55 protein-coding genes (1 of these 55 cut by a window edge) are annotated in these 57294 nt (G+C 38.5%); 22 read left to right on the plus strand and 33 right to left on the minus strand.

The window, feature by feature from the left end:
* A protein-coding gene (locus tag GD597_RS19120; RefSeq protein WP_171609515.1) for an MlaD family protein crosses the window boundary here: on the minus strand, positions 1 to 1008 show its 5' portion. The gene continues 6 nt to the left of window position 1, outside the view; only the first 1008 of its 1014 coding nucleotides appear in the window; the start codon lies at positions 1006 to 1008; its stop codon lies off the left edge, out of view.
* A 341-nt stretch (positions 1009 to 1349) separates the two neighbouring features.
* On the minus strand, positions 1350 to 2270 hold the full coding sequence (locus GD597_RS19125) for an N-acetylmuramoyl-L-alanine amidase family protein (protein ID WP_171609516.1): 921 nt from the start codon (positions 2268 to 2270) through the stop codon (positions 1350 to 1352).
* Between the two features lie 174 nt (positions 2271 to 2444).
* On the opposite strand from GD597_RS19125, the gene GD597_RS19130 reads away from it, so the two are divergent.
* The 3 genes from GD597_RS19130 to GD597_RS19140 all read left to right on the plus strand — a co-directional run bounded on the left by GD597_RS19130 (position 2445) and on the right by GD597_RS19140 (position 9520).
* The gene (locus GD597_RS19130; RefSeq protein WP_171609517.1) at positions 2445 to 5096 is read left to right on the plus strand and encodes a putative LPS assembly protein LptD; all 2652 of its coding nucleotides are present in this window, start codon (positions 2445 to 2447) and stop codon (positions 5094 to 5096) included.
* A gap of 163 nt (positions 5097 to 5259) precedes the next feature.
* Entirely contained in the window at positions 5260 to 5946 is a 687-nt protein-coding gene (locus GD597_RS19135; protein ID WP_171609518.1) for a hypothetical protein, read from the plus strand.
* 220 nt (positions 5947 to 6166) lie between these two features.
* Positions 6167 to 9520 carry a VCBS repeat-containing protein gene (locus tag GD597_RS19140; protein ID WP_171609519.1) on the plus strand — a complete coding sequence of 1118 codons (3354 nt, stop codon included), beginning with the start codon at positions 6167 to 6169 and terminating at the stop codon, positions 9518 to 9520.
* A 116-nt stretch (positions 9521 to 9636) separates the two neighbouring features.
* Here the strand turns inward: GD597_RS19140 and GD597_RS19145 are convergent, their stop codons facing one another.
* Positions 9637 to 10647, minus strand: a complete 1011-nt coding sequence (locus GD597_RS19145; protein WP_171609520.1) for a LacI family DNA-binding transcriptional regulator — start codon at positions 10645 to 10647, stop codon at positions 9637 to 9639.
* Positions 10648 to 10830: 183 nt separating this feature from the next.
* Between GD597_RS19145 and GD597_RS19150 the strand changes: the two genes are divergently transcribed.
* From GD597_RS19150 to GD597_RS19160, 3 genes are all read left to right on the plus strand, one after another.
* Positions 10831 to 11712 (plus strand): inositol oxygenase family protein, encoded by an 882-nt coding sequence (locus GD597_RS19150; protein WP_171609521.1) that lies wholly within the window; start codon positions 10831 to 10833, stop codon positions 11710 to 11712.
* A gap of 281 nt (positions 11713 to 11993) precedes the next feature.
* Entirely contained in the window at positions 11994 to 15098 is a 3105-nt protein-coding gene (locus GD597_RS19155; RefSeq protein WP_171609522.1) for a SusC/RagA family TonB-linked outer membrane protein, read from the plus strand.
* Positions 15099 to 15116: 18 nt separating this feature from the next.
* Entirely contained in the window at positions 15117 to 16667 is a 1551-nt protein-coding gene (locus GD597_RS19160) for a RagB/SusD family nutrient uptake outer membrane protein (protein ID WP_171609523.1), read from the plus strand.
* A 226-nt stretch (positions 16668 to 16893) separates the two neighbouring features.
* Here the strand turns inward: GD597_RS19160 and GD597_RS19165 are convergent, their stop codons facing one another.
* Complete coding sequence (locus GD597_RS19165; protein WP_171609524.1) at positions 16894 to 17286, minus strand: hypothetical protein; 393 nt, start codon at positions 17284 to 17286, stop codon at positions 16894 to 16896.
* A gap of 227 nt (positions 17287 to 17513) precedes the next feature.
* Here GD597_RS19165 and GD597_RS19170 point away from each other — a divergent pair, with 227 nt between their 5' ends.
* Positions 17514 to 17765: a hypothetical protein gene (locus GD597_RS19170; protein WP_171609525.1), complete on the plus strand. Its 252-nt coding sequence runs from the start codon at positions 17514 to 17516 to the stop codon at positions 17763 to 17765.
* 139 nt (positions 17766 to 17904) lie between these two features.
* On the opposite strand, the gene GD597_RS19175 is transcribed toward GD597_RS19170, so the two are convergent.
* The 8 genes from GD597_RS19175 to GD597_RS19210 form a co-directional block, all read right to left on the minus strand.
* Positions 17905 to 18762, minus strand: a complete 858-nt coding sequence (locus tag GD597_RS19175; RefSeq protein ID WP_171609526.1) for a protein-glutamine glutaminase family protein — start codon at positions 18760 to 18762, stop codon at positions 17905 to 17907.
* 99 nt (positions 18763 to 18861) lie between these two features.
* Positions 18862 to 19593 carry an NRDE family protein gene (locus GD597_RS19180; RefSeq protein ID WP_171609527.1) on the minus strand — a complete coding sequence of 244 codons (732 nt, stop codon included), beginning with the start codon at positions 19591 to 19593 and terminating at the stop codon, positions 18862 to 18864.
* Complete coding sequence (locus GD597_RS19185) at positions 19581 to 20081, minus strand: DinB family protein (RefSeq protein WP_171609528.1); 501 nt, start codon at positions 20079 to 20081, stop codon at positions 19581 to 19583. The genes GD597_RS19180 and GD597_RS19185 overlap by 13 nt, the downstream gene beginning before the upstream one ends.
* Before the next feature lie 84 nt (positions 20082 to 20165).
* Positions 20166 to 20717, minus strand: a complete 552-nt coding sequence (locus GD597_RS19190; protein ID WP_171609529.1) for a YceI family protein — start codon at positions 20715 to 20717, stop codon at positions 20166 to 20168.
* Positions 20718 to 20722: 5 nt separating this feature from the next.
* Positions 20723 to 21196, minus strand: a complete 474-nt coding sequence (locus GD597_RS19195) for a DM13 domain-containing protein (protein ID WP_171609530.1) — start codon at positions 21194 to 21196, stop codon at positions 20723 to 20725.
* Positions 21197 to 21263: 67 nt separating this feature from the next.
* The gene (locus GD597_RS19200) at positions 21264 to 22004 is read right to left on the minus strand and encodes a hypothetical protein (RefSeq protein WP_171609531.1); all 741 of its coding nucleotides are present in this window, start codon (positions 22002 to 22004) and stop codon (positions 21264 to 21266) included.
* A complete protein-coding gene (locus GD597_RS19205) occupies positions 22001 to 22405 on the minus strand; it encodes a DoxX family protein (RefSeq protein WP_171609532.1) in 405 nt (134 codons plus the stop codon). The genes GD597_RS19200 and GD597_RS19205 overlap by 4 nt, the downstream gene beginning before the upstream one ends.
* Positions 22406 to 22431: 26 nt before the next feature.
* Entirely contained in the window at positions 22432 to 22899 is a 468-nt protein-coding gene (locus tag GD597_RS19210; protein ID WP_171609533.1) for a YHS domain-containing (seleno)protein, read from the minus strand.
* A gap of 465 nt (positions 22900 to 23364) precedes the next feature.
* Between GD597_RS19210 and GD597_RS19215 the strand changes: the two genes are divergently transcribed.
* On the plus strand, positions 23365 to 23772 hold the full coding sequence (locus GD597_RS19215; RefSeq protein WP_171609534.1) for a transcriptional regulator: 408 nt from the start codon (positions 23365 to 23367) through the stop codon (positions 23770 to 23772).
* Between the two features lie 26 nt (positions 23773 to 23798).
* Here the strand turns inward: GD597_RS19215 and GD597_RS19220 are convergent, their stop codons facing one another.
* From GD597_RS19220 to GD597_RS19260, 9 genes are all read right to left on the minus strand, one after another.
* Positions 23799 to 24803 carry a chorismate synthase gene (locus tag GD597_RS19220; protein ID WP_171609535.1) on the minus strand — a complete coding sequence of 335 codons (1005 nt, stop codon included), beginning with the start codon at positions 24801 to 24803 and terminating at the stop codon, positions 23799 to 23801.
* A 58-nt stretch (positions 24804 to 24861) separates the two neighbouring features.
* Positions 24862 to 26142, minus strand: coding sequence for a 3-phosphoshikimate 1-carboxyvinyltransferase (gene aroA, locus GD597_RS19225; protein ID WP_171609536.1), 1281 nt, complete (start codon positions 26140 to 26142; stop codon positions 24862 to 24864).
* Between the two features lie 119 nt (positions 26143 to 26261).
* Positions 26262 to 27296, minus strand: coding sequence for a 3-dehydroquinate synthase (aroB, locus tag GD597_RS19230; RefSeq protein WP_171609537.1), 1035 nt, complete (start codon positions 27294 to 27296; stop codon positions 26262 to 26264).
* Positions 27297 to 27434: 138 nt separating this feature from the next.
* Positions 27435 to 28520, minus strand: coding sequence for a chorismate mutase (locus tag GD597_RS19235; RefSeq protein WP_171609538.1), 1086 nt, complete (start codon positions 28518 to 28520; stop codon positions 27435 to 27437).
* A 45-nt stretch (positions 28521 to 28565) separates the two neighbouring features.
* Positions 28566 to 30254 carry a DEAD/DEAH box helicase gene (locus tag GD597_RS19240; RefSeq protein WP_171609539.1) on the minus strand — a complete coding sequence of 563 codons (1689 nt, stop codon included), beginning with the start codon at positions 30252 to 30254 and terminating at the stop codon, positions 28566 to 28568.
* 237 nt (positions 30255 to 30491) lie between these two features.
* Entirely contained in the window at positions 30492 to 31385 is an 894-nt protein-coding gene (locus GD597_RS19245; RefSeq protein ID WP_171609540.1) for a prephenate dehydrogenase, read from the minus strand.
* Positions 31386 to 31414: 29 nt separating this feature from the next.
* Positions 31415 to 32572 (minus strand): pyridoxal phosphate-dependent aminotransferase, encoded by a 1158-nt coding sequence (locus tag GD597_RS19250; protein ID WP_171609541.1) that lies wholly within the window; start codon positions 32570 to 32572, stop codon positions 31415 to 31417.
* A gap of 21 nt (positions 32573 to 32593) precedes the next feature.
* Positions 32594 to 33466 (minus strand): prephenate dehydratase, encoded by an 873-nt coding sequence (locus GD597_RS19255; RefSeq protein WP_171609542.1) that lies wholly within the window; start codon positions 33464 to 33466, stop codon positions 32594 to 32596.
* Between the two features lie 433 nt (positions 33467 to 33899).
* The gene (locus GD597_RS19260) at positions 33900 to 34088 is read right to left on the minus strand and encodes a hypothetical protein (RefSeq protein ID WP_171609543.1); all 189 of its coding nucleotides are present in this window, start codon (positions 34086 to 34088) and stop codon (positions 33900 to 33902) included.
* A gap of 141 nt (positions 34089 to 34229) precedes the next feature.
* Here GD597_RS19260 and GD597_RS19265 point away from each other — a divergent pair, with 141 nt between their 5' ends.
* Both GD597_RS19265 and GD597_RS19270 read left to right on the plus strand, forming a co-directional pair.
* Positions 34230 to 34796 (plus strand): RNA polymerase sigma factor, encoded by a 567-nt coding sequence (locus GD597_RS19265; protein WP_171609544.1) that lies wholly within the window; start codon positions 34230 to 34232, stop codon positions 34794 to 34796.
* The gene (locus GD597_RS19270) at positions 34796 to 35905 is read left to right on the plus strand and encodes a S1C family serine protease (RefSeq protein WP_171609545.1); all 1110 of its coding nucleotides are present in this window, start codon (positions 34796 to 34798) and stop codon (positions 35903 to 35905) included. Before GD597_RS19265 ends, GD597_RS19270 begins: the two co-directional genes overlap by 1 nt.
* 323 nt (positions 35906 to 36228) lie before the next feature.
* On the opposite strand, the gene GD597_RS19275 is transcribed toward GD597_RS19270, so the two are convergent.
* On the minus strand, positions 36229 to 37128 hold the full coding sequence (locus tag GD597_RS19275) for a sugar phosphate nucleotidyltransferase (protein WP_171609546.1): 900 nt from the start codon (positions 37126 to 37128) through the stop codon (positions 36229 to 36231).
* 71 nt (positions 37129 to 37199) lie between these two features.
* Here GD597_RS19275 and GD597_RS19280 point away from each other — a divergent pair, with 71 nt between their 5' ends.
* Positions 37200 to 38096, plus strand: coding sequence for a 1-aminocyclopropane-1-carboxylate deaminase/D-cysteine desulfhydrase (locus GD597_RS19280; RefSeq protein WP_171609547.1), 897 nt, complete (start codon positions 37200 to 37202; stop codon positions 38094 to 38096).
* Positions 38097 to 38134: 38 nt separating this feature from the next.
* Complete coding sequence (locus tag GD597_RS19285) at positions 38135 to 39019, plus strand: hypothetical protein (protein WP_171609548.1); 885 nt, start codon at positions 38135 to 38137, stop codon at positions 39017 to 39019.
* A 1-nt stretch (position 39020) separates the two neighbouring features.
* On the opposite strand, the gene lipB is transcribed toward GD597_RS19285, so the two are convergent.
* Positions 39021 to 39701 carry a lipoyl(octanoyl) transferase LipB gene (lipB, locus tag GD597_RS19290; RefSeq protein WP_171609549.1) on the minus strand — a complete coding sequence of 227 codons (681 nt, stop codon included), beginning with the start codon at positions 39699 to 39701 and terminating at the stop codon, positions 39021 to 39023.
* A gap of 310 nt (positions 39702 to 40011) precedes the next feature.
* On the opposite strand from lipB, the gene GD597_RS19295 reads away from it, so the two are divergent.
* Positions 40012 to 41061, plus strand: coding sequence for an RluA family pseudouridine synthase (locus tag GD597_RS19295; protein ID WP_171609550.1), 1050 nt, complete (start codon positions 40012 to 40014; stop codon positions 41059 to 41061).
* A gap of 54 nt (positions 41062 to 41115) precedes the next feature.
* Here GD597_RS19295 and GD597_RS19300 read toward each other — a convergent pair whose 3' ends face one another.
* Positions 41116 to 41589 carry a DUF4920 domain-containing protein gene (locus GD597_RS19300; RefSeq protein ID WP_171609551.1) on the minus strand — a complete coding sequence of 158 codons (474 nt, stop codon included), beginning with the start codon at positions 41587 to 41589 and terminating at the stop codon, positions 41116 to 41118.
* A 228-nt stretch (positions 41590 to 41817) separates the two neighbouring features.
* Here GD597_RS19300 and sucC point away from each other — a divergent pair, with 228 nt between their 5' ends.
* A complete protein-coding gene (gene sucC, locus GD597_RS19305; protein WP_171609552.1) occupies positions 41818 to 43029 on the plus strand; it encodes an ADP-forming succinate--CoA ligase subunit beta in 1212 nt (403 codons plus the stop codon).
* A gap of 299 nt (positions 43030 to 43328) precedes the next feature.
* Here sucC and GD597_RS19310 read toward each other — a convergent pair whose 3' ends face one another.
* The 5 genes from GD597_RS19310 to GD597_RS19330 all read right to left on the minus strand — a co-directional run bounded on the left by GD597_RS19310 (position 43329) and on the right by GD597_RS19330 (position 48327).
* Positions 43329 to 43739 carry a hypothetical protein gene (locus tag GD597_RS19310; protein ID WP_171609553.1) on the minus strand — a complete coding sequence of 137 codons (411 nt, stop codon included), beginning with the start codon at positions 43737 to 43739 and terminating at the stop codon, positions 43329 to 43331.
* A gap of 72 nt (positions 43740 to 43811) precedes the next feature.
* Positions 43812 to 44663 carry a fumarylacetoacetate hydrolase family protein gene (locus GD597_RS19315; protein WP_171609554.1) on the minus strand — a complete coding sequence of 284 codons (852 nt, stop codon included), beginning with the start codon at positions 44661 to 44663 and terminating at the stop codon, positions 43812 to 43814.
* Between the two features lie 28 nt (positions 44664 to 44691).
* Positions 44692 to 45456, minus strand: a complete 765-nt coding sequence (locus GD597_RS19320; protein ID WP_171609555.1) for an SDR family NAD(P)-dependent oxidoreductase — start codon at positions 45454 to 45456, stop codon at positions 44692 to 44694.
* Positions 45457 to 45491: 35 nt separating this feature from the next.
* On the minus strand, positions 45492 to 45821 hold the full coding sequence (locus GD597_RS19325) for an L-rhamnose mutarotase (RefSeq protein ID WP_171609556.1): 330 nt from the start codon (positions 45819 to 45821) through the stop codon (positions 45492 to 45494).
* 115 nt (positions 45822 to 45936) lie between these two features.
* Complete coding sequence (locus GD597_RS19330) at positions 45937 to 48327, minus strand: transglycosylase domain-containing protein (RefSeq protein WP_171609557.1); 2391 nt, start codon at positions 48325 to 48327, stop codon at positions 45937 to 45939.
* Between the two features lie 464 nt (positions 48328 to 48791).
* On the opposite strand from GD597_RS19330, the gene GD597_RS19335 reads away from it, so the two are divergent.
* The 5 genes from GD597_RS19335 (at position 48792) to GD597_RS19355 (ending at position 52249) form a co-directional block, all read left to right on the plus strand.
* On the plus strand, positions 48792 to 49310 hold the full coding sequence (locus GD597_RS19335) for a hypothetical protein (protein WP_216368633.1): 519 nt from the start codon (positions 48792 to 48794) through the stop codon (positions 49308 to 49310).
* 93 nt (positions 49311 to 49403) lie between these two features.
* Positions 49404 to 49925, plus strand: a complete 522-nt coding sequence (pyrR, locus tag GD597_RS19340) for a bifunctional pyr operon transcriptional regulator/uracil phosphoribosyltransferase PyrR (RefSeq protein ID WP_171609558.1) — start codon at positions 49404 to 49406, stop codon at positions 49923 to 49925.
* Positions 49926 to 50137: 212 nt separating this feature from the next.
* Complete coding sequence (locus GD597_RS19345; RefSeq protein ID WP_171609559.1) at positions 50138 to 51064, plus strand: aspartate carbamoyltransferase catalytic subunit; 927 nt, start codon at positions 50138 to 50140, stop codon at positions 51062 to 51064.
* A gap of 268 nt (positions 51065 to 51332) precedes the next feature.
* Positions 51333 to 51809: a pantetheine-phosphate adenylyltransferase gene (gene coaD / locus GD597_RS19350; protein WP_171609560.1), complete on the plus strand. Its 477-nt coding sequence runs from the start codon at positions 51333 to 51335 to the stop codon at positions 51807 to 51809.
* A 2-nt stretch (positions 51810 to 51811) separates the two neighbouring features.
* Positions 51812 to 52249 (plus strand): hotdog fold thioesterase, encoded by a 438-nt coding sequence (locus tag GD597_RS19355; RefSeq protein WP_235954362.1) that lies wholly within the window; start codon positions 51812 to 51814, stop codon positions 52247 to 52249.
* Between the two features lie 8 nt (positions 52250 to 52257).
* Here GD597_RS19355 and GD597_RS19360 read toward each other — a convergent pair whose 3' ends face one another.
* Positions 52258 to 52668, minus strand: coding sequence for an NUDIX hydrolase (locus GD597_RS19360; protein WP_171609561.1), 411 nt, complete (start codon positions 52666 to 52668; stop codon positions 52258 to 52260).
* Positions 52669 to 52791: 123 nt separating this feature from the next.
* On the opposite strand from GD597_RS19360, the gene pyrE reads away from it, so the two are divergent.
* The 3 genes from pyrE to GD597_RS19375 all read left to right on the plus strand — a co-directional run bounded on the left by pyrE (position 52792) and on the right by GD597_RS19375 (position 54473).
* Positions 52792 to 53430, plus strand: coding sequence for an orotate phosphoribosyltransferase (pyrE, locus tag GD597_RS19365; protein ID WP_171609562.1), 639 nt, complete (start codon positions 52792 to 52794; stop codon positions 53428 to 53430).
* A gap of 99 nt (positions 53431 to 53529) precedes the next feature.
* The gene (locus GD597_RS19370; protein WP_171609563.1) at positions 53530 to 53949 is read left to right on the plus strand and encodes a hypothetical protein; all 420 of its coding nucleotides are present in this window, start codon (positions 53530 to 53532) and stop codon (positions 53947 to 53949) included.
* On the plus strand, positions 53949 to 54473 hold the full coding sequence (locus GD597_RS19375; protein WP_171609564.1) for a GNAT family N-acetyltransferase: 525 nt from the start codon (positions 53949 to 53951) through the stop codon (positions 54471 to 54473). The genes GD597_RS19370 and GD597_RS19375 overlap by 1 nt, the downstream gene beginning before the upstream one ends.
* On the opposite strand, the gene GD597_RS19380 is transcribed toward GD597_RS19375, so the two are convergent.
* The 3 genes from GD597_RS19380 to GD597_RS21915 form a co-directional block, all read right to left on the minus strand.
* On the minus strand, positions 54448 to 55116 hold the full coding sequence (locus GD597_RS19380; RefSeq protein ID WP_171609565.1) for an alpha/beta hydrolase: 669 nt from the start codon (positions 55114 to 55116) through the stop codon (positions 54448 to 54450). The genes GD597_RS19375 and GD597_RS19380 overlap by 26 nt on opposite strands.
* Before the next feature lie 449 nt (positions 55117 to 55565).
* Positions 55566 to 56843 (minus strand): tyrosine--tRNA ligase, encoded by a 1278-nt coding sequence (tyrS, locus tag GD597_RS19385; protein ID WP_171609566.1) that lies wholly within the window; start codon positions 56841 to 56843, stop codon positions 55566 to 55568.
* A 211-nt stretch (positions 56844 to 57054) separates the two neighbouring features.
* Positions 57055 to 57294, minus strand: a 240-nt coding sequence (locus GD597_RS21915; protein ID WP_216368634.1) for a hypothetical protein, incomplete at its 5' end; no start/stop codon positions are given.

Genomic DNA, 57294 nt, shown 5'->3' on the forward strand with positions numbered 1-57294 from the left:
AAGTGTTTTGGTAGAATCTGTTAAAGGCAAAGGCTCTACCAGATAGCCGCCTTTATCTTTTTTACCAAAAACAGAAATATTTACATAACGTTTCGGGTGGGCACGAAGATCGTCCATAAGCACATTGGCACTGCGTATGGTATTGTTAATGTTGTTGTAGAATTGTTTATCGTTTATCAAAGCGCCTAAAGTGCCATCTGTTGAATTTACTTTGGCCATAATATCATTTAGTTTTTCAACAGTACCTTTCAGGCTGTTAACTGCGCCATCAATATCGGCTTTGGAAAGATTGTCGGTCGTTTTTTCAATGTTACTCATCATATTTGTGATTTTCTCATTATTATCCGCCAGGTTTTTGGTAAAGCTGTTTACATTTTCCAGTGATTTTGATAAGGTACCTGATTGCTCATTTAGCATAGATGGCAATGCCGCTGCCGATACCACCAAACTGGCTGTTACCTTATTTAAATTACCAATAACACTTTGCAAATTGCCTTTTGTATTGGGATCCAATACCGTATTTATATTTCTTAACACCGTATCCAGCGAAGCCAGCGTAGCTTTTAGCTGATCTGCCACTGGTGTAATTTTACCAGATAATTCACCCAGTAAACCCGAATTGTTCGAGGTAGTAATGGTGTCTCCGTTGTTAATATATTTTGTGCTGTTACCTGTGGTAATAACAATGGCGGGAGAACCAAGCGGAGAGGATTCAATAACCGCAACCGAGTTATCAGGAATCAGGTAGTCGCCATTTAGTTTTACGCCAACAACAACTGAGCTTATATTGTTATCTGCCGCTACAATATCGTATACACTGCCTATTTGAAAGCCGTTAATAAATACCGGATTCGATGGCATTAATTTCTTCGTGTCGCTGTATTTGGCGTAAATAAAAGTGCCGGTTTTAAACAGGCTGCGGCCTTTTAAAAAATTAAAACCCAATATTAAAAAGGTAATGGCTACAGCGGTTAGTGCGCCAATTTTTGTTTCGTTATTTATTTTCACAATACATTTTTTTAGTGTTTGTTCTTTATTGTTGCATGGTGTTGTTGCAGTACAAGTGTGCGACGCAAGAGGCGATGCCATAAGTGCTTTTGCCGGGCTCCTAAAAATGCTTTTTTCTTATTTTTTGGCGTTACCCTTTCGGGTCGGGCTTTACGCTGCAAGTCCTCGCTGCGCTGCGGGCTTTCCGCTTCAATCCCTAACGCATACCATGTAATAACAAAGAACTATATAATACCAATATTATGCAATATTAATATTAAGTGCCATAATTGCGGGCACAAAACTAATGGTTATGTAAAAGGTGGTTGATAAAGTTTTGTAAAATGTGTTACCCGGCCTTGTTATTCCTGGGTTTTAGGATGCTCGAGTGAATACCTGTAACGCTTTAAGGCTTTTACAATTACGTCGGCAGTTTCCTGTTGGCCTTTCTCGCTATTAAGATAGTCTTCTTCTTCGGCATTGGTTATATACCCGGTTTCTACCAATACGCTTGGCATGGCGGTGGCTTGTAATACCCAAATTCCTACCTGTCTTTGCAATGCCTCTCTAACTGAGCGGCCAATGCTGGCAAATTCTTCTTCTACCGTTAATGCCAAACTTGCACTGCGCTGAAAATATTGCTGTGTTTTTAAAGCATATAAAATTCGTTTTTCGGGAGAATCGGGGTCAAAATCGCTTACCTGTGCGTACATGGTACTATCAATATATAATGATTCGTTTTCACGCATGGCCAGTTCCTTATCATCGTTTTTATGTACCGCCCAAATATAAGTAGATGCACCTTTGGCAGGGCTTGGGGTTGTCCATGTGCGGTATTGAGGTACTTTGCGGGTATGTTTCTTTTTGTTTTTGCCTTTACCCGTATAATAGGTTTGGGTTTTATAGCCAATTAACTCACTGTGTTTTTGTGCGGGTGCCGCATCGCAGTGAATAGAAATAAATAAATCGCCTTTGGCATTATTGGCTTTATTGGCTTTTACAGGTGGTGGGTCGAACACATCGGTGGTTCTTGTCATAACCACATTTACATCGGGCATGGCATCCTGTAAGGTTTGCTGTAATTTAAGCGCAATGGCTAGTGTAAGGTCTTTTTCCCATGAGTAAGCCCCTTTGGCACCACCATCTTCTCCGCCATGGCCGGCATCAATAACAATTGTTTTAATACCTTGCTTTTGAAAAGGTATTTCTGTTACATAGGTAAAAGAAGAGATTATTGATAAACAAGTGATTACTGTTGCAGCAAAAAATATTTTTTTCAACATATTTATAGTTCATTAAACGTATTCTTCACAAATCATTTATGCATTAAGCCCTATTTTTGCCCGGTACTTATGGTCAAACGTTGCAAATCTAATATAATTTACATTTTTTTGGGGCTTGCCATATTGCTATTTACGGCAATAACGTTTGATATACAGGCAAAGGATAAAAACTTTTTGCCTTTTGTCAAAGTATTAACAACTGAAGCTGATACTGCCCAACCCAAAGTAAAATCAAGAACTGCTATTGCTCTTACGCAAGATACAATCATTACCAATAAAGCTGATACATCCGTATTAAAAGATACTACCAACAAAAAAATAGTTGATAGTTCTATTACCTCCTTAAATGATTCGGCAAAAGTTATTACAATAGATACCCTTAGCTTTTCTCAGGATTCGCTGGCAGCGCAGGTGCAATATAATGCCGAAGATTCAGGGGTATTAATTATGTCTACCCGTAACTTTTATTTATATGGCAAGGCCAGCACCCAATACCAGGATCTTAAATTAGATGCCAATACAATTGAGTACACGCAGGCCAACCAAATGATTAAGGCATTTGGCGGTGTGGATACTGCGCAGGGCGCTTTAAATAAACCCAAATTGGTACAAGCTGGTTCAGAATCTATAAGCGACACCATTTTTTTTAACATGAAAACCCAAAGAGGGTTAACCCTGAATACATTTTATAAAGAAGATGATATTTATGTACAGGCACAGCGGTTAAAAAAAGTAGATAAGGAAGTAGCATTTGGTTATCGCACTACGTTTACCACCTGTAACCTGGATACACCCCATTTCGATTTCAGGGCAAGGAAAATAAAGATCATCAATAATAAGATTGCGGTATCGGGCCCTGCTAATTTTGAAGTAGAAGGGGTTCCTTTACCATTGGCCATTCCTTTTGGTATTTTTCCTTTAAACAGGGGAAGGCATTCGGGCTTGCTGCCACCACAGTTTGCCTCCAATCAGGATTTTGGTTTGGGTTTGGAAGGGCTTGGCTATTATAAAGTTCTCAACGATAATTGGGATATTACCGTGCGCAGTAATATTTACAGTTATGGTGGCTGGAACCTAAATATTCAACCAGAGTATTTTAAACGATACAAATACAGGGGTAACTTAAACCTGGCATTGCAAAAAACAAAAATTCTGAATAGCGGAACCATTTCAAAATCTGAGTTTACAGAAACGTCCGGCTTTTTTATTACCTGGACACATTCTACTGATACACGGGCCAGGCCGGGTACTACATTCTCAGCCAATGTAAGAGCCGGTAGCACCAAGTTTAACCAGTATATACCCAATAATTCATACCAGAATTTCCAAAATCAGTTAAGCAGTTCTATTACCTGGAACAAAATATGGGACCAGGGCAAGTATAATTTAAGTGTTGCGGGCAACCACGACCAGAATAATAATTCAGGTTTAATAAATATAAGGCTACCTACGGTAAGCTTTAGTGCCACAACTATTTACCCTTTCCAGCGTAAAGAAATTGTAGGCGCTCAAAAATGGTACGAGAAGCTGGGGGTTTCCTATAACGGTACCTTATTAAACCAATTTTCTTTTTACGACTCAGCCTTCAACTTTAAAAACCTGCTTGATACCGCCCAATGGGGTGTAGAACACCGTGTACCCATTACCTTATCATTGCCACCTTTAGGGCCATTTATTTTGTCGCCCAGTGTGTCTTATGGGGAAAGATGGTATGGCCAGCGTATTATGCGTACCTGGAACCCCGATGCCAAAAAAGTGGATACCTCTATTTTGAAAGGCTTTAACACTGCCCGTGAAATGAGTTTTAGCCTTTCCTTTAATACCAGAATTTTTGGAACAGTTAACTTCCCCAAATCAAAAGGCATAAAAGCCATACGCCACGAGGTGAAGCCATTTGTTTCATTTAACTATAAGCCTGATTTAGTTAGTAAATACTATTCCACCGTACAAATAGATACTTTAGGTAATACCTATCGCTTCTCCGAGCTGGAAGGCGGTGTAATTGGGGCTTTTAGTCCGGGTAAGTTTGGCGGATTAAGTTTTGGTATAGATAATTTGCTCGAGATGAAGGTGAAGGATAAAAAAGACACCGCCGCCACCGCTACCAAAAAAGTAAAATTATTGGATGGTTTAAGTATCACCAGTGGTTACAACTATCTTGCCGACACCTTGCAGTGGAGCCCGTTTAGTATGAGCTTGCGCAGTACTTTGTTTGGAAAAGTAAATATAACAGGTAGCGCTTCTATCGATCCATATAATATCGATAGCCTTGGCCGTCGGGTTAACCGGTTGCTTTGGAAGGATGGTAAAGTGGGCCGCTTCACCAATGGAAGTCTTGCTATTTCAACCTCATTAAAAAGTAAGTCCAAAGATGACAAGAAAACCGAGGACCGCATTTCACCCGATGAAACCCTAACACCCGATGAGCAATTGGCGCAATTGGAATATGTACGCCAAAACCCATCTGAGTTTGTAGATTTTAATATTCCCTGGAATGTGCAGTTGTCTTTCTCATTAAGTTTTTACCGTACACTTTCCCCTAATTTAAAAGACTATTTAACACAGATAAACAGTAATCTGAATATTAATGGCGATTTTAGTTTAACACCCAAATGGAAAGTTGGCGGCGGCGGATATTACGATTTTAAAACCTCCAAAATACAATCGCTAACCATGTTTATAACCCGCGAAATGCACTGCTGGCAATTGGCCATCAATGTTACTCCGGTGGGTTTATACAGGTCCTTCAGTATAACTCTCAATCCCAAATCCGGCATTTTACGCGATCTAAAAATTAACCGCTCCCGGTTCTTTTACAATCAATAATTTTTTAGCCTAAAGTATTATTGGCCCGGCGCCAGCAATAATGGCAGCCTACTTGCGTCGCACTCTTGTACGTTTAGCTCTGTACGCAGCTATTTTAACCTCATATCCCATCGCATACTGTATAATGCTATAAAAATTGTAAGTTGCCGTTAATATAGCACCAATGAAAATACTGATACTACTTATTGCCACTATTTACGGTATATATGCACCTGTTGCGGCACAAAAATCAAAAGCCTACCCTGTAAAAGTGGGCGAAATACCCAATCAGGTATTACCTGTAGAAGCCATGTATGTTTTGCCCTTATTTAAAAGCGGCACAGTTTTTTTTAGAAATGGTACCACCACCACACAGCAGCTTAACTATAATTTTTTATTGGATGAAATGCATTTTATTGGCGAAAAAGGCGATACACTGGCTGTTGCGGAACCGGTATTGCTCACCTCTGTAGCCATTGATTCCATGGTGTTTTATTTTGATAAATTCTTTGTAAGGCAAGTGTATAAAAAGGGCAATTATAAACTGGCCATCAGGCAGCAAATGGTGCAAATGGCTGATAAAACACGTGGAGGTTACGATGCCGCTTCGGGTTCATCATCTATTACTACCTATGGTACAATTACCAATAACAGCCAGATTTACCATTTACAGGTGAATAAGGATGTGATGTTTGAGGAAATGGATTCATATTATTTAAGTGATGGGTTTAACCATTTTTTTAAGGCAGATAAAAAAAACTTCATGTTGCTTTTTCCTGATGTAAATATTACAAAATATGTAAAGGATAATAAGGTAAACTTCTCTAACCTGGAACAACTTAAATTAATGCTGCATTACTGTGCGCCATAATTTCACCTCTTTAAAAAGCTTAATGCTTAACCTGGCGATGAAAGGATTGCGACGCAAGGATGTTGCCAGGCCATTTGCAGCTGGTATTATAACACATTAAGCATCTGCTCTTTTTATTTATGATTTAACGGTACCTGAGTAAAAGCCTTTTACTTTCTCTGTAAAATGCATCGTTGCTATTTCCAAATTGCATTTATATTTATTGCTTTATTAGTTTACTATGAGATTAATTGTTGTTAGAATATGCTTACTGATAATACTTGTTAGCAATTATTCCTGTACCGGGGAAAATGGAGCAACTGTTTTTACAGAGATGCCAGCCTCAAAAACCAATATCCAATTTAGCAATGAAATAATAGAAGACGCTGATTATAATATTCTTACTTATGAATATTTATACAATGGTGGCGGCGTAGCTGTGGGAGATGTAAATAACGATGGACTGGCAGATATTATATTTACGGGAAACATGATATCTAATAAACTTTATTTAAACAAGGGCAATTTTAGCTTTGAGGATATAACAGAAAGTACTGGCATGCAAGGGCGCAACAAATGGAAAACAGGTGTGGTAATGGCTGATGTAAATGGCGATGGATTACTGGATATATATGTTTGCTACTCCGGGCCTGGAACAGATGCAGAAAGAGCCAATGAATTATATATTAATAACGGTGTACAAAATGGGATACCACATTTTACGGAGAGTGCAAAAAAATACGGACTGGATGCTGCAGGCACTTATACCACCACGGCTGCTTTTTTTGACATGGACAATGATGGGGATCTTGACATGTTTATGGTAAACCATGCAGATATGTTTTACAACCCCGATTTTAATACTGTACAATTAAGAGCAACCAGACACCCCAAATTTGGTAACCGCCTGTATAGAAATGACGATGGATTTTTTACTGATATAAGTGTACCTGCACATATTGATGGCAGTGGCTTAAATTTTGGTTTAAGTGTTGCCATTAGTGATATAAATAATGATGGCTGGAGTGATATTTATGTAACCAACGATTACGATGAACGTGATTTTTTGTATCTGAATAACAATGATGGAACTTTTAGGGAAGTGCTTTCAAAATCGGCAAAACATATTTCTGAATTTGCAATGGGCAGCGATATTGCAGATTTTAATAACGACGAATTGCCAGATATAATAGTAATGGATATGCTGCCTGAGGATAATCACAGGCAGAAATTGCTAAAAGGTGCGGATACTTATGACAAGTACAGCATGCGTTTAAATGCCGGTTTTCATAGCCAACAAATGCGCAATACACTTCAATTAAACAATGGGGTTGATAGTAGCGGAGCACCTATATTTAGCGAAATAGGACAGTTGGCAGGGGTATCTAATACCGACTGGAGCTGGGCGCCATTATTTGCTGATTTTGATAATGATGGGTGGAAAGACCTGTTTATTTCAAACGGTATTTTTAAAGATATTACCAATATGGATTTTGTAAAATATACATCTGGTTATACCGCACATCTTACCAATACAACAGGCACCAAAGAAGAAATGTGGGAGTTGATAAAAAAAATGCCTTCTACCAAGTTGAATAATTATTTGTTTCAAAATAACCATAACCTTGGATTTAATAATGTTGGTGAGCATTGGGGAATAGATAAACTTAGTATTAGTAATGGGTCTGCTTATGCTGATTTAGATAATGATGGTGACCTGGATCTAATCATCAATAACCTTAATGATCAAGCCACAGTATACAGAAACAATACAGAAGCAAATAACCAGGCACATTATTTAAAAATAAGGTTAAAGGGTGAAGGTAAAAATACGCTTGGCATTGGGGCAAAAGTATATGTTCAAACAGCGCATACCCAACAGCTACAGGAGGAGTATATTACCCGTGGTTTTCAATCATCCATTGACCCCGTGATGCATATTGGTTTGGGGGCAGATAGCATTATTGAAATGATAAGGGTAGTATGGCCAGGAGGCAAACAATCTTTGCTGAAAAATATTGGCGCCAATACTTTAATAACGATAGCGCAAAATAATGCTTTATTGCCTGAGGTAAAAGAGATTGCAAACGTGCGATTACCGGTCTTATTTGAAGATGTTACCAAAAAATCCGGAATAGATTTTATACATAAGCAATCTTCGTTTGTGGATTTTAAGATTTCTCCTTTATTGCCATATCAGCTTTCAAAAACAGGGCCTTGCCTAGCAAGGGCTGATGTAAATGCAGATGGGCTTGAGGATGTTTTTATTGGCACATCGGCAGGGCAGGAAAGTGTGTTGTATTTGCAAACAAAACAAGGAACGTTTATACCTGCCGCCAGCCAGCCGTGGAATGGAAACAAAAGTTTTACCAATACTGATGCCCTGTTTTTTGATGCAGATATGGATGGAGATGCTGATTTATATCTGGTGAGTGGCGGTGCAGATTATTTTTTAAATAATAAAAATTATCAGGACAAGTTTTTTGAAAATGATGGTACTGGCAATTACCATATTTCTGCAAATGCATTACCGGTTGAATATGTTAGTGGTGCATGTGTTCGCACTGCTGATTATAACCATGATGGATTACCCGATTTATTTGTTGGTGGTAAAATAATGCCAGGATTGTTTCCTGAAGCGCCGCCCAGCTACATGCTTAAGAATATAAGCAAGCCCGGGCAGATAAGATTTGAAAGGGATATGCAGCAGCAAGATACAAGCCTTAATAGCCCGGGCATGGTTACCGATGCATTATGGATTGATATAAATAAAGATGGGTGGGAAGATTTGATAGTTGTAGGTGAATTTATGCCCATTACCTTATTTGAAAATAATAAAGGCAAATTAAAAAATGCAACAGAGGCATACCATTTAAATGAAACGGATGGCTGGTGGTGCCGCATACTGGCAAACGATTTTGATAATGATGGTGATACCGACCTTGTAATTGGTAATTTGGGTAATAACACCCAACTTAAGGCTGCTAATGAAAGTCCTATTACGATTACATACGCTGATTTTTATGGTAATGGTACAATTGATCCTATACTTTGTTATTATAACCATGGCAAAAGCTTCCCATATTTTTCAAAAGATGAAATGGCAGACCAGATTCCCTCAATACAAAAAAAGTTTTTGCAATATGCCACATTTGCTGATGCACAGTTAACCGATATTTTTAACAAAGAACAGCTGGCAGCTGCAAAATCAGTTGCTATTAAAACTACTTCTACAGTGTATTTGCGTAATGATGGAAATAGAAAATTTACTATTAAAGCTTTGCCGGAAGCAGCCCAAATGAGTGCTGCCAATGGTTTGGTGACTGCAGATGTGGACAATGATGGAAATATAGACATTGTTATGGCAGGTAATTATTATCCGTTTAGGGTAAACATTGGTCCGCTGGATGCCAGTATCGGTCTTTTTTTAAAGGGCAATGGCAAAGGCGATTTTACACCGGTTTTTTATAATAAAACGGGTTTAAATATAGGTGGAGATGTGCGTAATTTAATTACGGTTAATGTAAATGGACAAACTTTATTGCTTGCGGCTAAAAATAATAGTGCAGTGCAGGTAGTGCAAATGCACAGGTAATATTGGGGGCTGTTTTCTATACTTCATTAGTATTTTATGCAGCTACTGGTTATGCAGTACAAGTGTGCGACGCAAGTAAAGTTGAACTGATAAAAAAAGCCCGGCTACATAATGAATTAAATTACTGTAGAATTTCTAATTTCCAGTGAAGACGGAATGACTAAAATTTCGTTTTTGGGGGAATAATTTTTTTTATTTAATGCTTTGAACAACGCCACAGCAGCGGCTTTGCCCATATTAAATGCAGGTTGTGTAATGGTGGTTAATGGTGGATTTAGCAACCATGCAGACTGCAGGTTGGAGAAGCCTATTACTTTTACCTGCGTTGGTATTTGCAGATGCAATTCTCTGCATACAAAGTAAATACTGCCAGATAATTTTTCTACAGTTGCAATAATACCATCAGGTCTGTTGGCTTGTACCATTAAATTTTTAATAAGGCAAAAGTTATAGCTCTCATCGTTGGCACAATAAATAATATTAGCAGCATTAAATGGAAGTTGATTATCTGCCAGCGCTTTTTTATACCCCTCCATACGTTGGTTGCTGATGGACAAATTTTCACTGATGGACAATAATGCAATTTGCCGGCAACCACAATCTATCAGGTGTTGGGTGGCCTTATATCCACTTTCATAATCATCTGTAATAATTTTGGCGGTTTCCATTTCGTCGCAAATACGGTCGAAAAATACTACCGGAATTTTTTTGGATTCAAGTGCTTTAATATGTGCTGCATTATGGGTTTCGGCTGTAACTGATATCAGCACGCCATCAACCCTGCCGCTTTGAAAATCCTGTAGAATCGCCTGTTCCTTTGCCAGGCTTTCGTGGGTTAGATAAAAAAGTACATGGTATCCTTTTTCCTGGGCAACCGATTCGATGCCATTTATCGCCTGCGAAAAAAAACTATCTGCCACTTCGGGGATAATAACAGCGATGGTTTTACTACGGCCACTTCTCAGGCTGCTGGCATTTAAATCGGGTACATAATGTAATTCCCTTGCCAGGGCTTTTACCCTTTGTTTGGTATCGTTACTAATTTCATAACTATCGTTCAATGCTTTGGAAACAGTGGCCGTAGAAAGATTTAATGCCTTGGCCAATGTTTTAATAGTTACCCGCATAAAAGCATATTAAAAATTTATTACGAAAACGTTTACGTAAATAAATGTTTGGTTATAGTACTAAAAACCATAATAAGTCTGCATTTTCGGGTAGTGATTTTAATGAAGATGCAGATAATGAGGTGAAAGTAAATTTTTTTTTGTTGTAATACGATTGTTTAGCAAATATAAATACCACATAAAATGAGTACCATTTTACCAGAAAATGCAGCAAATCCACTCTCTTCTTTACATGAATGGGAAGAGGATATTTTGGCCCGCTATCCGGATCCTGAAAAAATTGTACAAAACAAAAAAGTGGAAGAATACAGGAATTATGATACGCCTGTACGCGATACAGTACGTGAATTTTACCGTCTTAATCATACCTATCAAACATTTGATTTTGTAACCGAAAAAACCAGGGAGTTTCTGCAATTCAATAAAAAAGAAATGCCGGTGTGGAATGCATTTGATTTTTTAAATGAGCTGGTGGATGATTCAGATCCCGATTCTGATATGGATCAGTTTCAGCACTTGTTACAAACGTCCGAAGCTATCCGCAGGGATGGGCATCCGGAATGGATGGTGCTGGTAGGATTATTTCACGATATGGGTAAAGTATTATGTCTATTTGGAGAGCCACAATGGGCGGTAGTTGGCGATACTTTTCCTGTTGGTTGCGCTTACTCAGATAAAATTGTTTACCCCGAATATTTTGTAAACAACCCCGATTATAATAACCCGCAATACAATACCAAATATGGCGTATATAAGCCAAATTGCGGTTTAGATAACGTTACCATGTCTTGGGGCCACGATGAATATGTGTATCAAATGATGAAGGATTATATACCCATGGAGGGTTTGTATATGTTGCGATATCATTCCTTTTATGCACAACACCGTGAAAATGCTTATTCTCATTTAATGAATGAACAGGATCATAAAATGTTTAAATGGGTAGACTTGTTTAATCCTTATGATTTGTATTCCAAAAATCCAACTCCGCCCAACTGGAAAGAGTTAAAACCATATTATCAGGAATTAATAGATAAATACCTGCCTGCCACTTTAAAATTCTAAAAGTCAACAGCCATTATTAGCCGGGCTTGTAAGCTTTATTGGGTTTTCCTTGCGTCGCACACTTGTACTGTAGCTTATCATTAGGCTGCAGAAAGGCATTGTATTGAATAATTTTAAGTATAAGTATTGTTTAAGCAGTATTACTGTTATTTATTAATCTAAACAAAAATGAAAACCGTTCTATATAGTTACAATCTTACCTCAAAAACTAATCAATTAATCCTAAATGGTAACCATGAAAATGGCTGATTTTTTTAACTTTTATTAAAACCAATTGCTTTATGAGATGTACAAAAAACTTGTTAATGGTTTTATTGCTACTGCTTTGCACTAACTTTCTCTATGCGCAAACAGTACTAACGGGCGTAGTAACAGATCCCGATGGAAATAAGTTACAAAGTGTTAATGTAACTGCACCCAAATCAGGTGTAGTATCAATTACCGATGCGACTGGCAAATTTAAAATTTCGGTTCCTGTAGGTACTTCAGAACTGGAATTTTCTATTGTTGGTTATCAAACCCAGATGGTAAAAATTACAGGCAAAACTGATTTCGCCATTACACTGGTTTCAACAGCTAACGCGTTAAAAGATGTTGTAGTAGTTGGTTATGGTACACAACGTAAAAAAGATGTTACAGGTACCATTAGTAGTGTAAAAGGAGATGATTTTAAAAACCTGCCTGTTAGTAACTCCGCTCAGGCATTGCAGGGTAGGGCATCCGGCGTAGATATTGTACGTACCGATGGTGCTCCTGGTAGCGTACCCAGTATAAGAATTCGTGGTACCGGTACCATTAACAATTCTGACCCGTTAATTGTTATTGACGGCGTTCCAGCTGGTAGTTTAAATGATGTAAACCCCAACGATATTGCTTCAATAGAGGTATTAAAAGATGCATCTTCCTCTGCCATTTATGGTACTCGTGCCGCTAATGGGGTTGTACTGATAACCACCAAAAAAGGCAGTTTTGGAGACCAGATGAAAACTACTGTAAACATTTACACAGGTAATTCTAATGTAACCAAAACGCTTGATTTACTTACCGCCCCACAATTGGTAGAATTAAAGAAAGAAGAATTTGCAAATGATGGTTCACCGGTTCCGGCCATTTGGAACGATTCCTATTACGCAACGCAACGTACTGATTGGCAGGATGCCCTGTATGGCACAGGCACTACCAACAATGCTGATATTGCCATGCGTGGGGGAAATGCCAAATCCAGGTATAGTATTTCAGCCAACTACTTTGATGATAAGGGTATAATTGTAAACTCATTTTTTAAGAGGGTAAGTACCTCTCTCAACTCAGAACATAAATTGGGTAACAGAATAAGAGTTGGTGAAAATTTTCTTTATTCCTACTCCAGTGGCAATGCGCCTGATACAAGGTCTACTCAGGCCGGTTTAGTTTGGAGTGCTCTTCGTTTCAATCCTGCCATCCCGGTATTTAATGATGATGGTACTTGGGGTAGCTCAAAAGCCGATAATGAACTGGGCGATATTAATAACCCTGTTTTCACCGCTGCTACCACCGATAGGGATAATACCAGCAGACGTGTGTTAGCGAATGTATACGGTGAACTGGATTTGATAAAAGGATTAATGCTTAAAGTAAATTATGCATTTGATCAAACATTGAATGATAATTATTCATTTGATATAGCAACGCCAAATCAAACAAGGGTAAACTCTTTGGCTACATTAACCCAATCTCATAGCGAATCTACTTCCTGGTTACAGGAGATATTTTTGACCTACAATACCCAAATCAAAAAGAGCCACAATATTGGTTTGACTGCTGGGTATTCTGCTCAAACTTTTGCCGGAAACTATTTTTTCGCTCAGCGCAGGGGTTATGCTGATCCTGCTGATGACCATAGAATTCTGGATAATGGCAGCAGTGCCAATCAATTCTCAGGTGGTAATGGAAACAATAGGCCTTATGCAGGTTTGCAATCTTATTTTGTAAGAGGAAACTATTCTTATTTGGGTAAATATCTGCTTACTGCCACCATGCGTGCAGATGGTTCAAGTAAGTTCCCTCCCGGTAAACAATGGGGTTATTTCCCGGCATTCTCAGCAGGATGGCGTATATCTGATGAATCTTTTTTTAAAGACAATATTACTTTTCTAACCACGCTTAAACTTACTGGCGGTTGGGGGCAATTGGGTAATCAAAATATTTCCGATTTCCAATATCTGGCTATTATCAGAAGCGGCGGTGGTGGTACCCAGTATAGTTTTGGTACAAATGGTAATGTATATGATGGTTCTTATGTAGTTAGTTTATCTAATCCAAATATCACCTGGGAAAGAGCTGAAATGACCAATGTAAGTCTTGAATTTGGTCTGCTGAAAAACCATTTAACCGGTACACTTACCTATTTTAATAAGGATACAAAAGGTATGTTGATTCCTTATTCACTGGTTGAAAACTATGGAGCTAACAGTTCCTTATCCTATGGCAGCGGTAACATCACCATTCCTTATCAAAACCTGGGTACGTTAAATAACCGTGGTATTGAACTTGATCTTACCTACCAGAATAAAGTAGGCAATTTGGGTTATTCTATTGGTGCAAATGCTTCTTTTATCAAGAATAAGGTTACTTATCTCTATGGTACCAAAGCTGATTATATTGGTTCAGTTTTGTATGGCCGAGAATCTTTAGAAACATCGCGTACATATGAAGGTCAGCCCATATCTTCCTATTATGGCTTTCAAACCGCTGGCTTATACCAAAACCAGTCAGAAATTGATAAGGCTGCTAATATAGCCAATGATCCAAATAAAGGTAGTATTCAACCCGGCGATGTAAAATTTGTAGATCAAAACGGCGATGGCATTATTAACGATAACGACAGGGTTAACCTGGGTAACCCTAATCCCGGTGTGGTATTGGGTATTAATGGTAGTGCTTCCTATAAAGGTTTTGATCTTAGTTTTTCTTTTGCCGGTGCATTTGGTTTTGAATTGTACAATGCCGACCGTATGGCTGGCCTGGATGCTACCCAGGTTTTTAACCTCTATCAGGAATCAATGAACAGATGGCATGGTGAAGGTACCAGTAATAGCATACCACGCTTAACCAGGGCAAATACTAATCAAAACTATCGTTCTTCTGATTTATGGATTGAAAAAGGTGATTACCTGGCATTGAAAAATATTTCAATAGGATATACTTTGTCTAAATGGAATATAGCCAAAGCTGCCATGCCTGATACCCGCTTTTATGTAAGCTGTTATAATGCCTTTATTTTAACAGGTTATAGCGGTTATACTCCTGAACTGGGTTATACCGATGGTAACAAGCAAAGAGGTGTGGATGTAGCTCAATATCCTGCAGTTAGAACATTCACCATTGGGGCAACGCTTAACTTTTAGACCAAAAATTTTACAACTATGCAAAGAAAATATGTTTCAATAATTATTATATTTTTCAGCTTTGTTATTGCAGCCGGCTGTATTAAGGAACCATTGGCTGTAGCCCCTGTAGGTTCTTATACCACTGGTAATTACTGGCGTAATCAGAGCGATGTATTGGCTGGTATAACCGGTATATACAATGTACTTACTCAGGAAGAAGGCGTGGGCCACAATCTCTATGCATTTGAAGATGCATCTGATGATATTTCAGTTGATGGAGACCACTCAGATTTTTGGGAAATAGAAAGGTTTACGGCAAACCCAAGTACCTACCAGTTACGCCCAACCTGGGGCTGGGCCTACGAACAAATTGGTCGTGCAAATAACGCCATTATTTATGTGCCCAAAGTACCGGTAATGGACGAAAGCATTAGAAACCGCTCCTTAGGGGAAGCCTATTTTTTACGTGCCCATGGCTATTGGACACTTTACCAGATCTTTGGTGAAGTACCTATAATTGTAGAAGATAATGTGCTTAACGGTAACTATAATGTTCCAAAATCTACTGTTGAAGAAGTTGCTGCACTAATTGAATCTGATTTACTAAAAGCAGCAGATTTGTTACCAGAAACCTATGGCCCGGAAGATAAGGGCCGGGTTAGTAAGGGGGCTGCCTGGGGATTACTTTCCAAATTATATCTTTTCTGGGATAAGATGGATAAGGCACAGGAATATGGCGAAAAAGTAATAAATAACGCCAATTATGCTCTGGCGCCAAATTATGCAGATAATTTTACTTTGGGTAAACAGGAAGATAACTCTGAGATTTTATTTGCTGTTTGGAATAAGAATAACTACAACAATTCTCCTATCAACATTTATTTTACTGCCCGTGCCTGGAATGGATGGGGCTTTCACCACCCCACAGAAAATTTTGCCGAAGAGTTTGAACCAAACGACCCACGCAAAAGCGCCACCTTGCTTGCAGTAGGAGATTCTATCCCCAACCAAACCACCAAAATTGAAATAACCGATAAAGATGCTTACCAAATGTTTGCGGGTATGCAAGGCCAGTCTACAGGCCGCATGTTGCCAAGCAATGCATTAACTACCGGTTATTGTTTAAGAAAATATACCGCGTATAACCCGGATGGCTCTGGTAACCTGGATGGCGATTTAAAACAGCCCATTCTTCGTACCGCTGATATTTATCTGGTGGTAGCAGAGGCTAAAATCCGCCAGACTGGTGCTGGTGCTGGCGATGCTCAAATAAACGCTATTCGCCAGCGTGCAGGTTTGCCCACCATTAGTGGTGCTGGTATGCCGGAGTTAATTCATGAGCGCCGCGTAGAATTGGGTGGAGAAAATATCCGTTTCTTCGATTTGTTGCGTTGGGATAAGGCTGGCATTATTAACATTCAGAATATTGTTGGTCAGCCAAAAACCGCTTCGCCATTGCCGCCTTACGAAGGTGCGGTGGTAATACCGGCACGTACGTTTACAAAACCTAAAAACTATTATATGCCAATTCCACAGCAAATAATAGACGAAAGTAAGGGCGTACTTATTCAAAACCCGAATTACTAATTCTATTTGTATGTAACCGGCCTAGGTATAAAGCCAGGCTTTACTTGCGTCGCACTCTTGTACTTTCTGATCATTATTGGGCCAACAGTACAAGTGTGCGACGCAAGAGCCGATGCACAAAGAACCAACAGCCCGGACAAAAAATATTCTCCTGGAAAAACCTTTAATTTTTAGCAGTTTAATTATAGAAACCTGTAAGCAAAGCTTACGGGTTTTTTTTTGTTTGCTACTTTTTTAATGCTGCAGGATTACGAAAGAAAATAAGTCCGAATGCAATGGCAAACAGGGTATATACAATACCGGATATCCATAATAAAAGGGGTTGTTCACTATTGGCCAGCAATATTTTATCTATTGCCATTCCTGCAATAAAAAAGTGCAAAAAATTGGCCAAAGCAATGGGTTTGTTATAAATGCCGCCAATCAGGGCTGTTCTGGTCATCCAGTTTAACATGGCAAAAGCAAAGTACATGGCACCCAACACCTGTATTAAAAAAAATAATGGATGATTGGCTTGCAGTTGTGTGTATTGCATGATCTCCTGAGGCAAAAAAGTAAAAGCTACACCGGCAGCAGCCAGGCATACGGCGCTTAACGTCATTATCAGTTTTGTATTCATGTTTAATTTGTAAGGTTTAACAGCAAAAATGTGTAATTATTTGGTTATTTCTTTTTTTACTTATTACAGCACTATTCATGCAACGTTTGTCAATTGTTAGTAAAGCTAATTTGTACATATGCGGCAGATGAAAATATAAATAGTATTTGAGTGATAATTTTTGCTGGTATGAGTATGGTCATAAAATATTCGCAGATAGTTTGTAACTTTTGCATTAAAACAATTGTATGCCACATAGCCGTCAAAGAAATAAGCATCATCATCATGCACAACAACATCATGCACCAGCAGCTGGTACCGCGAAAGCTAAAAGAAGTGCCTCCGTTTTAATGGCCATCATATTTGGAGTATTTGGCCTTGCTATTGGTACTTATGCAGGTGGTAAAGACCTTATTTGGATTATTGGTGGCGCCATTTTGGGTATACTGGTTGGTTATTTTGTAGGCAGCAGAATAGATAAAACTTTTGCTGTAAAATAGTATTGCAATTGCAACTTTTATAAAGGCCTTTTTGTTGTGTAAAAGCTGAATTATTTGTTGCCGTACAAGAGTGCGACGCAAGAATGCCAAATGCTTTTATATAGCCAGGCTTATAAAAGGTATTTTGCCTGTAATGCTGCTACAGCAAGGTGTTTATAAAATGTGTCCAGTGCGCCAAGCGGGTATTGAAAATGTTTTTAGCCTCCATAAAAATTTGATTGTATTGCGTTTGCACATACCGTTGCGAAGTGTTATTTGTGTAGGCGCTTATGTTTTGAGAGAACAGCATATCGAGTGCAGTAGCATTACCAAAAATGGCTTTCATATCGCTAAGCATAGCGGCATCTTCGGGGTTGTTATTATGAATAAGCGGCAAAATATAGCTTTGGTAAATTTCCTTTACCATATCGTGTATTGCAAGTCCTTTTTCTACAATTAAATTGTCTTTGGCCGGGTTTTCAAAATCGAAAAAAGTGCCATCAAAAATCATGGTAACCTCATTTCGGTTGTTGGTAAGATAACTGCTATTGAAAAAGTATTTATCGGGCCATAAAAAACTATATTGTCCGGTGGTGCTGTTTCCAATTGCTGCAAACCAATCCAGTAAATACATAGGCGCATCTTTATTAATGGAAGGATCTATTACCATTGAATGTATATCATCATTTAATTGCACACGTACAATTGGTGCTACGTGATAGCTCCATTCAAACATATTACCTTCAGATAGGCATTTTTTGTCTGATGCAAATAACATACGGTCATCATTTAGATACAATGCCGCAGGCGCAAACAACCATATTTTTGCATGTGCAATGGTGAATTTTTTTTGCAGCAGCATGCTCATTATTTGTGCTCTTTGCTGGCAACCACCCTGGGGAAAATCAAATTCAATTTCGTAAGCTGATTGCAACTCATGAAAGACATCATTTATCTGCTGCCACTCGTACCGGGGCAATAAACTAATATCTGCATAGGGAAGATAATTTGGCTGCATGTAATTCCAGGTTATACTATTTGGTATTTTACAAGAATAAACAATAAAACCCAATAGCCTGTATTAATCATTTATTGCTTTGCCATATTCTACCAGCAATTAGCCTGGTTGCATTATAGTATTTAGTAAATGCATTTGCTGTGTTGTGTGCTTATTTTGTTTTAAATCCAGGTATTGCATTGTGGCCTGTTGGTTGTGTATGGCAATACTGGTAATACTTACGGTGCTTAATTGGTTATTTCTGTTCATTAACAGGCTGTTGGTTATGTCTCCATCACCTGCAAACCGGTGAAAATCCAGGATTTCTTGTTGTGTAGGGTTGGGTGTTTGCAAAAGCCATGTACCAAACCATTCTTTTCTTTTTGCAATAACTGCTGGCTCGTATAAGGTGGCTGAAGACCAGATATGAGGTTCCTGTTTATCTAATGCTATTGCAAATTTTTTATGACCATCCCAGCGGCATTCAAATAAAGACTTTTGCATATAAAGCACCAATGTAAATGGTTCAATATCCGTTAAATGAATGGTATTAAATGCATTTAACGGGTGCGGGTTACTAATAATTTCCAGCAAAATAATACCCCGGCTGGCTGCATAGGGTGGTTGGGGAATATGTTTTACAAAGCCACCGTTTAGTAAAACGGCCACATTCCCATTTTTGTGAAGTGCAACCCAGCTTCCACCTGCCTCCCCATCTTTAGGATAAATCAGCGAGGCCCCATTGTATTCATATAGTTGTGGTGCAATAGCATCTTTTCGGGCAAGTTGTTCATCCCTGTTGGAAGTGATATAGTAGCTATTATTATGAGCTATAAAAGTTACTGTGCACATTGCTTTCGGTATTTTATGGTAGATGTGGCTACTCCAAATCCTTCGGGTAGAGTTAAATTGGTTAAAGTGTTAATTGCTACCCTAATCAACGCCATGTGGTGAACGGTATGCTCCAGATTATAAATAAGCTCCCTGTAATAATTGGTATGTACTGTAATAGCATATTCGCTTTCAATGCTATAATTACTATGTAATACCAATGCTTTGTCAGCCTTTTCTATGTTTTTAGAAATGTCTGCCAATAGTGCAATAGCCAGTATTTTATCTGTTTCAATGGCAATATCTCTTTTGCGGTTTTCGTAATTTACTGTACCGGTTTCATAACCTTTATGCAACTCCATAAATAACTCAATAATATGTCTGGTATGCTGGCCAATTGTAGCATTGGACAAAGCTTTACACCTTGCATGATATTCCTCCGGGGTTACTTGTTCAAGTGCTTCTTTTAATTGTTCAAAAACGGAATATATGGCTGTTTGAATGTGCATGTGTTTGGTTTTACAATTTCTAAATTATTTATTATTTTGTTGAAACAATCTGATTAATACTGTTTTTCTATAAATGGTAAATGATTATAATTTTTTGGCAAATACTGTCAGGTTTACCGTAAGATTGTCTGATAGTGAAATACTACTACCCCCGATGCCAAAATCTTTTCTATTTAATAGGAAACTGCCTTTAAATATTATATAGCCTGTATCTTCTATGGCCGTAAAAGGAAATTGAATTTGTTTATTCACACCTTTTATAAATAGATTACCTGTAACATTATAACTGTTTTTTTCTTTGCCAGCCTCAATTTTTACAGATGTAAATTGAATAACCGGGTACTTTTTAACATTAAAATATTCCTCTTTAATTAAGTGATTATCCCTGGCTTTTATACCCGTATTAATGCTGGCTGCATTTATAGTTACCAAAAAATTAGACTCAGATAAAGTAGCCTGGTCAAAATTTATACTGCCAGATAAACCAATGAATGTTCCTTTTGTAGTAAACCCAAAATTCTTAATTACAAATTCAATGGTAGATTTATCATCTACTGGTATAAAATGCTGCCCATTTACATAGCCCACGAAAGTTAGAGGCATAAACATGATCCATAACCTGTGTAAATAATTCATACTTGTTATTTTAAAGGGGCAGATCCGAATAATACACTGTATTGTTGGCAATAAATTAGGGCGTAAGTATATTCATTAAAATCAGGTGCATTGGGTATATCATACACCTGCATGCCATTGGTTGATTTTAATTTACCCAAATCAATAAAATGTATGGCATCAATTTCTTTGGATAAATAAACATGTAAATCCGGACCATTGGTTACTGAAAAATCTTTCAATTCCAATTGATATTTATTGTTAATAAGATAAATAGAAGCAATTCCGCCAACAGTACCTTCATTTCCTTTCTCAAATTGACCGCTAAACACGGGCATTATGGTATTTCCCCCATTTTCACTTGTATCAATCATTTCATTGACAGGCATTTGGGGTGTATCATTCTGTTTTGTACAGCCGTTAATTAAAACTATTATAATAACTGCTATACTTAAAGTGGCTATGAAGCGCATAAATAAATAACTTTTATTTTGAAACATATACGGATTTTTTTCGTGAAAGATTTTAACCTAACAGGCCTGAAAGTTGAAATGAATTCAATTAAATTTATTTCAATGAATAACTAATTCCAATCCCAAAATTGTTTGCTTTGTTTCTAAAACGGTTATTGCTACTGCCATCTGGTGCAATTTGTTGTACAGTGGTACTGGTATACTCGGTAAAAAGAAATTGATATATACCCTTTATACTGCATCTTTCACTTATTTTATAGGAAACAAAAAATTCGGAATTTAAAGATCCTCTGTCATTGTCACCGGTAAGCAATAAATTAAAAGGCACCACCTTAGATTTAGGCTCAGTCGTTGTATTTCCATTACTTTTAAAAACAGCATTGGTTGAAGGTCCAAAAGAATACCCAATCACATCAATATTGGTTCCTGCATACCATTTTGGTCCAAGCGCATACCCCAGGTTAAACGTAATATTCAAGCTATTTACAAAAGGCCGCTGTACCGTAAGCGTATCAAAATTTTCTTCCCGCTGACCTGCAAAAACAATCACAAAAGGAAAGCTGGTGGTTCTTGCCAAGGAGGCAGGAGCGGTGATATAGTCTTTCTTTTTACCAAAATAACCAGTATATCTTGCACCCAAACCTAACTCAAGTTTTCTTTTTTCACCCAATTTCCAATTGTATGTGTACGCTGCGGAAACAGATCCCTGATCATTTCCAATGGTTCCACCAAAATCAATAAATTCTCTATGATGTGTTAGCGTATCAGTTTTTTGTGCAAAACCGGTACTGCTAACACAGAGAAAACTAATAAACAATACAGTTAAGTTCCTCATTCTTTTTTTAGTTTAAATGGTAATAGTTTCAATATGTCTTTCAGATAAATAAATGCAAGTGCGGCACAACAAGCAAATACTATAACCGCATAAGTAAACAGTATTGCATCACCGTCAAATACAATTCCCAATACAGTAAGGTGAAAGAAAATAGCCCCGCTCATTAACCCAATCCCCAATACAGCGCCAATGCCAGTGGTTTTGGGGTATAGTATTAAAATAGATGCAATCAGTTCCATAATACCGATTCCTATTCTACCATAGGGTTCAAGACCTAACTCTGTAAATAATTTTACAGATTGTGGGTGTGCGGTAAACTTAAAATACAATGTTTGTAACATAATAGCGGCAGCCAGTAAACGTAATATCCAGATGCCAATAGTGCGCAAATTCAGTGTCATGTTGGTTTGGTATTTATGATGATTGATTAGTGAAAAATGGTTGTCCAGTTGGCATCAGCCTTGGTGTGTAAATTGGTTTCGTCTTTGTTCCAGCTTTTAAGGGTATTGGTTAGGTACTTGTTATAAAACAGAAATAATTTGCCATTGGTAATTTTAAAAGTTTCGGGGTCTATTTCTACTTTTTCACCCTTTGCACCCATGGCATAAGCACACCAGCCACCATATTCAGGTTCATATTTGGTGGGTGCTTTTAAAAACAAATCCTTGTCTGCAGCATTGGCAAAATAATAAAGTACGCCCTGATAAGATGCCGCAAATTCTTTCTTGCCTTTTACAGCCTTATTTACAGTAAAGTAAGCCACCGGGTCGTAACTTTGAATAGCTACACCATTTTCCAGGTTAAATTGTTTTTTACGCAATGCGCTGGCATCCTGCGCAAAGCTTAATGATGACAGGCATAATAGCGTAAATCCAAGAGTAAGTATTTTTTTCATTTAGTATATTTTCATGCTAATACGCATAGCCTTACAAAACCTTTCACGATAACAAAATTTTATGATTTACCTGTTTTTTGACTAAAGGAAAAGACATCATTAGCCGGGCAATATCTATAAGGCAGCTTTACTTGCGTCGCACACTTGTGCGCCAGGAATCTACTTCATCTAATACCTGTTTAGTATTTTTCAATAATGTAAATAGTAATAAAATCTTAAGCATTGGCATCCCAACATTTTTTGTAGGTTTAGTTAACCAGGCCGTATTTTAAAATAAGTAGCTGCAATTTGGCGGAACGTACAAGTGAGGTTTTTGTGTGGCAAAGCAGGAAATAAGTAACAAGAGCTGTTGCATTGAAATACTATTGCAGGCATCAATATTAATTTCCTGGCAATAAATAAAAAGCTATACTGCCGCAGTGTTTTGGTTTGATATGAAAATTATAAGTTTGTAAAAACACTTGAATGGAAACGATTCCTATTGAAAAAGATTTGCCTTTAATCTGTGTGAGTGCAACTGCATTTCCAACCGGAGTTATGGATGCACATAATAAACTGCAAAGCATTGTGCCTTTTGTTGCAGGCAGAAAATATTTTGGCTTATCCCGCCCCGAAAACGGAGCCATTATGTACAAGGCAGCTGCAGAAGTATTAAATGAAAAAGAGGCTGCATTATTAAATCTTGAGCAGATAGTCCTAAAAAGGGGCAATTACGTTTATGCAGATATACCGGATTTTATGCAGTATTTGCCCCTCATCGCCGAAACTTTTACAAAACTGCTGGCACACCCAAACATAGACCCAAAAGGCTATTGCATAGAATGGTATCTTAATGCAAAAGATCTAAAATGTATGGTTAGGTTAAAAGATTAATATGTAGAAAACCGGCATAGTTCCCGTTATGCCTTACTGTTGTATATCCGTGGAATATGTTGTTCCAGTAACATTAGGTCGGCAAGTACTATGGCAGTTACAGCTTCCAGTACTACGGGCACCCTTAATGCAATACATAAATCGTGGCGGCCTTTTACTGAAAAACCTTCAATTTCATTGGTTTCCCAATTTAAGGTTTGCTGTTCTTTTGGAGTTGAAGAAGTAGGTTTAATAGCAATACGATATACTAATTCGTTGCCATTTGTAATCCCACCAACAATACCACCTGCATGATTCGTAGTTGTTTTACCATTGGCATTAATAATTGCATCGTTATGTTCTACACCAAACATACGTGCCGCGGCAAAGCCGGTACCAAACTCAATACCTCTTACTGCCGGTATGGCAAATGCCGCATGTGCCAATAATGATTCTGCACTATCAAAAAAAGGCTCACCAAGGCCTATTGGTAAACCATTTACCCTACATTCTACTATACCGCCAATACTGTCTTTTTGGTCAATCGCTTTTTGTAAACCTTTTTCAAGGTCGGTTTCGCCACCAATTTCCAAAATGGTAGCTTTTACTTTAATATGCTGCAGTAATTTTTTTGCAATTACACCAGCCGCTACCAGACAAACTGTAAGCCTGCCACTAAAATGGCCGCCACCCCTGTAATCTTCAAAACCACCAAATTTATGATGGGCCACAAAATCTGCATGGCCCGGGCGGGGCACAGCACGTTGTTTTTGGTAATCGCCGCTGCGGGTATTATTATTTTCGAAAAGAATAGTAATCGGCGCTCCGGTAGTGATATTATTAAAAATGCCGCTTTTAAAAATTGGGAGATCGCTTTCCTGCCTGGGGGTGGTGCCTTTTTGGGTGCCACCTTTGCGGCGCTCAATATCTTCAAGAAAATCTTCTACGCATAAGGGCAAACCTGCGGGTACACCATCAATATTAATACCTGCACTTTCTCCATGAGATTCTCCAAAAATATGTACCCTAAATATGCGACCAAATGCATTCATAAAAATCCCTCCTCAGCGTTGTTTTAAATATACATGGCGTTTGTAAAATTACAATAGGTTAGGCAGTTGTTGCTACTATAGCACCTAATTCTTGTATATGCTCAAAAAAGTTAGGATATGATTTTCCTACTGCCTGTGCATCATCTATAATAGTGGGGCCATCAGCTCTTAAACCTGCCACAGCACACATCATGGCAATACGGTGGTCGTGTCTGGAATGGGTATGAGCCCCTTTTAAAGGGCCACCTTTTATCAGCATCAGATTGTCTTGTAATTCAACACTAATGCCCATTTTCCCAAGTTCATCCTGTATGGTTAATGCCCGGTTACTTTCTTTATGTGTTAAACGGTGAACGCCTTCAATTACAGATGTTCCCTCGCAACAAGCGGCCAGCGCTGCCAATGGAGGAAAAAGATCAGGGCAATCGTTGGCATCAAAATGAAATGCAGTTAATTTCCCCGGACCAATTTCTATTTGTGAATCCTGTATGGAAATATTGGCTTTGCAATCAATCAATGCCTGTAAACAGGCCTTATCTGCCTGAGTAGATTGTGGGTCTAAACCTTTTACGGTAATATTACCTGCAATGGCACCTGCAACTAATAAAAAAGCGCCACCGCTCCAGTCGCTTTCAACAGTATAAGTTATGGTAGTATCATTTTCAGCGGCAAATGCATTTGCCGGAAAATAAAAGGAAGTATAGTTATTGTTTTTAGGAACAGGTAGCGCAAAGTCATGCATCACTTTTAAAGTAAGATCTACATAGGGCTTGCTTTTTAGGTTAATCACTTCAATGCTTACATCGCTTGCGCCTGCCGCCGCATAAGCCATTAATAAACCAGTTAAAAACTGCGAGCTTAGCGATCCGTCTATAATAATATTGCGTGGTTGTAATGGCCCGGTTACTACTAATGGCAATTTCCCATTGTTAGAGCTAATGGTAATACCCAACTGCGGAAAAATGCTATCAAAAAAATCCATGGGGCGGGTAAGCAAACTGCCTTCCCCATTAATTACCATTGTTTTATTATTTAATGCAACAATGGGAGCAAACATACGTATACCTAAACCACTCTCTCCGTTATTTACCTGGCTACCTGCGGCATTTACGCCGTTGCTGTTAATAATAATGCTGCCATCGCTGCCAGATAAAACAGTGGCGCCTAATGCTTCTATCACCTGCAATGCAGCTTTATCATCATTAGAAATGCCGGGGTTATAAATAATACTTTTTCCTTTTCTTACCAATGCCGCCGCACAAGCCCTTTGCATAGAACTTTTAGAAGCCGGGGCCACAATATTTCCCTTTATAACAGATGGTTGTACAGTTACTTGCATGATGGTTAAATACAGTTTTTTAGCCCGGCAATGGTATAGCAATGCAGCTTTACTTGCGTCGCACTCTTGTACGGTTGGTACGCTATTGAGCTTTTAAAACAATAAGTTTAAAATATTTATTATGCTTTATTTTTTGCCAGTTGCAATACCATTTTCTCAATATCGCTTACTGGTATTGTTTGCACCACTGCTTTACCAATTTTAGCAAGTAAAACATAGTGCATTTCGTCTTTCACTTTCTTCTTGTCAGACTGCATTACGGCCAATACTTTTTTGGCATTAAAGGCCTGGTATACAGGCAAACCATATTGTTGTATTAGCTTGGTTAACCTGGGCGTATCAGCAAATTTTTTATATACTTCTGAGAATACTGCAGCCACAATCATACCTATTGTTACAGCATGCCCGTGCGGTAGTTGATAACTGTTCTCAATAGCATGACCAAAAGTATGTCCAAAGTTTAGCAGTTTTCTATCACCCTGTTCAAATTCATCTTCCTGCACCACCTTGGCTTTTAGCAAAGCATTGCGTTGTATAAGTTTGTCCAGCAGTTTAGTGTCTTTCTTAAAATCGATTAGTTTATGTTGTTCCAGCATACGAAACATGGCTGCATCTTTAATGGCTGCATGTTTAATAATTTCAGCAAAACCATTAATCCATTCTGCACGTGGTAAAGAGGAGAGTAGACTATAGTCGTACAATAAAAAAGCAGGTTGGCGAATAAGCCCAACCATATTTTTGTACAGTCCAACATCAATCCCGTTTTTGCCACCAATAGAAGCATCTACCATGGCCAGTATAGAAGTAGGCACAAAACCAAAACTAAGTCCCCGCATATAAATACCTGCCACATAGCCGGTAATATCAGTAACCACTCCACCACCTACGCCTACCAGAAATGTTTTTCTATTGGCGCCAAGGCTAATAAGTTGGTTAATAATATTATCTATTGTGGCTTGATTCTTAAATTGTTCGCCGGCGGGTAAAACAATTGTTTGCCAGCCTTTGAAGGTTCTTTTATGTTTATTAAAAACATTTTCATCGGTAATAATAACCGTATTGTCTATAGCTGTAAATGTGGTAACTGCTGCAAAGCTGGCATTAAACAAAAATGTAGTGCTGCTATTGCTGAATGATAGTTCTATTTGCTTCATGCGGTTTTCTGGAATGGCAATAATAATGGGAAATGCTGCGTAAAGAACCTGAAAGTACAAGTGTGCGACGCAAGTAGAGCCGATAACTGATTAATTGCCGGGCCAATACTTTTGCCTTTGCACACTTGTAATTGTATTCTAGGAATTCATGATCTTGTTTTGGTGATTGATACTTTCCATGTGCATAGCATCGAAATATTTGGTAACAAATTCTTTGCTTAAGCCCATTTTATCACCTGTGTTAAACGCTCTTTCCAATATCTCGTTCCAACGATTGGTTTGAAGGATAGTGATATTATTATCTTTTTTGTACTGACCAATTTTTTCAGCCACTTTCATACGCTGACCAATGATTTGCATCAATTCATCATCTAAGTGGTTAATTTGCTGGCGCAGTTTTTCCAGATTAATATGGTATTCTTCTGACGCAACATCTTCTTTTCTCCAACGAATAGCGCTTAACATTTCGCCTAACCGTTCAGGAGTAATTTGTTGTTTTGCGTCGCTCCAGGCCATATCAGGATCAATATGACTTTCGATGATTAAACCATCAAAATCCAAATCGATAGCAGTTTGCGCAACATCCTGTAATATATCTCTGCGGCCACAAATATGCGATGGATCGTTAATCATCATCATACCGGGGTTACGGCGTTTCATTTCAATAGCCAGGTGCCACATGGGGGCATTACGGTATTCGGTATTGCCATAAGAGCTAAAACCGCGGTGTATTAAACCAATGGTTTTAATACCTGCTTTTGCAACGCGTTCTACCGCGCCAATCCATAATTCAAGATCGGGGTTTATGGGGTTTTTAATTAAAACCGGAACATCAACACCACGTAATGCATCAGCAATATCCTGCACACTAAATGGGTTAACTGTGGTACGGGCACCAATCCAAAGCACATCAACACCAAAGTGCAATGCATCTTCTACCTGTTTGGCCGTTGCTACTTCTACTGCAACCGGAATGCCTGTTGCTTTACGGGCCTGTTGTAACCAGGGTAAACCTTTGGTTCCAATGCCTTCAAAACTTCCGGGGCGGGTACGGGGTTTCCATATACCTGCACGCATAACATCTACTTTGCCGGTTTCTGCTAAACGTACGGCTGTCTGAAATACCTGCTCTTCTGTTTCGGCACTGCAGGGGCCACTGATGATAAGAGGACGTTTTAATAATACTTCCTCAATTGGTTTGTGTTGTGTGATTGCTTGTTCCATATTTAATAAGTAAAACGTTATACCATTTTATTATTGCCGGGCAGATTATCTGCTATTGGCATCATTCATTCTTATGCGCCTGCCTTTAAAATTTTTACCATCCAATGAGCGTATCATTTGATTGGCGGCACCGCGGTCTACCTCCACCCAGCTGTTCATTTCTTTCATGTCAATTTTACCAAGCGATTCCTTTCTTAATTCGCTCATGTCAAGAATAAACTGCATAAAACTGGCTTTATAAAAACCGTCTTTGGTACCCAGGTTAACAAATAGGCGCATATAATCTCCACCACCTTCTTTTCCAAAGTTTCTGCTGCTTCTGCTATCCCTGTCGTTACGGCCACGGGGCTCATTGGCACCACGATCGTTTCTTGGGTCGAACCTTTCTCTGCGGTCTCTTTTATCTTCGCGTAAATTAAGGTCGCCAGCATTTTCATAGTACTTTAAAAAGCGGTCAAACTCAGTAGCAGCCACTCTTTGTAATACTTCTTCTTTGGTAATATCTTTAAATTTTTCTTCCAGCATGGGCAGGTAGGTTTCATAATCACCATGACTAATATCCTGCTCCAATAGTTTATCCATAAACGAAGAAAACTGTTTGCGGCAAACATCTTTTCCACTTGGTATATCTAAACGGTTAAACTGTGTTTGTACAATTCGTTCAATTTGTCTTAACCTGCCCACTTCACGGCTGTGTACAATACTCATACATATTCCCAGATTGCCTGCACGGCCTGTACGACCACTGCGGTGGGTGTACACTTCCATATCATCGGGTAATTCGTAGTTAATTACATGGGTAATACCTTGTACGTCAATACCACGGGCGGCAACATCGGTGGCAATAAGTAATTGCAAACTTTTATCACGAAACTGGCCCATTACTTTATCACGCTGCTGCTGGGTTAAATCTCCATGCAAGGCATCAATATCATACCCTTCACGGGTAAGTTTTTCTGCAATATTTTGGGCGTCAATTTTAGTGCGGGTAAAAATGATACCATAAATACCCGGATTAAAATCTATCAAACGTTTTAATACTTCATACCGTTGGTGTGCTGCGGTTACATAGTATTGATGATCGATGTTTTTGTTGGTAGTATTGGCTTTACCTACTGTTATTTCAATAGGCTCTTTCATGTATTTTTTGCTAACCCTGCGAATTTCAGGAGGCATAGTGGCACTAAATAACCAGGTGCTTTCCCTTTTAGGCGTGTTTTGCAAAATAAACTCTATGTCTTCCTGAAAGCCCATGTTTAGCATTTCATCTGCCTCATCCAGCACCACATAACTTATTTGTTCCAGGTTAATGGCTTTGCGTTCAATTAAATCAATTAAACGGCCGGGTGTTGCTACTACAATTTGTACACCTCTTCTCAAATCTCTGATTTGGGTACCAATAGATGCACCGCCATAAACGGCAACTACATTAATGGCATGAATATGTTTTTTAAACAATTCAATTTCGTTTACTATCTGCATGCATAGTTCACGGGTGGGGCAAACCACCAGTGCCTGCGGGTGTTTTGCTGCTTCATCAATAACCTGTAATAAGGGTAAACCAAATGCTGCGGTTTTACCGGTACCTGTTTGAGCTAAACCAATAAAATCCTTTGTGCCACTCAACAGCACGGGGATTGCTTTTTCCTGGATCGTAGTTGGGTTCACATACCCCAACTCACTGATAGCTTTTATCAGTCTCTCTTCTAAACCCAGTTCTTCAAATGTTATCATTCTTTATTAAAATTTGCGGCAAAGGTACTTTTATAAAAGGGCTTTGCTGCATTTTGTTTGTTATTTATGTTCTAAGCTGCAACACTTTGTGCGGCTTTTGTTGTGTCACTCACTTGTACGTTCGGGCTTTATGGCAGCCATAACTACCGTAAACAGTTGCCATGAAAGTGGAACCCTGAACCGAGCGTGGCAAGTAAAGCCCTATAATTATTCCATAGCTGGTCACCAAATTTGTAATTATCCATTCAGCACTTTTTCTATTTTATTGGCATTGGCTATTAACTCGTACAAATAATCGTAATTCTCTTTTTCCAAACAAGCCTTGAATTTGCGCAGCTGCGTAATATGCTCGTTTAAAACATCCAGCAGGTTTTCGCGGTTTTGCTTAAAAATGGGCACCCATGTGGCCGGACTACTTTTAGCCAACCTAACCGTACTTTCGAAACCGCCACCTGCCAGTTGAAAAATAGCATCTTCTTCTTTTTCTTTTTCCAGCACCGTATTTGCCAGCGAAAACGAGGTGATATGAGATATATGGCTAATGTAGGCAGCATGTATATCGTGTGCTTCGGCCTGCATATATACCAGGTTCATGCCCAGAGTTGTATAAATATTTTCTACTACAGCTACAGCATCTGTATCGCTTTTTTCTTTCTCACAAATAACACAGGATCTTCCGCTGAAACCGTTGTGTACTGCGGCTTCTGGTCCGCTAAACTCCGTACCCCACATAGGGTGGGTAGCAACATACCTTGCCCTCTTAGGATGCATTTCTATTGCTTTACAAAGTGCATGCTTGGTGCCACCTGCATCGGCCACTATATGATGTTCATCAATTAAATTCAGTATGTTGATGGAAACAGGTACTGTGGCGTCAACAGGGATGGCGATATAAATTAAATCGCTTTTAGCAATAGCTTCTTCTAAAGGCAACGCTTCGTCAATAATACCCAAGTCCAATGCCTTTTCTTCGCTGGCTTTTGTTTTACTTACCCCAATTACATGTTTGGCAAACCCTTTATCTTTTAAAGAAAGTGCAAAGGAACCGCTGATTAAACCCACCCCAACAATGCACAGCGTAAAGCCACCATTGTCTTTTGCAAAAACATCCTTTTTATTATCCTGCTGCATCCTGCGTAATTTAGAAATATGCGTATAAATTATAATTGTGCTGCCTGTATCCGCTCAATGGCTTCCTGAAATTTTTCTACAGAACCACATAAACTTATTCTAATATATTTATTACCAGCCGAACCAAAAATGCCACCTGGCGTAATAAATACATTGGCTTTGTATAAAACATCATCGCTTAAGGTATAACCATCTGCATAATTATCGGGTATCGAGGCCCACATAAACATGCCTGCCTGATTTTTTGAATATTTGCAATGAAGCAAATCCAGTAATTGATACACCTTCTCTCTTCTTTGTTTATAAATTGCATTAACACTTGTATACCATTCTTTACCAAGGCTTAAGGCTTTTGCTGCTGCCAGTTGAACTGGCAAAAACATCCCGCTGTCCATATTACTTTTAAAGCGAATTATTTCATCAATTCTTTCTTTTGCGCCACAAAGCATACCTACCCTCCAACCTGCCATGTTCTGAGATTTGCTGAGTGAATTAAGTTCTATAGCTATATCTTTTGCACCGGCTACACTCATTAAACTCCTGGGTGTATCGTTTAGAATAAAACTATACGGATTATCATGGCAAATTAGAATATTATGTTTTTTACCAAAAGCTACCAATTGCTCAAATAACTGTTTCGTTGGCAATTGGCCAGTAGGCATTTGAGGATAGTTAACCCACATTAGCTTTACTTTAGACAGGTCGGTTGTTTCAAGAGCTTCAAAATCGGGAAAATATTGTAGCTCCTCTTTTAATTCGTAATCCACACAGGTACCTCCGGCAAGGGTTACAGCACTTCTGTACGTTGGGTAACCGGGATTTGGCAGCAACACTTCATCTCCCTCATTTAAATAAGTCATGCAGATATGCATAATACCTTCCTTACTACCAATAAGGGGTAAAATCTCCGTGTCTGCATTTAATTCTACCTGATACCAGGTTTGGTACCATTGTGCAAAAGCATTGCGTAAGAGGGGAGAACCTTTATAATTTTGGTAAGCATGTACATTAGGTTTGGCACTTTCTTCCTGTAAAACTTTAACCACATCCGGGTGAGGTGGAAGATCGGGGCTGCCAATACCCAAATTGATGATTTGCTTGCCTTGTTTGTTCAGTTCGTCAATTTCTCTAAGTTTGGTAGAGAAATAATATTCGCCAATTCCGTTAAGTCTTTTAGCTGTAACCATTGTAACGCTGTTTCCCAATTTTTATAAATTCCAGGTATTTCCTTTTTTATAAATGCCAATGATATTTACTTCTTCTGTAAGAGGTTTTATTCCTTCCAACATGGCATAAAAACTTTCTTTTGTTTCAAATTCCAAATCGGCATGAAAACCATAAGCGAAATCTTTTTGTGCTATTGGATAACTTTGAAGTTTACATAGATTGATATTAAACTCGGCAATACGGGTAAGTACTTTAGCCAAAATGCCCATTGAATGATTGGTATGAAACGTGATAGATGCCTTATTGGCATCAGTAATTTTTTCAATCTTCTCTTTTGGTTGTAATATCAAAAACCGCGTATAGTTATTTTTAAGAGTATGAATATTGGGCGCAATAATATCCAGCTCAAAAATTTCAGCAGCCAGTTTGCTCCCTATGGCCGCAATATGTTTGCTTTTGTATTTATGTACACTTCTTGCACTGGCAGCAGTATCTTCAGATTCAACCAATTTCCAGTTTTGGGCATCTAGAAACTTTAGACATTGTTGTAAAGCCATTGGGTGGGAATGTACTTCATGTATATCTTCCAGTTTAACACCAGGGTTAACCATCAGGTGCTGTTCTATTTTAAGCGTAATCTCGCCAATCACTTTCAGCTCACTCTTCCTGAGTAAATTATAATTGGGAAGTATACTGCCGGCAATAGAGTTTTCTATAGCCATAATACCACCTTCACTTAAGGTTTCATTGGAAGCAATATCTACTACTTCCTTAAAAGTCATACAGGGAATAATGGCCACATTTTTCCCAAAATATTGCTGGGCCGCCATTTGATGGAAACTTCCTTCACATCCCTGGATAGAAATTCTTGGGCTTGCTTCGTTTACCGGTTGTAAATACTGTTCAGGTTTCATAGACAATAATTTTAGCTTTTTAAAGGGGTTAGTAATAGTCAAAAAAAATCCCGGTCAAAAAGACCGGGATTCTATGCTTAAAAATTTTATTAGATTTTTGCAAATACAACCCGGCCTGCTTTTATATAATAAAAGTAGAAATAGTAATAAAAGTTGTATTTGATATTTGTTATCACAGCGCAAATGTATATAGTTTATGCGCCTATCCAAATAATTATAGCAGAAATAAACTACTGTTAGTTTAATTTTTTCCAGGTTAAAATGTTAAAATCAAACAGTTTAACTAACTGGCAGGGGATTATAAAAAATAAAAAAGCCCTTCCGTGGAAACGGAACGGCCTCTAACGATTGCTTGCCATATGAAAAAGTTGTAAACTACTAAACGAGAGCAAGCATCTCACCTCAAATCATGTTCACTGTAGTTTAGAATAAATTATTTTGCAGCAGCGGCAGTATCAACAGCAGCAGCAGCAGTATCAACAGCTGGAGCAGCAGTATCAACAGCTGGAGCAGCAGCAGTATCAACAGTTACAGCAGTTGTATCAGTAGCAGTAGCTTCAGTAGAACCAGAACCGCAAGCAGCGAAAGCGCCAAGCGCTAAAACGAATAATAATTTTTTCATTTTTAAATTTTTTGTGAGTGAATTTGTTATTAATACCCATACTTTAAAAAGGTAACCCCTGTATAAAAGTTTTTTTTTGAAAAATTTTTTGAAATGCTTTTGGGTTACTTTTATACCCGGAACGGTATTAAAACTAAGCAAGTGAAACAGGAGATCAACGAACAAATTTTATTGAGAGGTCTTGTTAACAACGAATCAAAAGCTATTGACACCATATATAAAGAAAATTTTAATATGGTTCAGTCTTTTATTCTGAATAATAATGGTTCATACGATGATGCCAGAGATATTTTTCAGGAAGCTATGATTGCATTGTACGAGAAGGCAAAAAGCGAATCATTTGTATTAACCTGCCAGATAAAAACATACCTATATTCCATTTGCAGAAGGCTTTGGCTTAAAAAGTTACAGCATATGGGCAGGTATATTTCTCAAAGCGAAGCGCTTGAAGAAACGGTTGCAGTTGAAGACGATTTGGAATTTCATGAAAAAAGAAATGCCGATTTTGCTATTATGGAAAGAGCCCTTGGCAGTTTGGGCGAGCCTTGTAAAAGTTTATTAGAATCTTATTATATACATAAAAAAGGTATGACGGAAATTTCTGCTGAATTTGGCTATACCAATGCGGACAATGCCAAAAACCAGAAATACAAGTGCCTGATGCGTTTGAAAAAATTATTTTTTGCCCAATATAATATAGGAGATTAATGGAAGATATACTTTTACTAGAGGCGATTGAACGCTACCTGAACGGTAGTATGCTGGCAGAGGAGAAGGCTTACTTTGAACAATTGCGCAAAAATACCCCTGAAATTGATCAGATGGTGGTTGAGCATAAATTGTTTCTAATGCAAATTGAAGGTGTTTCTGAACATCGCAATTTGAAACATGCTTTGAATGCGGCACATGAAAGACTTTTGGACAAAGGCGATATTTACGAAGGTGGTGAAATAACCGGCCGCGGTAAAGTATTGCAAATGTGGAATAAGTACAAAAGGGTAACTGCTATAGCCGCTTCAATTGCAGGTATTACCGCTATTATTATATCTGGCTTGATTAACTTATTAGCTCCCGCTCCCAATAATAGCCAAATTCAACAATTAAATGGGGTTTTAACTAAGGTTATTGCCAACCAAAAAGCTTTTGGTGCCAAATTAAACGAGGTTGATTCTAAAATACCAAAGAACGTTGAAGTAACTTCCAGCGGTTCTGCATTCTTAATTGACGGTAAAGGCTATCTTGTTACCAATGCCCACGTTTTAAAAGGTTCCGGCGCTGTAGTAATTAATAATAAAGGTGAAGAATTCAATGCCCGCATTATCAATATAGATGTTGAAAGCGATATAGCAATTCTTAAAATTGAAGACGAGGAATATAAAACGGTTTCTAATTTGCCTTATAGCATTAGAAAGTCAGCAATTGATTTGGGCGAGGAAATATTTACCCTTGGTTACCCACGTGAACAGATTGTTTATAATATGGGTTACTTAAGTTCTGCAACCGGTAACGATGGTGATACCAGCAGTTGCCAGATTTCATTAAGCGCTAATCCTGGTAACTCCGGTGGCCCTGTTTTTAATAAAAACGGAGAAATTGTAGGTATTTTAAGTACAAAACTTAACACGGCTGATGGTGTTGTATTCGCCATCAAATCAAAAGGTATTTACAAACTGGTAGATGAATTAAAAGAATCAGATACCGCAGTGCAGAAAATTAAAATGCCAACCACAACCAGCCTAAAAGGAAAAAGCAGGGTTGATCAAATTAAAGAAGTAGAAGATTGTGTGTTTCTTGTAAAGGCATACAACCAAAAATAGTACACTATAACATTTTACTAAAACCCGCCTTAGGCGGGTTTTTTTATTTGGTATTTGTTAAACATGATTTTTATTAGCCAGGCATAAAACCGATATCGGGCTTTACTTGCGTCGCACACTTGTGCAGCAGAATTTTTTGCAGCAATAAAAAAGGGAGACTGGTTTAAACAATCTCCCTTTAACTAAAATATTGTACTACTTTTAATTTTATACTCATTTTTGAATGGCTGTTTATTCAGCTGCTTTATTGCTATACCGTACAAGTGTGCGACGCAAGTAAAGCTGCATTTAATATCCACAGCCGGGTACAAAATTAATATACATTAAGCCCATAAATTAGATGGATATGCACCACTATCTACCAGTGCATTTACGCTGGCTTGTACTATTGGAGCATCTTCTTTATAGGTAACACCAAACCATTTAGCACTGGTAGGTACAATTTCAATTACACCCAAACCTGCTTTTATATAATGGTCGGCCATACGTGGAATTAAAAATTCTGATTTTAAATTCTCCATACTGGTATCCAGGAATTTACCAAACTCATCAAAGCACATATTGATGTAGGCGGGGGAGAAGCAAAAGAAATTCATACTTACTTTGGTGGATGTAGGTAAAGGAGTAAGTTTTTCATCTTCTTCATATACTATTTCATCGCCCTGAGTAAATATTTTTAGTCTTTCGTCTATACCCACCATTTCATTTTTATCGTTAATAGCTATAACGCCGCGGCTAACACTGCCGTGTTCACTAAGTGTATTGGCCAGTTCGTAACCCAATACAGCAAAATTGGTATCGGTACATTTATTTATAAGAAAATCGTATGCTTTTACATAAGCATCTTTGCCATAAAAATCATCTGCATTTATTACAGCAAATGGTTCGTTTACGGTTCCTTTGGTACATAAAACGGCATGAGCTGTTCCCCAGGGTTTAACCCTGTCTGCAGGTATAACCCTGTCGCCGGTAAATGAATTTAGTTGCTGGTAAACATAGGCTGTTTCAATTTTACCTTTTAACTTAGGTTCGAAAATGGCTTTAAAATTTTCAGCAAAGTCTTCACGAATGATGAATACTACTTTTTTAAAGCCTGCAGCAATGGCGTCGTAAATTGAATAATCCATGATGGTTTCTCCGGAAGGCCCAAAGCCCTGAATTTGTTTCATGCTTCCGTAGCGGCTGGCCATACCGGCCGCCAGGATAACTAGAGTAGGTTGCATATTGGTATTTTTTAAGTTTAAGAGCTAACAATTTGTTACTCACCCCAATATTAATAAATTATTTTAACTCTATGGTAGATGTAATAGAACTTGATAAAATATTTATACAAACCATCGAGGCTAAATGGCTAAAAGACCAGGATGTTTGTCTTGATATTTTACGAACCGATGTATTGCATCCTGTAATTAGTGGCAATAAATGGTTTAAGCTGCGGTATTATTTGGAGGAAGCATTATCAGCTGGCAGTAAGCATATTACCACTTTTGGCGGAGCATATTCAAATCATATTATTGCCACCGCTTGTGCATGTAAGCAATTGGGACTGGCTTGTACAGGTATTATAAGGGGAGAAAGGCCAGCCGTATTATCTTCTACCTTAGTATATGCCCAATCGTTTGGCATGCAATTGCAATTTGTTAGCAGGGAAGACTATAAAAACAAAGCCATTGTAAAACAGTTATCTGATACTTATATTATACATGAAGGTGGCTATGGAAAACAAGGTGCCCGAGGTGCTGCCACTATATTGGATTATTGCCCAAACCTCAATCAATACTCACATATCATTTGTGCTGTTGGCACGGGTACCATGTTGGCAGGCATAATTAAAAGTGCCACTGCTACCCAATTAGTATTAGGCATAAGTGTAATGAAGGCAAATAGGGCTTTGGAGAATGAACTGGATCAATTATTGGAAAAGGAAGATCAGCAAAAGCAATATTCCATTCTTCATGATTATCATTTTGGCGGTTATGCCAAACATCCACCTGCATTAATAGCTTATATGAATACCATTTGGCAGGCGCATCAATTACCTACTGATATTGTATATACTTCCAAAACCTTTTTTGCTGCAGAAACACTTATCCGAAATAATACCATTACACCTGGTAGCCGTGTGCTAATGATACATAGTGGTGGTTTACAGGGCAATCTTTCGTTACCACCCGGTGTTCTATTGTTTTAATTTGGATTGTACAACTATATTTGCACACAATTTTTTTGATGATGAGGCGATTTTCTCTGGTATTTATTTTTCCGCTATTTTTTGCTGGTTTGGGGCAAGCTCAAACAATATTGCCTGATTTTAATGCAGAAAACCTTGGAAAAAATAAGGTAAGGATTTCCTGGGTAAATAATTTTGGTAACCGCTGTATTCAATTAAATGTACAGGCTTCAAAAGATAGTTTAAAAGGTTACAGAACAATATTTTCTACAGAGTCGCCGCAATTGCCGCAAAATGGTTTTATTTATGTACAAAGCTTTCCATATAAAATGTTTTATCGCATTTTTTATATTTTGGATAGTAATCAGTTTATGTTTTCAGCTCCTAAAATAGCTGGCGATATATTGCCGCCAGTAACGCAAACCAATAAAGTAGACAACGAAAATAAGGACACATTACAGTTTGTAGAAAAAAAGGAAATGCAGGTTGTAAACGCAGAAATACCAGTTAAAAAACCAGATCCTCCAAGAATAATATCTATTTATAAAGCGGATAGCTTATTTACCCAATTAGAGTATAGCGTGTATAAGAAATTCAGAGATTCAGTAAATAAGCGAAAGGACACTTTGCTGGTCTTGGGCCAAAATGAGGTACAGTTAAAACCATTTGATCCTGCCAGTATTTATACGCCTTCCATATTTGTATTAATCAATCAAAATGGGTTTGTAAAATTAAACCTGCCCGATGCCGCTAGCAAGAAATACAAAGTGGTTTTTTACGAACTGGACGGTAAAAAATTATTTAGTATCAATAATATCAGCGATACTGCCATCACTATTGATAAAACCGATTTTATACACGCCGGCTGGTTTAAGTTTGAACTGTATGAAAACGAGAAGCTGATAGAACGTAATAAAATACTGCTGCAAAAAGATTTGCGGTAAGCTATTGCAACTGAATGCCAAATACCTGTTCAAAGTTATATTTCACCTTTTCTTTTACTTCTTCCATATCTACGATACGGCCAAGTTCTTGTTCCAGAGAGGTTACTTTTTTGTTTTGAATGCCACAGGGCACAATATAATTAAAATAAGAAAGATCTGTATTTACATTAAGTGCAAAGCCATGCATGGTAATCCAGCGACTGCAACGGATGCCCATAGCACAAATTTTTCTGGCTTTTGCGGGTTGGTCGGGTTCAATCCAAACACCAGTTTCGCCATGGCTGCGTTCGCCCTTAATGCCGTAGCCGGCCATAGTAGCAATAATTACTTCTTCTAAACTTCTAAGGTACCAGCCAAGATCTGGTTTAAACTGGTCAAGATCAAAAATTGGGTAGCCAACCAATTGCCCCGGCCCATGAAAAGTAATATCGCCACCCCTGTTTATGTGAAAGTATTCAACGCCTTTTTCGGCCCTTTCGGTATCATTTATCAGTACATGTTCGGGTTTGCCGTTTTTGCCCAAAGTATACACTGCTTCATGCTCGGTAAATAATAAAAAATGGCCGGGTGTACCATCCTGTTGCTTCACCTTAACACCTTGTTGCAACAGGCTTTCCTGGTAATTCCATACCTCTTCATACCCACGCTTACCTAAATCCTGAAACTGCACCTGAATACTCATAGGCTGCAAATGTATTTCAATAAAACTGTTTCATAAAATGCCATAGGGTTAAGGCAGAATGCAAAAACTGTAATGTTATGATACCGGCTTTTGTATTATATAGCATCGCCGCTTGCGTCGCATTACGTTCACGGTTCCACTTTCATGGCATCATAATACAGGGGAATAAAGTATAATCTAATGTAAAGTAAGCAAAGCATCCTTATTTTTGCAGGCGGCTGTTTACGGCTGCTATTTTGCTATAGTTGAAGTGTGCGACGCAAGTAAAGCTGCTTCCAGTGCCATTGCCAGGCCCCAAAAAATTACCAACATGCTTGAAGAACGTGATATTCAAATAGAAGAAAATACCGAAGAATTATACGAGCGAAAATCCTTTACCATTGATAAAGGCCAGGAACCCCTGCGTATTGATAAATGGGTGCAGGAGCATATGACCAATGTTACCCGTAATAAAATACAGCAAGCCATAGAAGCCTGCTTTATAACTGTTAATGGTAAAAGTGTTAAGAATAATTATAAGGTAAGGCCGCTGGATGAAATTGTAGTATTAAGCCTTAGCAATCCAATATCGGAGGAGGTAAAACCGGAACCTGTTCCGCTGGATATTGTATATGAGGATGACGCGATAATGGTGTTAAATAAACCCAAGAATATGGTGGTACACCCGGGTGTGGGTAATTATTCGGGCACTTTATTAAATGGTATTGCCTACCATTTGCTGCAGCAAAATCCAAATTTAGACGAGGAAACCCTACCTCGTTATGGATTGGTACACCGTATAGATAAAAATACCACCGGTTTGCTGGTTTGTGCTAAAACAGCCGAAGCCGCAGCCCATTTGGCCAAACAGTTTTTTAACCATACTGTTTCCAGAAAATATGTGGCATTGGTTTGGGGTAATGTGGAAGAAGAAGAAGGTACAATTGTAGCACATATTGCCCGCCACCAGCGGTTTAGAAAAATTTTTGATGCCTATCCGGAAGGTGAAACGGGTAAGCATGCTATAACCCATTATAGTGTATTGGAGCGGTTTAATTATGTAACCTTAGTTGAGTGCAGGTTAGAAACTGGCCGTACCCACCAGATTAGGGTACATATGAAACATATTGGGCATACTTTGTTTAATGATTTGGAATATGGCGGCGACAGAATTTTAAAAGGCACCATTTATACCCGTTATAAACAGTTTGTAGATAATTGTTTTGCCGTATGTCCGCGTTGTGCATTACATGCTAAAACACTGGGTTTTATACACCCGGTTACCAACAAGGAAATGTTTTTTGAAAGCCCTTTGCCTTCAGATATTATAAGGGTGGTAGATAAATGGCGGGATTATATTCAGACCAAAACAAATGTGTGATATAAAAAAAGGAAGCCAGAAGCTTCCTTTTTTGTGTAATATGATTTTGTACAACTACAAAACCAATATGCCTTTAGCGCTAATGGTAATTTCTTTTTTTGCCTCGGTGATAGCGTTTATTTCTTCCTTGCTTTTGCCGGCATCTGCTGCGTAATGGCGTAGTTGAGATACAGAAGTTATCTTTTCTTCTGCAATACCATCCAATATAATTTCCTTGCCTTTTAGTACCAGTGGTACAAAAAATGCATGGTCTTTCATTTTAATAGTCATATCACCCTTTGGCGATTTAATGGTAAGCCAGCAGCCCATGTCTTCGCAAACACTGGTTACTGTCCCTTTTATTTTAACAGCGGTTTTTTCTCCCTCTTTTTTTTGTACATCTGCAATGGCCTGCTCTACAGAAACGGCATTGTCTGGGTTTATAATTTCACCAAAGGTAGCACCCTTATCTGCTGCAACATTGGGTGGCTGGGCATTTGTGTAAAGCGATAAAAACAAAAACGCGGCAATAATGGTAAGTTTATTCATATGTTTTATTTTGAAGAATTGCAAGTTACAAAATTTGGGCAAAGTTGGTTTTTAAAAATGTAAAACAGTTATGTAACTACACATAAAATGGAATAGAATAACTGGCAAATTGGTTGGTTCTTTACCAGTTTTGCAGGTATTTAATCTGCAAAAATCCACAAAAACAACATCATTTTTATATGGGGTGCAAGCTGTTTTCCCTTATCTTCGCCACACAAATTTTTAACTATGAATCTTCACGAATATCAGGCAAAAGAACTGTTGAAAAAATACAATGTTCCTGTGCAGGAAGGCATTGCTGTAGACACTGTAATGGCAGCCGAAGAAGCTTACCGTCAAATAAAAACGCAAACTGGTAACAATTTTGCCGTTATTAAGGCACAAATACATGCAGGTGGCCGTGGAAAAGGTAAAATTGAAGGTACAGAACAACGAGGTGTTGTTGTGGCCAAAAGCATTGAAGATGTAAGTAATGTAGCAAAAAATATATTGGGCCATAAATTAATTACTATTCAAACAGGCGCTGCCGGTAAAATAGTTAATAAAATACTTATTGCACAGGATGTATATTATCCTGGTCCAAACCCTGTTAAAGAATTATACCTCTCCATTTTGTTAGACCGTACCAAAGGCCGTAATGTAATTATGTACAGTACCGAAGGTGGTATGGATATTGAAGAAGTAGCACATTCTACTCCTGAAAAAATATTTAAAGAATGGGTTCACCCAGGTGGCACTTTACAAGGTTTTCAGGCTAGAAAAATTGCTTTCAATTTTGGCTTAACAGGCGAAGCTTTTAAAAACTGTGTAAAATTTGTAACCAACTTATACAATGCATATGTAGGTTTAGATTGCAGTATGCTGGAAATTAACCCATTGTTTAAAACCAGCGACGAGAAAATTATTGCGGTTGACTGTAAAATGAATCTTGATGAAAATGCCTTAATGCGCCATAACGATTTGGCAGCAATGAGGGATGTAACTGAAGAAGATCCAACGGAAGTTGAAGCAGGCCAATACAATTTAAATTTTGTAAAATTAGATGGTAATGTGGGTTGCATGGTAAATGGTGCTGGACTGGCAATGGCAACCATGGATATGATTAAGTTAAGTGGTGGAGAGCCTGCCAATTTCTTAGACGTAGGTGGTACAGCCAATGCGCAAACGGTAGAAGCCGGTTTTAGAATCATCATGAAAGATCCAAACGTAAAAGCTATTCTGATCAATATATTTGGTGGTATCGTTCGTTGCGATCGTGTTGCAGCTGGTGTAATTGAAGCTTACGGAAAATTGGGTAATATCAATATCCCAATCATTGTAAGGCTGCAGGGTACCAACGCTACCGAAGCTAAAAAATTAATTGATGAAAGCGGTTTAAAAGTGCAATCAGCCATATTGCTTAGCGAAGCGGCTGCTCTGGTAAAACAAGCCGTAGCTTAAAATAATTATCCCGGAAAGCATAAAGCGTTCATCTCAGATGAGCGCTTTTTTTGTGCCAGTTTTATTGCAATACAAGCTTCAACGCTTTTGGCATCACCTCTTGCGTCGCAATCACTTCATCGTTCCACTGTTGTGGCATCAATTGAAGTATAAAGTATAGTATCAATCGCTCAAAATGCGAATAACAAATGATATCATACAAGCCAGGCACTATTATGAAATGGCTAAAAATGAAAAGGGGCTAACAAAATGCTTTGTAAAGCCCCTTTTTATAAAAAGTTTAAATTGGCAAAAGCGTATTATTTTCCTCCGCCTGTTCCCTTTTTATTGCCTTTTTTATCTTTAATCTTTTGCCTTTGTTCTTTTGTAAGAACGGCACCAGATTTATTTTTAAAATTTTCTTCGGCAGCTTTTAGTTTTTCTTTTTTCTGCTCCTCAGTTAGGGAATTATCGTTTTTAATTTTTTCTTTTTCCTGCCTGGTTTCATTTTTAATTTTCTCTAATTGGGTAGCCTGATCTTTACTTAAATCAAGGTCTTTTAAATTCTCTTTAGTTAGACCTTTATCTTTAAGGTTTTGTTTGCGTGTGGTGTCCATATTACCGATACGAGATTTCACCTTATCCTTCTTTGTGGTATCAGTAGTAGTTTGGGCATTCGAAACCAATGTGATCATTAACAAACAGGTTGCTAAAACGATTATTTTTTTCATTATTCAATTTATTTTTTCTTGGATGTTTTATTTGAGCCCAGGTTTAAAAGGGACCAACTTTTTTATAAAAAATTATTGATAAGCTACCACCTGTTGTTTGGAGGTGCCAAGGCCATCAATACCTAATTCAACAATATCTCCGGGTTTCAGGTAAACGGGAGGGTTAAAGCCCAGACCTACACCGGCAGGTGTACCGGTTGAAATAATATCTCCGGGTAAAAGTGTCATAAACTGGCTAACATAGGAAACCAGATGAGGAATTTTAAATATCAGATTAGCAGTAGTGCCATCCTGCATCTTTTTGCCATTAACGGTAAGCCAAAGCCTTAAGTTATCTACATCAGCAATTTCGTCTTTAGTAGCCATAAAGGGGCCAAGAGGAGCGAAGGTATCGCATCCTTTCCCTTTATCCCATGTGCCATTTCGCTCAAGCTGAAAAGCCCTTTCACTTACATCATTGTGTAAACAATAGCCAGCTACATAATCCATGGCAGTTTCTTCTGTAACATAACTGGCTTTGGTGCCAATAATTACTGCCAGTTCAACCTCCCAATCTGTTTTTACTGAATTGCGTGGAATTACTATATTATCGTTGGGGCCACATACAGCCGTGGTTGATTTTAAAAATATAATCGGCTCGCTGGGGGTGGCTGCGCCGGTTTCTTTTGCATGATCGGCATAATTTAAACCAATACAAACAATCTTTGATGGCCTTGCAACAGGGCAAGCCAGGGTAATATCATCCGGTAAAGGCATCAGACTTTCCTTATTACTTTCAATAAACGCATCCAATCTTTGTAGTCCGTTTGTTTCAAAAAAGTTTTCAGTATAGTCTTCCCCAAATTGCTCTGTGCTAAACATAGCGTTGTTGATGATAACACCAGTTTTTTGCCGGTTATTTTCAGTGTATCTTATTAGTTTCATGATTATATTTTGATTGAACTCTTATTTATTAACTGTTTAGTTTTATAAAGCCTCCGTCTATCGGGTAATCAGAACCTGTAATAAAGCCAGCTTCATCGCTGCATAAAAATAATATAAGTGTGGCTATTTCATCGGGTTTCCCCATACGGCCTATGGGCTGGGTTTTGGATAATTTCTCAAACATTTCCTGCTCTTTACCTGGATAGTTTTTTGCCAGAAAATTATCTACAAATGGCGTATGTACCCTACCTGGAGAAATACAGTTGCAGCGAATATTATCTTTTATATAATCCTTTGCCACACTCATTGTCATGGCATACACGGCTCCTTTACTCATAGAATAAGCAAACCTGTCTGATAATCCCACTACTGCTGCAACTGAGGAAAGATTTAGAATTACCCCGCCACCCTGTTTTTGCATCATCGGAATAGCAGCAAATAAACAGTTATACAAACCTTTTACGTTTACATTGTAAATCCTGTCAAAATCTGCTTCGCTGGTATTATCGGCTTTGCCTATATGAGATACGCCTGCACTGTTTACCAGAATATCAATACGACCTATTTGCGCAAAGCTGTCAACTACTTTTTGCTGATTGCTTACATCGCAGGCAGCCACAAATCCTTTACCACCGTTGGCAGTAATTTCATCTACTGTGTTTTGGGCATTTGCTTCGCTAATATCTGTTACATACACTACTGCGCCCTGTTGTGCAAATAATAAACAAACTGCTTTGCCAATACCACTTCCACCACCAGTGATTACCGCATTTTTGTTTGAAAGACTTAACATTTTTAAAATTGTTTTATAGTAATTGAGCTGGTGATTTATATTGAAAATATATTTTCCATTAATACCCACTTTTCTCCGGGTTTGGCAAAGGGAAGTGATTGCTGATAATTCCACATTAACTGCTCCCATTCCTGCACTTTTGAGTTGGCCGCATCCATTGCAGCTTTTTGTTCAAATGAAAAATCGGCTGTTGTTTTCATAATCATAAAAAGCCTGTTACCAACACGGTATATTTCCATAGATACAATACCTGATTGATGAATGCTTTCTATTATTTCGGGCCATACTTTTTTATGCCAGTCTTCATATTCGGCAATGAGTTTTTGATCATTTTTGAGGTCTACTGCGAGGCAATATTTTTTCATACAAGTATTTGTTTTTATAGGAGTGTTATTGAATTTTGTTGCCATGAAAACCGAACGATGAACCGAGCGTGGCAAGTAAAGCCAAATAATAGCTTTAGTGCCGGTTACATAAACATTATCTTCTGTTTATGCCAGTTTCCTTTTTGGGCATAATTGCTTTGGGCTGTGTGCCGTTTAACGGGGCAGCAGGCTTTCTTTTTTTGGCTGTATCTGTTAATAATGGAATTTCACTTTCGGGCACTATGTCCTCTGCTTTTATTTCGGGTAAAGAATCACCACCATAATCGGCAGCATTGCCATTGCCAATATCATCTCCTTCGGCGCCTAGTTCCTGTGGTACTCCGTTTATCCAATCGTAGCTGATATCTGATTGCATAACGTCTGGTTTTGCAAAGGTGGAAGACATATCAAGCGGCAGATTTTTATCGTTGGATGCTTTGTTATAAAAATATCCAAATACCGGCAGGGCTGCAGAAGCACCCTGGCCTACAGCGGTATTGGCAAAGCGGATAAATCTATCATCGCAACCTGCCCAAACGCCACATAAAAGTTGTGGGGTATAGCCCATAAACCAGGCATCACTATTATCGTTGGTGGTACCTGTTTTGCCCGCAATTTCGCCGCTAACGCCATAATTCCAAATGCTGTGGCCGGTTCCAAATTGCATCACACCTTCCATCATTTTTATCACTGAATAAGCAGTAACATCACTGATTACATCCTTACGTTGCGGAATAAATGTTTGCAGGATATTACCATTTTTATCTTCAATATGGGTAATGTACATGGGTTTTACATTAAAGCCACGGCCGGGGAACATGCTGTAAGCCTGTATCATTTCTATTAACGAAATTTCAGCTGCGCCCAATGCAATAGAAGGGTAGGGATCAACTTTGGCTTTGATATCGCAATTTTTTAAAAATTCAACAAAGCGTTTGGCCCCATCATTCCCTTCTGAGCCTAATTGTTTCATGATATAGGCGGTAGCACAGTTACGGGATTGCGCCAAAGCCTGTGCCATTGGCATGGTTTGGCCGGTACAGGTTTTATCAGTTGCAGGCACCAGTCCGTAACCATTAAAATTTTGCTGTACATCTTCTACCATGGTATTGGGGGTAAAACCAGCATCTTCTATAGCTAAACTGTATAACAAAGGTTTAATGGTAGAACCTACCTGCCTTTTGGTATTGATATTTACGTGATCGTATTTAAATGTTTTAAAATCTATTCCACCTACCCAGGCTTTTACTTCTCCGCTTAATGGATCCATGGCCATAAAACCTGCCTGTAACATTTGGCGGTGGTATTTAATAGAGTCGTAGGGGGTCATGGTAGTATCCTTAGAACGGTTATTGTTCCAGGCAAATACCTTCATTTTGGTTTTTATGTAAAAGGATTTCTTGATGTCATCATCTGCAATTCCCTCTTTTTTCATGTTTTTCCAGCGGTCTGTTTGTTTCATGGCTGATTCTAACACATTTTCATATCCCTTCCAAACAGAACCATCTTTAATATTACGCTGACTGTTAAGTATTTGCTGCATATAGGCCATATGCTTAGCTACGGCTTCTTCAGCATATAACTGCATTCTGGGGTTAATGGTGGTATAAATTTTTAATCCATCCTTATACAGATTATAGTTCTCACCATCCTGTTTTTTATGTTCTTTACACCATTTTTTCAATTCTTCGCCCAAAATCATTCTAAAATATGGGGCAAGGCCAGCTGTTTCATCCAGCTTTTTGTAGTTGAGTTTTATAGGCTTATTCTTTAAATCTGCCGCTTCGGGGGCAGTAATAAATAAGCTTTCTGCCATACGGTCAAGTACCAGGTTTCTTCTATCCAATGCTCTTTTAGGATAGGTTCTGGGGTTATAGGCACTGGGTGCATTAACCATACCCACTAGTACAGCTGCTTCTTCAATGCTAATTCTATCGGGCTCTTTTTGAAAAAATGTTTTAGCCGCATTTCTAATGCCAAAAACATTATCGCTAAAAGCCACTGTATTTAGATAAAGCGTAAGTATTTCTTCTTTGGTAAAATTGCGTTCCAGCTTAATGGCAATAATAGATTCTTTTAGTTTTTGAATCATACGAACCACTATATTATTACTGGGGTCATCAGTAAAAAGGTTCTTTGCTGTTTGCATAGATATGGTGCTGGCGCCGCCCTGAGAGCCTAATGCAAATACGGCCCGGGCTAAGGATCTTGGGTCAATACCATTATGGTCGTAAAAACGCTTGTCTTCAGTGGCTACAAGGGCATTTATAACGTACTTGCTAATATCTTTATAGGTTACATTCACCCTGTCCTGCAAATAATATTTACCCATCAGGGTGCCATCATCTGCATATACCTGGCTACTTTGCGATCCTGATGGATTTTGCAATTCGTCAATAGATGGCATGCTGCCAAAAACACCAAAATTTGCCAGTACAATCAACAGAATAAAAAGCCCGATACCAATGAAAAATAAACGCCAGAGTATCAATACAGATTTTTTCATAACAATGCTTAGAAATTGCAATTTATAGCTTTTATGTACGCTGTTTCAATTTTATGCCAAATGTTCATCGTAATCTTCCCATCCATTCCTCTAATCAAAAAATAAGCCTAATAAAAGGTAGTTTTATTATGGTATTGGGCGTTGCCCCTTGGGCCCGGGCTTTACGCTACAAGTCCTCGCTGCGCTGCGGGCTATCCGCTGCAATCCCTAACGCAGATATATATTTTCACAAAAGGGCCATTCCTTTTAGCATAACAACCAAAATGTATATAAATGAGGCGTAAATATGATGATTTTTCTTCAACAATATGTGCCTGTATTTTCAACTTTGATTAATTTAACTAAACCATAGATAAAATAGAACTGGAAAAAAGAATAATACCTGTTATTTGCTTTTTTCAGTGGTTAAAAAGTGAACTATTTTATCTGGCTTTGGTTTATTTAAATAGTAATCATTTTATATTATGGCAAAACCAGGTATCGATTTAATAGATGCGCTTCGCAAAACAGCCGGGCGTTTAAAAAATGGGGCTGCTTATGCATGGGGCAACCACGGAAGTTGTAATTGTGGCAATCTTTTGCAAGTGGTTACCTTACTTAGCAAAGAAGAGATTTTGCAATATGCACATACTGGCATTGGCGAATGGACAGAAATTGCCGAAGAATATTGTGGTGTAACAGATGCACCTTTTAGTTTATTGGTGCATAAACTGGAGCAACTGGGTTTAACCACTTCTGATATTCACCACCTGGAATACCTTGACGACAGGGAAGTACTTAACCATTTACCGGGCGGCTTTAGGTGGTTAAAGAGAAATGTAAGAGAAGATGTGATTGTATATTTTGAAACCTTTGCCGATTTGCTGGAAGAAAAATTGTTATTGCAATTCCCGGTGAATATTGAACAGATAATGACTGAAAAGGCTGCAAAAAAAGATGGGCATGTAATTACAAATACGATGGAATTAATGCCGGTATACTAAATAGTAAAAAAATAGCATAAAATTTACCCTGCTTTAGGCAGGGTTTTTTGTTTATGCAGTTGAATGAATTATTTTAGTGCCAAATTGTTGGCATTGAAATCTATTTTAACTGAACAGGAACTGGCATTAAGCATTAAAAGACTGGCACACCAGATTCTTGAGAAACATCTTGACCTTGAAAATACGGTGATTATTGGCATGCAACCCAGAGGTATTTTTTTAAGCGATAGAATTGTAAACGAACTGGTATTACTGGAAGCCCCTGAAAAAATTGCTTACGGCAAGCTGGATATTACCTTTTACCGTGATGATGTAAGAAGGGAAATTAAGTTTGCAAATACCACCAATATACCCTTTAGCATAGAAAATAAAAACGTAATTATTATTGATGATGTGTTGTGGACCGGACGTACCATTCGTGCCGCTTTAGATGCGCTTAACGATTTTGGCCGGCCATCAAAAGTTGAATTGTGTGTGTTAATAGACCGCAGGTTTAACCGGGAATTGCCCATACATGCAGATTATGTTGGGCGCACCATTGATACCTTTTACTCACAAAAAGTATTTGTACACTGGAAAGAAAATTTTGGTGTAGACGAAGTGGTGCTGGTATAATGCTTTTTGCGTTAGGGATTGCAGCGTAAAGCCCACAGCCACGCCCCGTGGCGAGGACTTGTAGTGGAAAGCCCGGCCCAAAGGGCAACGCCCAATTTGCTACCCTTCTCCATTTGTTTTGAGAATAGCTAGCCAAAAGATATTCACATTAGAGACATGAAAAATAAAAAGCGGTTGCATAAACTAAAACTATCTATTAACTTCGCTTTTTAATGAAACTTACTACTCCACATTTGCTGGGTATTAAAGACCTTACGAAAGAGGATATTGAACTACTTCTTTCTACAGCAAAACAATTTAAGGAAGTATTACAGAGACCAGTTAAAAAGGTTCCTTCTTTAAGAGATATTACCATTGTAAACCTTTTCTTCGAAAATTCTACCCGTACCAGGATGTCTTTTGAGCTGGCCGAAAAAAGGCTGGGAGCCGATTCACTTAATTTTACTTCCAGCGCCTCATCGGTAGCAAAAGGCGAAACACTGCTTGATACGGTAAATAATATTCTAAGTATGAAGGTGGATATGGTGGTGTTACGCCATAGTGCCAGCGGCGCACCGCATTTTCTTGCCAAACATATTCCTGCAGCTATAGTAAATGCCGGTGATGGTATTAACGAACATCCCACACAAGCTTTACTGGATGCATTTTCTATGCTGGAAAAAAAGGAAACGCTTGAAGGCTTAAAAGTTGCCATCATTGGCGATATAATGCATAGCAGGGTGGCTCTAAGCAATATTTATCTGCTAAATAAAATGGGTGCCGAAGTAATGGTGGCTGGACCGCCCACATTAATTCCAAAGCATATAGTAGAAGCATTTGGCATTAGGGTAACTTATAATGTAAACGAGGCCCTTCAATGGTGCGATGTAGCTAATGTGTTACGTATACAGCTGGAACGTCAAAATCAACCGCTGTTCTCTTCATTAAGAGAGTATAACCTGGCCTATGGCATAAAACGCAGCATGCTGGAAAAACTAAATAAAGAAATTGTAATTATGCACCCGGGCCCCATTAACAGGGGCGTAGAATTAGATAGCGATGTGGCAGATGGTCCGCATTCTATTATTCTTAATCAGGTAGAAAATGGGGTAGCAGTGCGTATGGCAGCCTTATACCTGCTTAGTCCGCGTACACCATAACCATAACATTTTAATTATACAATGCCCATTCATTTGCGAGTGGGTATTTTTTTTAAAACAATAACCAATCTGTATATTACAGCGTATTTGCTGTATGCCAATAAGGGCTAAAACGGCAGGGTAGCAGGGCGTTACCCTTACGGGTCGGGCTTTACGCTGCAAGTCCTCGCCACGGGGCGTGGCTGCGGGCTTCACGCTGCAATCCCTAACGCAACAGCCAATACTATTATTCATGCCGTTGGTAAACGGTAAACCAGCATTCATAAACATGCAACAAAGAATTTGTCTTTTCCCGGGTACATTCGATCCTGTAACACTGGGCCATACCGATATCATCAACAGGGCATTGCCTTTGTTTGATAAAATTGTGGTAGGCATTGGAATGAATTCCTCAAAAGCACCCATGTTTCCCGAAGCACAACGCCTGCAATGGTTTAGAGAAATTTATATAAATGAACCCAAAGTAGATGTAAAAAGTTATGACGGATTAACTGTAGACTTTTGCAAAACTATAGGCGCCAATTTTATATTAAGAGGCATTCGTTTTGTGAGCGATTTTGAATACGAAAAAACCATTGCCGACGCCAACCGCATGCTGGATAGAAATATTGAAACCGTATTCCTTACCGGTGAACCACAATATAGTTCTGTAGCATCTACCATTGTGCGGGATATTCTAAAACACCATGGCGATGCATCTCCATTTTTACCACAGGCCGTTATTAATACTTTAAAAAATAAATAGTCTTGTCTACTTCTATCTGGTTTAATAAAAACATTGCACTGGCAAATTTGCAGCAATTAGGTAAGAATAATATGGGCGACCATCTTGGCATTTTGTTTACCGAAATAGGCCCGGATTTTATAAAAGCTACCATGCCGGTAGATCATCGTACCCATCAGCCTTATGGATTATTACATGGCGGTGCTTCTGCAGTGCTGGCAGAAACTTTGGGTAGTGTGGCATCTGCCATGGTTATTGATCATGAAAAATTTATTAGTGTTGGCATAGAAATAAATGCCAATCATGTACGTGGGGTACGCAGCGGTACTGTAACAGGCACCTGCACACCTATACATATTGGCGCCAGTACACATGTGTGGGATATTCATATTCAGGATGATGCCAATAATAAATTGGTATGTGTATCGCGTTTAACCGTATCTATTCTAAAAAGAAAATAGTAACAGGGTTATTTGCTTTTATACAGGCTAATAATTTCTGTAATGTTTTTATAGGTGTTGTGCAGGCATTCGTTAATTTGATTGTCATCCGCCCACATAATCTGCTCAATGTCTTCCTCGGTTTGGGGTACCAAAGTTTCATCTCCGGTGGTTTGCATCAGGTACCAGTGCGATTCTTTTATAACATCCTGTTGTATATAGGTATCAAAATATTCATGGTAAGTGATGCCCAGTAAAGGGCCCAATTGCAATTGCCAAACACCGGTTTCTTCACCTACTTCTCTTAATGCACATTCAGCTATGGTTTCACCTTCATCCAGTTTGCCTTTTGGTAAATCCCATTTGCCTCGTCTGAAAATCATCAACAATTCGCCTTTTTTATTGGTAACCAAACCGCCTGCTGCAATTATTTTTTTCATGAGTACCTTCATTTGTGCAAACAAAATTACTGGAAGCAATATAGTTTATGAACTTTTTATAATTGCCGGGGACTGATAATCACAAATAGATATTACTTTAGCTGCATTATTAAAGACAATATTATGACGAGTTCTAACGAGAAGGCAGTAGCAGAGAAATTATTACAAACAGGTGCAGTAAAATTAAGTCCGCAAGCACCCTTTACCTGGGCCAGCGGTTGGAAAAGCCCTATTTATTGCGATAACAGAAAAGTATTATCATTCCCCTATATACGCGATTTTGTAAAGAGCGAATTGTGCAATGTTATATTTGAACAATTCCCCGAAGCTGAATTGTTGGCAGGGGTGGCAACTGCAGGTATTGCCTGGGGTGCAATGGCGGCAGACCAGTTAAAATTGCCTTTTGCCTATGTTAGGCCAAAACCAAAAGAACATGGCATGGGCAATCAGATTGAAGGGGCTTATGAGCCCGGTCAAAAAGTAGTGGTAATTGAGGATCTTATTTCTACAGGTAAAAGCAGCCTGCAGGTAGTAGATGTATTGCGCAATGCTGGTGTAGAGGTAATTGGTATGGTATCTATTTTTAATTATGGTTTTGATAAAGCCACAGAAGCTTTTGCAGAAAAAAACTGCCGGTTTATTTCGCTTACAAATTATAGTGCCATGATTGAGCTGGCAGTAGAGAAAAATATTATTACCGCCGATTTGGAGAATGTGTTGATGCAATGGCGTACAGATCCGGCGGGGTGGACTGGTATTTAGGCTGTTATAACTGCTGCCATACATTTTGCAGTACAAGAGTGCGACGCAAGCAGGCTACAGGATAGCGATATAGTTGGGTTCAATATAAAAATATACTACATGAAAAAGGGATTAATCATATTGTTATTGGTTATTGCAGGCAATATTGCCCATAGCCAGGTAATGCAGCAAAAACCAGTGTGGGTTACTATTAGTTTACCTCAAATGAAATGCTGGGTGTGTAAAGAAAACCTGGAAGCCTATTTGCTACAGGAGAAGGGGCCCAACGGCGATGCAGGTATTATTAAAACCATGATTAACCTGGGTGCAGCCAATATGCGGGTGCAGTATTATCCTGACCGCATTACACTCGATTATATACGCACTTCTTTGAATAATGCAGGGTATGATGCGGATAGTACAAAAGCGGTTCCTGAAGCCTATAATATGTTGCCCCCCATTTGCAAAAGAAAAGAAGAAGGCGGTGGCCCACAGAAGGGAAAACCTTGTAATATTGACCCTAAATTATTGCAGAAATAATGGGGCCGGTTATTATTAGCAGGGTTACCATAGATGATATTGCAGTTCTCCAGCAACTAAGTATCAGCACCTTTACTGATACTTATGCGGCCTATAATACTGCTGAAGATATGGCTAACCATGTTGCCACCCATTTTAGCGAAACGGTGTTAATGGATGAGCTAAATGCTGCTGACAGCTTTTTCTTTTTTGCTAAAGTAGATAATGTTATTGCGGGCTATATAAAGCTGCGTACCTCTCATCAGCCTTTGGAATTAGAAGCCTACCAGTCTATAGAAGTTGAGCGCATTTATACAGATAAAACCTTTCACGGTAAAGGCATTGGATATGCCTTAATAGCATATGCCTTATTATTTGCTGCCGAACAGCAAAAACAGGTTATTTGGCTGGGTGTTTGGAAACAGAATGAAAAAGCCATTGCATTTTACCAACGGCAGGGATTTGAAATTTTTGGTGAGCATGTTTTTGTGCTGGGCCAGGATGAGCAGTGGGACTGGCTTATGAAAAAGCATTTGGCAGGCTAAATTTTTCCTTCAATACTTGTCGTATAATGGTTGATACTTCCCCGGCTTTATCCATCACCATCAGGTGTTCTCCTTTTTTGATGGTGTAATTACAACATACATTTTTATAGGGTAATATTTTATCGTGGGTGCCATGAATATGCACCAAATTGTCTGGTACAACACTATTATTCCAGTTAAGTAATGCATTAATGGCCCAGCGGTTAAAAACAGGATCACTATTTTTTATAAGGGTTTCATAAATGTCAATTGAAGCCGGATCTTTTAAACCAAATAACCATTTGGAGCGTAACATAAACCACTTATGTAATGCACCCGGTGCTGCCTGATGAATGGGCAGGTATTTACCCAACTGATAAAACCCCGGTATTTCTTTGCTGGTTTTAGCGCTGGAAATAAGAATGGTTTTTAAAGTTGGATGCAGCTTTGCCATTTCTGTTGCCAGCATACCACCAAATGAAAGGCCAATTACAATACTATCGTTGGGAATAAAGCTTTCCTGTAATCTTTTTGCATAAGCCGGTAAAGATTCATTTTGGCAGGGTGGCATCCAATCAATAAATACCGGTTCGTAATAGGGGGTATCTAAAAACTGAAAAACTGTTTTATCTGCCCCCAAACCAGAAAGAAAATAAATCTTCATTATTGTACTGCTTTACAGCAAAAGTATAGCAACCTGATACAAATAAAAAAGCATCAAGTTATGTATTGATACTGCTTTTACACATTACCCATACTAACCCGATGCTTTTGTGAGTTACTTTACTGCCCTGAAAAACTTGTTTCATTTTTGCCGGTCCTCATTACTTCAGACTTTAGCTTTAACGGATATGCTAGCATCTCCGGTGGCTTTATCAGTTCCTCTAAACGCTTAGTTTCCTTCTATCATTACATTTTTCAAAAATATCTATCGTTTTACCGATTTTTTATTATCAAAATAATGTGTTGATTTGTTAGATACTTTAGCTGTTTATTATGATATAAAAGTACATTCCATTTTTTCACAAACCTATTTTTTTGCCCTACTGTTCTGCACCAGTTTAGCACCATCTAATACACATTCCGTTGCGGAAAATTTACCGCAACCACCCATTAAGCTACCGTAACCAGGTAATAATTTTTCTTTCCTTTTTGAACCAGAATATAGGTGTTATGCAGTAACAAATCAATGGTAACAGGCATTTGCAGGTTATCGGCTTTTTTACGGTTAATGCTTATGCCGCCATTTTGCACCATCTTTTTAGCCTCGCCCTTACTGGGCATAATGCCGGTATCGGCCAAAAAGCTAATCAAATCAATACCTGCTTCAATGGTTGCTCTGGAAAAATTACATTTAACCACACCTTCCATTTGTTCCAGGTCCTCGGCGCTAAGGCTTTCTGCGGGTGCATTTTGATTGGCAAATAGTTTTTCGGTAGTAGCCAGTGCTTTCAGGTATTCCTCCTCACCATGTACAAACACGGTTATTTCTTTAGCCAGTCTTTTTTGCAGTAAACGCTGGGCAGCATCTGCTTCATGGCTGGCAATCAAAGTTTCAATATCAGTTGCAGGTATAAACGTAAAAATTTTAATCCATTTTTTGGCATCCTCATCTGCTGCATTTAACCAAAACTGGTAAAACAAATAGGGCGAGGTTTTCTCCCCATCCAGCCAAATATTGCCTTTCTCCGATTTGCCAAATTTCCCCCCATCAGCCTTGGTTAATAAAGGACAGGTAAAGGCAAAAGCTTCGCCACCGGCTTTACGGCGCACCAGTTCAGTACCGGTGGTAATATTACCCCACTGGTCGCTGCCGCCCATTTGTAATTTGCAATTATGGTTGGCATATAACCAGTAAAAATCGTATCCCTGTATTAATTGATAAGTAAATTCAGTAAAACTAATGCCCGTTTCGCCCTCAATGCGCTTTTTTACACTGTCTTTAGCCATCATATAATTAACGGTAATATGTTTGCCCACATCGCGTATAAAATGTAAAAAGCTCATTTCTTTAAACCAGTCGTAATTATTCACCATTACGGCTGCATTGGGTTTCGATTGGTCAAAATCAAGAAATTTTTCCAGTTGTTTTTTAACACCGGCCTGATTTTTAGCCAGAATATCTTCGCTAAGCAGGTTACGTTCTTCGCTTTTACCACTAGGGTCGCCCACCATACCGGTTGCACCACCTACCAGAGCAAAAGGTTTATGACCGGCTTTTTGTAAATGAACCAATAATAAAATAGGTACCAGACTACCAATATGCAAACTGTCGGCGGTAGGGTCAAAACCAATATAGCCCGATGTCATTTCTTTTGTCAATTGTTCCTCTGTGCCAGGCATTATATCCTGTATTAAACCACGCCATTGTAATTCTTTAATCAAGTTCATCTTGCAAGATTTGCGCAAAAGTAAGAGAATGTATAAATATGCAGCTTCAATTCTGTATACAATAAAGCAATTTATGTAGCCGGCAATGGGTTATATAATGAGGCTTTACTTGCCACGCTCGGTTCAGGGTTCGGGTTTCATAGCGGCAGTTTAATAACGTATATTGTTTTAAGGGTAATGCATTTGGCTATTAGCCATTAGCTGTTAGCCTTTAGCCAATAGCCAAACAGCCAATTACTGCTTCGTCATGCTGATCTTGTTTCAGCATTTCCTGGCAAAACACATCTGCTGTAACAATAGAGCCAGAATAAAATTCACCCACTGCCTCGTCATGCTGAACTCGTTTCAGCATCCCTTGGCATAACATTTTGCCACAGTGCAATTTGTTGTAGGCTGTCCCAAAGCCATTTGCAAACGCAAACCAATTATGATTGTTACACGCATCAAGATA

Origin of the sequence: Limnovirga soli (assembly GCF_013106755.1) — a bacterium.
Taxonomy (GTDB): Bacteria; Bacteroidota; Bacteroidia; order Chitinophagales; family Chitinophagaceae; genus Limnovirga; species Limnovirga soli.

Bases quoted from the DNA above. Each gene is read 5' to 3' on its own strand.
- GD597_RS19125 (WP_171609516.1), bottom strand. From the start codon at position 2,270: ATGTTGAAAAAAATATTTTTTGCTGCAACAGTAATCACTTGTTTATCA.
- GD597_RS19135 (WP_171609518.1), top strand. From the start codon at position 5,260: ATGAAAATACTGATACTACTTATTGCCACTATTTACGGTATATATGCA.
- GD597_RS19140 (WP_171609519.1), top strand. From the start codon at position 6,167: ATGAGATTAATTGTTGTTAGAATATGCTTACTGATAATACTTGTTAGC.
- GD597_RS19145 (WP_171609520.1), bottom strand. From the start codon at position 10,647: ATGCGGGTAACTATTAAAACATTGGCCAAGGCATTAAATCTTTCTACG.
- GD597_RS19150 (WP_171609521.1), top strand. From the start codon at position 10,831: ATGAGTACCATTTTACCAGAAAATGCAGCAAATCCACTCTCTTCTTTA.
- GD597_RS19155 (WP_171609522.1), top strand. From the start codon at position 11,994: ATGAGATGTACAAAAAACTTGTTAATGGTTTTATTGCTACTGCTTTGC.
- GD597_RS19160 (WP_171609523.1), top strand. From the start codon at position 15,117: ATGCAAAGAAAATATGTTTCAATAATTATTATATTTTTCAGCTTTGTT.
- GD597_RS19165 (WP_171609524.1), bottom strand. From the start codon at position 17,286: ATGAATACAAAACTGATAATGACGTTAAGCGCCGTATGCCTGGCTGCT.
- GD597_RS19170 (WP_171609525.1), top strand. From the start codon at position 17,514: ATGCCACATAGCCGTCAAAGAAATAAGCATCATCATCATGCACAACAA.
- GD597_RS19175 (WP_171609526.1), bottom strand. From the start codon at position 18,762: ATGCAGCCAAATTATCTTCCCTATGCAGATATTAGTTTATTGCCCCGG.
- GD597_RS19180 (WP_171609527.1), bottom strand. From the start codon at position 19,593: ATGTGCACAGTAACTTTTATAGCTCATAATAATAGCTACTATATCACT.
- GD597_RS19185 (WP_171609528.1), bottom strand. From the start codon at position 20,081: ATGCACATTCAAACAGCCATATATTCCGTTTTTGAACAATTAAAAGAA.
- GD597_RS19190 (WP_171609529.1), bottom strand. From the start codon at position 20,717: ATGAATTATTTACACAGGTTATGGATCATGTTTATGCCTCTAACTTTC.
- GD597_RS19195 (WP_171609530.1), bottom strand. From the start codon at position 21,196: ATGTTTCAAAATAAAAGTTATTTATTTATGCGCTTCATAGCCACTTTA.
- GD597_RS19200 (WP_171609531.1), bottom strand. From the start codon at position 22,004: ATGAGGAACTTAACTGTATTGTTTATTAGTTTTCTCTGTGTTAGCAGT.
- GD597_RS19205 (WP_171609532.1), bottom strand. From the start codon at position 22,405: ATGACACTGAATTTGCGCACTATTGGCATCTGGATATTACGTTTACTG.
- GD597_RS19210 (WP_171609533.1), bottom strand. From the start codon at position 22,899: ATGAAAAAAATACTTACTCTTGGATTTACGCTATTATGCCTGTCATCA.
- GD597_RS19215 (WP_171609534.1), top strand. From the start codon at position 23,365: ATGGAAACGATTCCTATTGAAAAAGATTTGCCTTTAATCTGTGTGAGT.
- GD597_RS19220 (WP_171609535.1), bottom strand. From the start codon at position 24,803: ATGAATGCATTTGGTCGCATATTTAGGGTACATATTTTTGGAGAATCT.
- aroA (WP_171609536.1), bottom strand. From the start codon at position 26,142: ATGCAAGTAACTGTACAACCATCTGTTATAAAGGGAAATATTGTGGCC.
- aroB (WP_171609537.1), bottom strand. From the start codon at position 27,296: ATGAAGCAAATAGAACTATCATTCAGCAATAGCAGCACTACATTTTTG.
- GD597_RS19235 (WP_171609538.1), bottom strand. From the start codon at position 28,520: ATGGAACAAGCAATCACACAACACAAACCAATTGAGGAAGTATTATTA.
- GD597_RS19240 (WP_171609539.1), bottom strand. From the start codon at position 30,254: ATGATAACATTTGAAGAACTGGGTTTAGAAGAGAGACTGATAAAAGCT.
- GD597_RS19245 (WP_171609540.1), bottom strand. From the start codon at position 31,385: ATGCAGCAGGATAATAAAAAGGATGTTTTTGCAAAAGACAATGGTGGC.
- GD597_RS19250 (WP_171609541.1), bottom strand. From the start codon at position 32,572: ATGGTTACAGCTAAAAGACTTAACGGAATTGGCGAATATTATTTCTCT.
- GD597_RS19255 (WP_171609542.1), bottom strand. From the start codon at position 33,466: ATGAAACCTGAACAGTATTTACAACCGGTAAACGAAGCAAGCCCAAGA.
- GD597_RS19260 (WP_171609543.1), bottom strand. From the start codon at position 34,088: ATGAAAAAATTATTATTCGTTTTAGCGCTTGGCGCTTTCGCTGCTTGC.
- GD597_RS19270 (WP_171609545.1), top strand. From the start codon at position 34,796: ATGGAAGATATACTTTTACTAGAGGCGATTGAACGCTACCTGAACGGT.
- GD597_RS19275 (WP_171609546.1), bottom strand. From the start codon at position 37,128: ATGCAACCTACTCTAGTTATCCTGGCGGCCGGTATGGCCAGCCGCTAC.
- GD597_RS19280 (WP_171609547.1), top strand. From the start codon at position 37,200: ATGGTAGATGTAATAGAACTTGATAAAATATTTATACAAACCATCGAG.
- GD597_RS19285 (WP_171609548.1), top strand. From the start codon at position 38,135: ATGATGAGGCGATTTTCTCTGGTATTTATTTTTCCGCTATTTTTTGCT.
- lipB (WP_171609549.1), bottom strand. From the start codon at position 39,701: ATGAGTATTCAGGTGCAGTTTCAGGATTTAGGTAAGCGTGGGTATGAA.
- GD597_RS19295 (WP_171609550.1), top strand. From the start codon at position 40,012: ATGCTTGAAGAACGTGATATTCAAATAGAAGAAAATACCGAAGAATTA.
- GD597_RS19300 (WP_171609551.1), bottom strand. From the start codon at position 41,589: ATGAATAAACTTACCATTATTGCCGCGTTTTTGTTTTTATCGCTTTAC.
- sucC (WP_171609552.1), top strand. From the start codon at position 41,818: ATGAATCTTCACGAATATCAGGCAAAAGAACTGTTGAAAAAATACAAT.
- GD597_RS19310 (WP_171609553.1), bottom strand. From the start codon at position 43,739: ATGAAAAAAATAATCGTTTTAGCAACCTGTTTGTTAATGATCACATTG.
- GD597_RS19315 (WP_171609554.1), bottom strand. From the start codon at position 44,663: ATGAAACTAATAAGATACACTGAAAATAACCGGCAAAAAACTGGTGTT.
- GD597_RS19320 (WP_171609555.1), bottom strand. From the start codon at position 45,456: ATGTTAAGTCTTTCAAACAAAAATGCGGTAATCACTGGTGGTGGAAGT.
- GD597_RS19325 (WP_171609556.1), bottom strand. From the start codon at position 45,821: ATGAAAAAATATTGCCTCGCAGTAGACCTCAAAAATGATCAAAAACTC.
- GD597_RS19330 (WP_171609557.1), bottom strand. From the start codon at position 48,327: ATGAAAAAATCTGTATTGATACTCTGGCGTTTATTTTTCATTGGTATC.
- GD597_RS19335 (WP_216368633.1), top strand. From the start codon at position 48,792: ATGGCAAAACCAGGTATCGATTTAATAGATGCGCTTCGCAAAACAGCC.
- GD597_RS19345 (WP_171609559.1), top strand. From the start codon at position 50,138: ATGAAACTTACTACTCCACATTTGCTGGGTATTAAAGACCTTACGAAA.
- coaD (WP_171609560.1), top strand. From the start codon at position 51,333: ATGCAACAAAGAATTTGTCTTTTCCCGGGTACATTCGATCCTGTAACA.
- GD597_RS19360 (WP_171609561.1), bottom strand. From the start codon at position 52,668: ATGAAAAAAATAATTGCAGCAGGCGGTTTGGTTACCAATAAAAAAGGC.
- pyrE (WP_171609562.1), top strand. From the start codon at position 52,792: ATGACGAGTTCTAACGAGAAGGCAGTAGCAGAGAAATTATTACAAACA.
- GD597_RS19370 (WP_171609563.1), top strand. From the start codon at position 53,530: ATGAAAAAGGGATTAATCATATTGTTATTGGTTATTGCAGGCAATATT.
- GD597_RS19375 (WP_171609564.1), top strand. From the start codon at position 53,949: ATGGGGCCGGTTATTATTAGCAGGGTTACCATAGATGATATTGCAGTT.
- GD597_RS19380 (WP_171609565.1), bottom strand. From the start codon at position 55,116: ATGAAGATTTATTTTCTTTCTGGTTTGGGGGCAGATAAAACAGTTTTT.
- tyrS (WP_171609566.1), bottom strand. From the start codon at position 56,843: ATGAACTTGATTAAAGAATTACAATGGCGTGGTTTAATACAGGATATA.